The organism is Streptococcus sp. k-628, from assembly GCF_013277475.1.
Classification (GTDB): domain Bacteria; phylum Bacillota; class Bacilli; order Lactobacillales; family Streptococcaceae; genus Streptococcus.
The window spans coordinates 1-43,305 of the sequence record NZ_VMMZ01000028.1 but is presented as its reverse complement, the minus strand read 5'-3'; the positions used below and the strand labels follow the sequence as shown (position 1 = coordinate 43,305).

The window sequence follows — 43,305 nt, the reverse complement described above, 5'->3', positions numbered from 1 at the left end:
GAGCTTTACGATCCGAAAATCTTCTTCACTCACGCGGCGTTGCTCGGTCAGACTTCCGTCCATTGCCGAAGATTCCCTACTGCTGCCTCCCGTAGGAGTCTGGGCCGTGTCTCAGTCCCAGTGTGGCCGATCACCCTCTCAGGTCGGCTATGTATCGTCGCCTTGGTGAGCCGTTACCCCACCAACTAGCTAATACAACGCAGGTCCATCTGGTAGTGATGCAATTGCACCTTTTAAACAGTTGTCATGCAACAACTGCTATTATGCGGTATTAGCTATCGTTTCCAATAGTTATCCCCCGCTACCAGGCAGGTTACCTACGCGTTACTCACCCGTTCGCAACTCATCCAGAGAAGCAAGCTCCTCCTTCAGCGTTCTACTTGCATGTATTAGGCACGCCGCCAGCGTTCGTCCTGAGCCAGGATCAAACTCTCATTAAAAGTTTGAGTTCTCACTCATTTCTGTCACTGACAGATTTATTGTTTTTTCATTGTTCAGTACTACAACCTTAGTTGTAGTGCCCTGCACATTGGTTCGTCTTGTTCAGTTTTCAAAGGTCTTTGTCACTCGCTTCTCTCAAGCGACAACTATATTAGTATATCACAGCCGCTTTCGCTTGTCAACACTTTTTTGAAACTTTTTTAAACTTTTTTCATCAAGTGTTTCAAACCGCAACATACTATAGTCCGTACGGGATTCGAACCCGTGTTACCGCCGTGAAAAGGCGGTGTCTTAACCCCTTGACCAACGGACCTGAGTTGTTTTCAACTCTTACTATTATACCCACTTTTCTAACTTTGTCAACTACTTTTTTAATCTTTTTTAATTTTTTGTATGACTTCCTAGTGTGTACGGATGTCAAACTCTTTAAACACAATACGTAAGTCTCTTAACACTCTTTGACGCCCTCGGAAGCGTTCATCTCTTAAGACGCGTTCTAGTTCTTCTTGTTTCTCTTTACTTTGTTTGTTTCTATAATCTCTTAGTGTTTCATGAAAGAGATAATAATCATCTAGCCACAGACCGCCCTCACTTATACGATGACTTATCTCACCCACTTCTTCATAAGGTTCTTTATTATATCTCCGTTTTTGACTTTCTTGTTTACGGAGATAATCTAGAATTCGATTCCGGAATTTTGTTTTGAAATATTGCCTTAAACGAGGGATATCTTCTACCAATTCTTCTTCTCTACTGATCAATTCATGTAAGCAAATCATTCCCTCTTGGTCCCAGTCCGACAATTCCCATAAATGAAGGTAATATTCATTTCTACACTTATATACAATTCCCTGGACTTCTTCATACAATTCTTTAAGCATAGTCTTCCCCTTTCTAGATACAGTCTAACAGATTCAGATACACTTTTGGCACATTTCCCCCATTCTGTTCCCTACACCGTCTAAACTGCACAAAAAAAGAGAGGACAAGCCTCTCTCAGGGTTATAATTCTGCGATTTGGTTTAGGTTTACTTCTGCAACTGTGTCATTACCAAACATAGAGATAATCATCTTCACTTTATTGTTATCAATCTCTGTAATTTTACCAGTATAGTCTGCAAAAGCACCATCAATAATACGTACGGTTTGACCAACCTCAACATCGAAATCAAATTCTTGAACAGTTTGTCCCATAGATACCAAAATGTCACGAATTTCTTGTTCCAATAATGGAGTTGGTTTCGATCTGTTCCCGTGTGATCCGACAAATCCTGTTACATTTGGTGTGTTTCGAACGACAAACCAAGCTTCATCTGTCATGACCATTTCTACAAGAACATAACCTGGAAAGCGATTTTCTTCTACTTCTTTTCTCTTTCCATTTTTTTCAACTTGCACTGTTTGCGTTGGAATTTCAACGCGTAAAATATTATCCAACATATTGTAGGTTTGTGCACGTTGTAATAAATTTTCTTTTACCTTATTTTCATAACCAGAATAAGTTTGTAAAACAAACCACCCTTTATCAAAACTATCCATGATATTTCCTTTCATAAATAGAAGATTTTTAGTGTACTTTCACTACTCTTCTAAAAAATGTTAATAAATCGAATCAAACCTGAAACAATCAACTGGTCAAAAATGTAAATAATTACTACAAAGAAAGCTGTATATTCCATGATAGAACGAAAATCTCTCCAGCTTTCCTTGCGAGTTGGCCATGTTGTGTCTTTAAGAAGTCTAAAAATATCTCCAATAAAACGCATCGCTCTCTCCTATCTCGTTTCTCTGTGTGTAGTGTACTTGCCACAATGCTTACAAAATTTATTTACTTCTAGTCGTGTAGGCTTGGGGTTTCCACTAATCTTGATTGAATAGTTTCTAGAACCACAAACCGCACAAGCTAGGCTTGCTTTTTTTAGTGCCATAACGCCTCCATCTTATCTATTATAACAAGAAAGCTAGGCTTTGACAAGCATCTTAGCGAAATAGATTGACTACCGAATCCCATATTGTTTGAGCCTTTTCCTTAATCTTCGCATCTGAGATAGCCCGGCTAGCCTCATCTACTAGACTTTGCGCACGTCCTCGAATATCAGTCAAATTATCATCAGTCTGGCTATTATCATTGGTTTGTACTTGTCTTTTTGTGTTAGCTGGTGCAATTCCATTTTGCTTATAAGCATTTTCAACCGTAAAGGTACTTCCTGGCGTATAAGGTAAAATGGTATTGGCAATATTTCTAAAGACATGGGCTGCACCGTTTGAAGTAGATCCTGCTAGATAGTGATTTTCATCAGTGGTCGGAAAACCAAGCCAATGACTAATCACCACATCCGGAGTATAACCAATTACCCACTGGTCACTTGTGTAATCCGGATTGAAAACTGCTTCAGTTGTTCCAGTTTTCCCTGCCATGACATAGTCTGCAGGCGATGAACTAATACCGGTACCGTTGGTGAATGTCCCCAACATCATACTGGTCATCTTATCAGCTACAGACTTATCAATCACTCGTTTTTGTGAATTTTTATGACTCGCAATAACCTGACCACTAGCATTTTCAATTCTACTAATAAAATGAGCTTCAGGCATTAAACCTTCATTTGCAAAGGCAGCATATGCTTGAGCCATTTGCAGAGGATTGGTTTCAACACCGCTTCCCAATGCGACACCAAGAACACGATCAACTTTTTCCATGTTGAGTCCGAATTTTTCGCCCGCCTCAAAAGCCTTATCAACGCCCAAATCATTAACAGTGGCAACAGCAGGCAGATTAAGCGACTCTGCCAAGGCTTGATACATAGGAACTTCTCGACTCGTTTTGATTCCTGCATAGTTATCAAGCTTATAGCTGTCGTACTGCATGGTATGGTTATCCAAGAGCTTATTCAAAGCCCAGCCTGCTTCAACTGCTGGCGTATAAACAACTAAAGGCTTAATTGCAGAACCAGGACTACGTTTTGATTGAGTTGCATAGTTGAAATTCCGGAATCCAGTTTTATCATTATCAGCAACTTGACCGACAACTCCACGAACTCCTCCTGTTTTCGGTTCGAGAGCGACACTTCCTGATTGAGCAAATGTTCCATCCTCAGCCCTCGGAAATAGCGCTGTATTTTCATAGACAACCTGCATATTTGCTTGGTAGTTTTGATCCAACTCTGTATAAATGCGGTAGCCATTATTGACGATTTCTTCCTCTGTTAGATTATACTTGGAAACAGCTTCATTAACAACCGCATCAAAATAAGAAGGATAGCGATAATCTGAGATTTTCCCTTCATACTTATCGTGCAATTGCGAATTCATATCAACTTCTGCAGCTTCGGTTTCTTGGTTTTTATCAATATATCCTGCCGCAACCATATTTTGCAAGACAGTATCGCGCCGATTGGTAGAATCTTCTACAGAATTCAAGGGATTATACAGTTCCGGCCCTTTGAGCATCCCTGCCAGAGTCGCAGCTTGATCCAAACTCACTTCTGACGCAGAAACTCCAAAGTATTTCTTACTCGCATCTTCTACACCCCACACACCATTTCCAAAATAAGCGTTGTTAAGGTACATGGTTAGAATTTGATCCTTACTATATTTTTTGGTTAATTCTAAAGCCAAGAAAAATTCTTTCGCTTTTCTCTCAACAGTTTGATCCTGTGACAAATAGGCGTTTTTAGCCAGCTGTTGGGTAATAGTAGAGCCACCACCTGAACGACCAGCAGTGACAATCGCCAAGAAGAAACGACCATAGTTAATCCCGTCATTTTTATAGAAGGAACGGTCTTCTGTCGCAATAACGGCATTCTGCAAATTTTTACTGATATCAGTCAATTCAACATAGGTTCCTTTTTGACCAGATAAGGCACCAGCCTCTTTTTCTTCACGGTCAAAAATGATAGTTCGAGTTTTCAAGGCGTTTTGCAAATCGTTAACATTGGTTGACTTAGCTACAGCAAACAAATAGGTTCCAACTAGCAAGCCTGCACTCAAACCTAGTATAAGGACAATCTTTGTTAGATGATAGCGACGCCAGAATTTTCGAATCGGACCCACTTGGGCTAATTTTTTTCGATCACTGCGAGAACGACGCAAGCTAGTAGACCCCGAATCCTCTGATTCACTTGTTTCTTTTTTAAAAAGAGAAAGAAATTTCTCGAATAATTTATCTAATTTCATGCGTTTATTTTATCATCTTCATCATAGGAAGACAAGAATTTAGCTATTTCCTATCCAAATAGGGCTTTTTTTGTTACAATATCTGTATGCAATTCACATTTACATTACCAGACTCTCTACCTCAAATGACGGTAAAGCAATTACTTGAGGAGCAACTCCTCATCCCTAGAAAAATCCGTCATTTTTTGAGAATCAAGAAACACCTTTTGATTAATCAGCGAGAAGTTCATTGGAACGAGACGGTAAATCCTGGAGATGTTTGCCAATTGACTTTTGACGAGGAAGATTATCCCGAAAAAGAAATTCCTTGGGGCAACCCAAACCTTATTCAGGAAGTTTATCAAGATCAACACTTGATTATTGTAAACAAACCTGAGGGTATGAAAACACACGGTAACCAACCAAACGAAATTGCTCTTCTTAACCATGTCAGTGCCTACGTTGGCCAGACCTGTTATGTCATTCATCGTCTGGACATGGAAACCAGTGGCTTGATTCTCTTTGCCAAAAATCCTTTTATCCTGCCTATTCTCAATCGCTTACTGGAGAAAAAAGAGATTTCTAGGGAATATTGGGCACTAGTTGATGGAAATATCAGCAGCAAAGAACTTGTTTTCAAAGACAAAATCGGACGTGATCGCCATGATCGCAGAAAACGAGTAGTTGATACAAAAAATGGGCAATATGCCGAAACGCATGTAAGCAGATTAAAGCAATTTCCAAACAAGACTTCCTTGGTTCGTTGCAAACTAAAGACAGGTCGAACCCATCAAATCCGTGTGCACCTTTCGCATCATAACTTCCCTATTTTGGGCGACCCTCTCTATAATAGTAAATCAAAATCAAGTCGGCTTATGCTCCACGCCTTTCGACTTTCCTTTACCCATCCACTTACATTAGAAAAATTAAACTTCACTGCCCTCTCGAATACTTTTGAAACAGAATTAAAAAAGAATGGATGATTGTGTCATCCATTTTTCCATATAAGAAAAGCAAGACCAAGAGGCCCTGCTTTTTAGGCTCTATAATATTTGTAGTGGGTAAATCCCCTATAGATATTATGGAGCCTATTTTGTTGTAGAAAAAAAGTCCCATAAGATCTATAATGAAAAGCGACAAAACCATCATTAGAAAGAATCATATGGAACAATTACATTTTATCACAAAACTACTCGATATTAAAGACCCTAATATCCAGATTATAGACATCATAAATAGGGATACCCACAAAGAAATCATCGCTAGACTGGATTATGAGGCCCCTTCTTGTCCTGATTGTGGAAGTCTAATGAAAAAATATGACTTTCAAAAACCATCTAAGCTCCCTTACCTCGAAACAACTGGTATGCCTACTAGAATTCTCCTTAGAAAACGCCGTTTTAACTGCTATCAGTGCTCAAAAATGATGGTTGCTGAGACTCCTCTAGTAAAGAAAAATCATCAAATCCCTCGTATCATCAACCAAAAAATTGCTCAGAAGCTGATTGAAAAAACTTCTATGACCGATATTGCTCATCAGCTTGGCATTTCAACTTCAACTGTTATTCGCAAGCTCAATGACTTTCACTTTAAGCATGATTTTTCTCGGCTTCCAAAGACTATGTCTTGGGATGAGTACTCCTTTACCAAGGGAAAGATGAGTTTCATTGCGCAAGATTTTGACAATCTCAATATCATCACTGTTCTTGAGGGAAGAACACAAGCTATTATTCGAAATCACTTTCTTAAATATGATAGAGCCGTCCGATGTCGAGTGAAAATCATTACTATGGATATGTTTAGTCCCTACTATGCCTTAGCTAAACAGCTTTTTCCATGTGCTAAAGTCGTTCTAGATCGTTTCCATATTGTACAACATTTAAGCCGTGCTATGAGTCGTGTGCGTGTCCAAATCATGAATCAGTTCGATCAAAAATCCCATGAATACAAGGCTATCAAGCGTTACTGGAAGCTCATTCAACAAGATAGTCGTAAACTCAGTGATAAGCGATTTTATCGCCCTACTTTTCGTATGCACTTAACCAATAAAGAGATTCTTGACAAGCTTTTGAGCTATTCAGAAGACTTGAAACACCACTATAATCTCTATCAACTCTTGCTTTTTCACTTTCAGAATAAGGAATCAGAGAAATTTTTCGGACTTATTGAGGACAATCTTAAGCCGGTTCATCCTCTTTTTCAGACTGTTTTTAAAACCTTTATCAAGGACAAAGAAAAAATTGTCAACGCTCTTCAACTACCCTATTCTAACGCAAAATTGGAAGCCACTAATAATCTCATCAAGCTTATCAAACGAAATGCCTTTGGTTTTCGGAACTTTGAAAACTTCAAAAAACGGATTTTTATCGCTCTGAACATCAAAAAAGAAAGGACGAAATTTGTCCTTTCTAGATCTTAGCTTTTCATCAACCCACTACAGTTGACAAAGAGCCGCTTTTTATCGACTCAAGAATTATTTAGCGATTTTTGCGAAGTATTCAAGAGTACGAACAAGTTGTGCAGTGTATGACATTTCGTTGTCGTACCATGATACAACTTTAACCAATTGTTTACCGTCAACGTCAAGAACTTTAGTTTGAGTTGCGTCAAACAATGAACCGTAAGACATACCTACGATATCTGAAGATACGATTGGATCTTCTGTGTAACCGTATGATTCGTTTGAAGCTGCTTTCATAGCTGCGTTCACTTCATCAACAGTAACGTTCTTTTCAAGAACTGCTACCAATTCAGTAACTGATCCAGTTGGAGTTGGAACGCGTTGTGCAGATCCGTCAAGTTTACCGTTCAATTCTGGGATTACAAGACCGATAGCTTTTGCAGCACCAGTTGAGTTAGGAACGATGTTTGCAGCACCAGCGCGAGCACGGCGAAGGTCACCACCACGGTGTGGTCCGTCAAGGATCATTTGGTCACCAGTGTAAGCGTGGATAGTAGTCATCAATCCTTCTACAACACCAAAGTTATCTTGAAGAGCTTTAGCCATAGGAGCCAAGCAGTTTGTAGTACATGAAGCACCTGAGATAACTGTTTCAGTACCGTCAAGAACGTCGTGGTTAGTGTTGAATACAACTGTTTTAACGTCGTTTCCACCAGGAGCAGTGATAACAACTTTTTTAGCTCCACCAGCGTGCAAGTGTTTTTCAGCAGCTGCTTTCTTAGCAAAGAAACCAGTAGCTTCAAGAACGATTTCTACACCGTCGTTAGCCCAGTCGATTTGTTCTGGATCACGTTCAGCAGAAACTTTGATGAATTTACCGTTAACTTCAAATCCACCTTCTTTAACTTCAACAGTACCGTCGAAACGACCTTGAGTTGTGTCGTATTTCAACAAGTGTGCAAGCATAACTGGATCTGTAAGGTCGTTGATACGAGTAACTTCAACACCTTCTACGTTTTGGATACGACGGAAAGCAAGACGACCGATACGTCCGAAACCGTTAATACCAACTTTAACTACCATTAGTGATTTCCTCCTTATGAAAATCATGAAATTTTTATTGTGAAAAGAGTAACTTGAATCACTACAAATCACCTTTCAACAAACCTATTATATAACTATTTAAGTTTAATTGCAAGTACGGGCATTGTTTTTCTATGTTAGTTTCTTTTTAAGGCTATAGATCAAGAACTTCCTTACTATTCATATCGTAGCGATTCTACAGGATCCATTTTACTAATTTTACGCGCCGGGAAGTAAGCTGATACATAACCAAGCAAGAGAGCGAAAGCTAGAGTTCCTAAAACAGATAACAAATTTAATTCAAAAACCTTAGTGATGGATGGGTAAAAGTGATTTACAACCGCATTCGCCAAACTTCCCACCCCTTGTGCAACCAAAAATGCCAGCAGCAAGGCGATCCCTACAATCCAGATAGCCTCGTAAATAAAAATTCCTTTGACATCACGATTTTGATAACCAACTGCCTTCATGACACCTATTTCCTTAGAACGTTGCATGATATTGATGTAAATGATGATACCAATCATGACCGCTGCTACCACAATAGCTTGTGATGAAAGTACAATCAACAATCCCTGAATGACACGAATAAAAGTAATCACAATATCAAGAACCTTCTGTTGAGAAAGAACAGTATACTTCTTATTTTTCTGTAATTCTTCTGTTATCGCTTTTGTTTGTGATGGATCTTTGAGTTCCAAGATAAAATAAGATACAGCTTTTGTAAATCCAGCTTCTTTCAAAATCGTTTCCATTTGATGAGACGGCATGAAACTGTTGCTGTCCTCCAGGTCATCTTCATCATTGATCACACGCACAATCTTCGTTTGAAATTGAGCAGTCTTGCTAGCTTCGGCAGCATTTTCTACAATACTTGCTGAGACTGATTTGCCAATAACATCACTAGCTGTCAGATTTTTTCCTGTCTGTTCATTCCAATTTTTTAGTAAACTGCTTGGAATTGTCAAACCCTGTTCATTTGTATCAGTATAGAGGGATCCAGCCAACACTTTGTCCGTCTCATTACTACTAACAGAAATACTTGTATCCTCATATAGACTCACTACTTGAGCATAAGAAGGCATCGTTTGACTCAGATCCATTTCTTGACCATCTATAGTAATATTTGACATGATCATCCCAAAAGGACTCTCCAAATATTTAATAGTTTCTTTCCCAACTGTATCCGTGATATAGTTCTTATCATCTTGGTTCAAAAAGCCTCGTCCAACATTTTTTGTGTTTAAAGCAATCTGAACTTGAGAAGGGATTTGACCTCCATTCGTATTTTCATCAATCATCGAAATCAAAGCATTTCCCAAGCCGAAAGAAATTAAGACTCCTACAAAACCGATTGAGGTTGCTAGCGCAATCAATAGGTTACGCCACTTTCTTTCCAGAAAGTTATTTAAAGAAAGTTTGAATTTATTTTTCAATGATAATCCTTTATTTTTTGACTTCTTCAACGACTTTACCATCCTTCATTTTGATAATCACATCTGCATATTCAGCAACCTCTGGATTATGGGTTACGATCAATACTGTTTTCCCTGTTTGGGCTAATTTTTTAAACACTTCCAATACCATTTCTTGGGATTGAGAGTCCAGTGACCCTGTTGGCTCATCTGCTACAATCATATCAGGCTGATTTACCAAGGCACGCGCGATTGCCACGCGTTGCTTTTGCCCGCCAGAAAGCTGTTTAACATTTTTAGCCATAAAAGGTTCCATGCCCAAGTTACTTAATTGCTCCTTTGCAATCATTGTCATCTCCCTGTCAGATAAATCTTTGACATAGAGAGGTAGCTTGACATTGTCCAAGACAGACTGATGAGGAATGAGATTAAAGTTTTGAAACACAAATCCAATCTTGTTTTTACGAAATTGAGTTAGTTCAATCTCTGATAAGTCACGGAGGGATTCCCCTTTAAACTCTAAACCTCCTTCATATTGTCTGTCTAAACCGCTGATGATGTTTAGTAGACTGGTTTTGCCACAGCCTGACGGACCGTAAATCGCTGTAATTTTACCTTTTGCAATCTGCAGGTTAATATTTCTTAGAGCCTGCTCTTGATGTTTACCGTCCAAAGTGTAAAACTTTGAAATATTTTTAATGGATAAAATGGACATTCTTTCCCCCTTATTTAAAACTGTTATCGTCATACATCATACTTATAGAAAAGCCTTCAAGCGACATCAGCACTGATTGCCACTATGAACCTACTGCTTAGAATTTTTTCTCTATTGCCTAATTTGCTTCTGGATGTATATCAAGTAATACTCTTCGAAAATCTCTTCAAACCACGTCAACGTCGCCTTGCCGTACTCAAGTACAGCCTGCGGCTAGTTTCCTACTTTGCTCTTTGATTTTCATTGAGTATAAAATTCATTGTAACAAAAAAGCGGCATTCTCTCAATGACAGAAATGTCACTCCTATAAAGCATTTAACAATACCTTTCTAAGTCTTCGCTCCATTCATTATCTAAACTAACGATTAACTTCTCATTGCCAAACATCCTCGCCATCATTTTTGCTTCTTCATACTTTTGTTTAGCTGTATCATAATCCATCTGAATATAATATTTCCATTCTACCATCAAGACAATCGGTTGCTTTTGGAAATCTCGTGTTTTCTGCCCTATTTTATTTAAGGTCTCAACTGCTCTCTTAAAATAACGAAACAGCCCCATAATTTCTATACAAGCTAAAGAAGCTAACAAGGAATCTCTAAGCAAGTCCAAACAATCGAACTCTATCTTATCAACCTGAGAACTTAGTTTGTCATGAAAACAAAGAATAGTTTCATGCTCAGACTTTTTTATCTCACCCACATTTAAACCATCCATTAACTGACAGTTGAAATACAGTCTCAATTTCAACAAGTCCTCGGCTTTATATACATCTCTGGATAGTAAGTTATGCAGACCATTTTCAAGCAAACTGGTACCATACAAAGAATTACCAGTTGCTCTCACTGCATCTATAGCTTGAAGACAATCCACTAGCACCTTCTCATCACGTGGCAAATCATCATAAAAACACTCAAAAATCTCATCAAAATATTCTTCCTTCTGTTCCTGCAACTCCTTGTCTCCATAGTCAGGATGATGTAAAAGAAAGTACTTTAATTCTTGGTAACGCTTGGGTAATTCCTTATAGTCTGGCATCAAGACGTAGGACGGAATTTCTAATCGTTCTGCAATATATTCTAGTGTTTTTATCGTCGGGCGAAATTCTCCTTTTTCTATCCGCACCAGCTGACGGACTGATAATTCAGACTCATCCCCGCAAAAAACTGGACGACTAAGTCCTTTCTCCTCTCTTAAAAGTCGCACTTTATCCCCTAACTCATTTATCTTGTTCATTTGCCCCTCGCATGATTATAAAAGATTTGATCTTCAAATAAATATATGCGATGATTATACCATTTTTCAAATAGAATTACAAAAAAGAGACAGGATAACTCCTGCCTCTAGGCTGATAACAATTATTTACGGCGTCCTGGTCTTTCTTTGTAGCCATAGTAAGAATCTTCGATGATTTCTTGCATGTGGTCAACCATTGGAAGACGTGGGTTAGCTGGTGAACATTGATCTTCGTAAGCAAGGAAGGCCAATTCACGAGAATGTTCTTTCCATTCTTTTTCATCGATTCCTTGTGCTTTGAAGTTCATTTGGATACCTACGCGCTCACCAAGTTCGTAGACAGCTTTTGCGTAAGATTCCACACCTTCTTCTGGAGTAGAAGCTGGAAGTCCAAGCATGCGTGCGATATCTTGGTATTTTTCATCTGCACGGTAGTAGTTGTACTTAGGCCATGTTGCTGTCTTAGCTGGACGTGTACCGTTGTAGCGGATGACGTATGGAAGCAAGATTGCATTTGTACGACCGTGGATTGTGTGGAATTGCGCACCAATCTTATGAGCCATTGAGTGAGAAATACCTAGGAAGGCATTGGCAAAGGCCATACCAGCGATTGTTGAAGCGTTATGCATTTTCTCACGTGAGTGGAAGTCTGCATTCTTAACTGAGCTTTCAAGGTTTTCGAATACAAGTTTGATGGCTTGAAGTGCAAGACCGTCAGTGTAGTCGCTAGCCATTTGTGATACGTAAGCTTCAGTCGCGTGAGTCAATACGTCCATACCAGTATCCGCAGCAACAAATCCAGGAACTGTCAATACCAAGGCAGGGTCTACGATTGCCACAGTTGGTGTCAATGAGTAGTCAGCGATTGGGTATTTACGGTTGTTTGCTTTATCAGAGATAACGGCAAATGGTGTTACTTCAGATCCTGTACCAGATGTAGTTGGGATAGCGATGAATTTAGTCTTCTTACCAAGCAATGGGAATTTGAAGGCACGTTTACGGATATCCATGAATTTTTGAACAAGGTCACGGAAGTCCACTTCTGGTTGTTCGTAGAAGAGCCACATTACTTTAGCGGCATCCATCGGAGAACCACCACCAAGAGCGATGATTGTATCTGGTTTAAAGGCACGCATAATCTCAGTACCACGGTTTACAGTTGTGATATCTGGATCTGGTTCTACATCAGCAAAGATTTGGTAAACAACCTTATTACGACGAAGATCAAGTTGTTCGATGATACGATCAAGGAAACCAAGCTCTACCATGGCATGGTCAGTAACGATCATGACACGTTCAACGTCACGACATTTTTGAAGGTATTGAATTGAATCACGTTCAAAGTATGTTTTTGAAGGAAGTTTCATCCATTGCATGTTATTTCTCCGTCTTCCGACTTTTTTGATATTCAAGAGGTTAATGGCACTAACGTTATCCCCAACTGAGTTGCGTCCGTAAGAACCACATCCAAGTGTCAATGATGGTAAGAAGGCATTGTAAACGTCCCCGATACCACCGAAAGTAGAAGGTGAGTTACAGATAACACGAATAGCTTTAACAGCTTTACCAAATTCTTTAGTCAATTCTTCGTCAGCTGTATGGATGGCTGCTGAGTGACCAAGACCGTTAAATTCAACCATTTGACGAGCCTTAATAATACCATCTTCACGGCTTTCAGATTTCAAAACTGCGATAACTGGTGATAATTTTTCACGAGTCAATGGCTCATTTTCACCAACTTCTTTACATTCAGCAGCAAGAATGTTTGTTCCTTCTGGAACTGTAAATCCTGCTTGTTCTGCAATCCAAGTTGCTGGTTTACCAACGATGTCAGCGTTCAATTTTGCACCAGCACAGTTTTTGCTGTTTGCTTTCACGCCAAAGCAGAATTCTTCAAGAAGAGCTTTTTCTTTCTTGTTTACAAAGTAAGTATGGTAAGATTTGAACTCTGCTACAAATTCATCGTAAATTTCTTTATCAATGATAACCGCTTGTTCAGATGCACAGACCATACCGTTATCAAATGATTTAGACATGACGATATCGTGTGCAGCTTGGCGAATGTTAGCTGATTTTTCAACATAAGCTGGAACGTTTCCAGCACCTACTCCAAGAGCTGGTTTACCACATGAGTACGCAGCCTTCACCATGGCGTTACCACCTGTTGCAAGAATTGTCGCAATACCTTCGTGGTTCATAAGCGCACTAGTTGCTTCCATAGATGGTTGAGTAATCCACTGTACACAGTTTTCAGGAGCACCAGCTGCGATAGCTGCATCGCGGACGATACGAGCTGCGTGAGCTGATGATTCTTGAGCTGATGGGTGGAAGGCAAAAACGATTGGATTACGTGTCTTCAATGAAATCAATGATTTGAAGATTGCTGTTGATGTTGGGTTTGTTGTAGGGGTAATACCACAAACAACACCAACTGGTTCAGCAATCAGGGTCAATCCTGTTACATCGTCTTCTTCGATAACGCCAACTGTCTTAGTGTGGCGCATGTTGTTTACTACGTGTTCACAAGCAAACAAGTTCTTAGTTGCTTTATCTTCAAATACACCACGTCCTGTTTCTTCAAAGGCATGTAAAGCCAATTCTCCGTGGGCATCCAAAGCTGCTACTGATGCTTTGGCAACGATGTAGTCAACCTGCTCTTGATCCAACTTACGCATTTCTTCAAGAGCAACTAGAGCTTTTTGCACCAATCCATCGACATGCTTTTCAGCAGCGAGTTTCTTTTCCTCTGGTGTCACAGTTTTTTTATCAGCCATATTTTCCTCCATAGCTTTCAAGGATTCAATCCTTTGTTAATTTTTTCACAAGTTTATTATAACGCATTATTTCAACTTTGTAAACAGTTTCATAAACATTTCACAAAGAATTTTTAGCACCTTGTGAAATGTTTGTTATTTTCTTTTCTTAGCAAGCTTTTTCTTTAAAGTTTGTGAAATTTATTTCAAATGTTTTTTTATTTCACAAACTTGCTTGGAAGAGGGACTTGGAAAGATAGGGATTTGCAGGTAAGCGCTTACTTAAACATTCTAACAATACCTCCTTTGATAAGGAGGCTTTATTTTTGTTGAAAAACGCCTTGTTTAAAAGTCCCTTCATAAACGACTTCTTGTTCTGTTGTTAGCTTCCCTTTCCCTTCAGCCTGACCATTTACAAAATCACCTTCGTAGGTCCAGCCTTCTTTAGATTGAAAGGTACCTTTTCCGTTGAAGGCTCCATTGTTGAAACCACCTGTATATTGGTCTCCATTTTGGAAGGTAATGGTTCCTTGGCCATTCATTTTACCACGTACAAGACTGCCGTCGTAAACAATCGTTCCATTATCAAGCTTTAGAACACCTTTTCTGGGAATATTTAGAAAAAAGACGAGTACAGCACAAAAAACAATGGTAACTACTGCTAAAAGCTCTAAACGTGGACGAGTCAGATACACTCGATACTTTTCGTAAAAATTCTTAAGATTTTCCACCTTCACTCTCCTTTTCTAAACGTTCTAGCCAAACTTGACAGCCCTCTTGAACACGTCGATAGGTTTCCTCAAAATCTCCTGTATACCAAGGATCTGGTACACTTTCAGATGCAAATGAGTAAATCTTATCTTGATAGTCTACTGGACACATCTGACGTAAGTCAGAAACATTCGAAGCATCCATGCCGATAATATAATCAAAGGCTTCAAAATCTTCCTTGTTAATCTGAAGCGACGTCTTGTTCTTGTCATAAGGAATCTCATACTCTTGAAAAATCCCTTGCGTCCCCTTATGAATCGGATTGCCATGTTCCCAAGAGGAAGTCGCTCGACTTTGGATTTCATAATTATCTGTCATTGATTTCATCACAAACTCGGCCATAGGGCTGCGGCAAATATTTCCCAGACAGACAAAGACTAATTTTTTCATCCCATTTCCTTTCTTTTATAGAAAAACGGGAGTTAGTGATCCCGTCTTATTTTTCAATTGCACCTTCGAGTGAAGCTGTTTCTTTAAGTGGTAATACTGTCTTGATAGCAGCTAGTTCAAAAGTCAAGTAAACCCCATCTACATCAAGAACAATTGTTTTCTTTTCTGTATCTACTTCATCGACTGTTCCATAAAGGCCCCCGATTGTAATAACTTCATAGCCTTTTTGTAATTTATTCAAGCTTTCCATACGCTTTTGTGCTTGTTTCTTTTGAGAGCGTTGCGTAAAGAACATCAAGCCCACCATAGCCACAAGAATGATTAAAAATGTATATTGTGATTCCATTATATTCTCCTTTGTCTTTTACATAGGACTACTATATCAAATTTCAGTTACTTTTACAAGATTGTACCTTACTTTTCTAGTAAGAAAAAACCAGAGCTTGCGCCCTGATTTTTAGAATTATTTCAAGTTTTGAACGACTTTTACAAGATTTTCTACAGTAAAGCCATATTCTGCCAATACTTTTGGTGCTGGGGCAGAGGCTCCAAAGGTATCAATACCGAGAACAGCACCATCGAGACCAACATATTTGTACCAGTTTTGAGTCGCACCCATTTCGACTGCAACACGACGGCGAACTGCATCTGGAAGAATTTCTTCCTTGTATGCTGCATCTTGTTTATCAAAGACATCTGTAGATGGCATGCTGACTACGCGGACTTTTTCGCCTTGACTAGCCAATTCTTTAGCAGCTGCGACAGCAAGATTGACCTCTGAACCTGTTGCAATCAAGATCGTATCAAAGTCTGCTGCATTTTCATAGACAACATAGGCACCTTTTGCAACCTTGTCGAAGTCTGTTCCCTCTTCAACAGTCAAGTTTTGACGTGTCAAGACAAGGGCAGTTGGTGTGTTTTCGCTTGTCACTGCAAGGTACCAAGCTGCTTGCGTTTCACGCGCATCTGCTGGGCGGAAAACATTCAGATTTGGCATAGCACGAAGACCTGCCAAGTGCTCAACTGGTTCGTGCGTTGGACCGTCTTCACCAACTGCGATTGAATCGTGGGTAAAGACATAAGTCACAGGAAGTCCTTGTAAGGCTGACAAGCGAACAGCTGCCTTCACATAGTCAGAGAAGACGAAGAAAGTTCCACCGTATACACGAAGTCCACCGTGAAGAGCCATCCCGTTCAAAATCGTTCCCATTGCAAATTCACGAACACCAAACTGAATGTTACGGTTCAAGCGATTAGCATCGTCTTGAAGTCCGTCAGTCTTGATATAAGTCATGTTTGAGTGAGCTAGGTCAGCTGATCCACCTAGGAAAGTTGGCAACTTAGCCGCTACAACGTTTAAGGCATCCTGACTCGAGTTACGAGTTGCTTGAGAGAAGCCATTTTCTAATGCTGGGAAGTCTGCTGGAGTCACTTCAACTGGGTCACGTCCATCGATGATGGCTTCTACTTCTGCTACCAGTTCTGGATGAGCCTCTTTATAATCAGCAACTAATTTTGTCCATGCTTCATAAGCTGATGCGCCACGGTCTGCAACATTTTCTTTGAAATCAGCATAAACTTGCTCTGGGATTTCAAATGGTTCATAGTCCCAACCGAGCTCTTGACGAGTTGCTGCAGTTTCATCTGCTCCAAGAGGGGCACCGTGTACAGCATTGGTTCCCTGTTTGTTTGGAGAACCGTATCCAATAACAGTCTTCACTTCAATCAAAGATGGCTTACCTGAAGCTTTAGCTGTTTCGATAGCAGCATGGATTGCTTCTAAATCTGTTCCATCTTCGACCAAGGCAGTATGCCAACCATAGGCATTGTAACGGTCACGAACACTTTCTGTAAAGGAATCCTTTGTCTCACCATCCAAGTTGATGTCATTTGAATCATAAAGGACAACCAACTTATCTAGTTTTTGCAAACCTGCGTATGAAGCCGCCTCACTTGAGACACCTTCCATCAAGTCTCCGTCTCCACAGATAACATAAGTATAGTGGTCAAAGATATTGTAGCCTTCTCGGTTATATTTGGCTGCCAAGAAACGTTCTGCTTGGGCAAAACCAGTAGCAGTTGAAATCCCTTGACCTAGAGGACCTGTTGTAGCATCAATTCCTGCTGTATGACCAAATTCTGGGTGACCTGGTGTTTTTGAACCCCATTGGCGGAAGCTCTTGATTTCATCCATGCTGACATCTTCAAAACCAGAAAGGTGAAGAAGGGCATATAGAAGCATTGAACCATGACCAGCTGAAAGAATAAAACGGTCGCGGTTAATCCAGTTTGGTTGAGCTGGATTGATACGAAGTTGTTTTGTAAAGAGGCTGTAAGCCATCGGAGCTGCTCCCATGACCACACCTGGGTGACCTGAGTTGGCTTTGTTGATAGCGTCAATACCTAGGAAACGAATTGCATTAACAGATAGATTTGACATAGAATTTCCTTTCTATTTGAGGTGATTATTAGATCACACATTCTATTCTACTATTATATGAAAATTATCCGTATCATGCAACATACGGATAACCTCCAAAGAATATTTTTATATTATAGCAAAGCTTTAAATTGAATGTTAGAGTCTTGTTCAAAACAATCATCAAAACCACGTGGATGATGGTATTCTACTAAGTGTTGATCTTGAGGATAAGTGTACTTACCGCCAACTTCCCAGATAAATGGATGGAAATCGTATTGCAAGCGATCTTTTCTCATTTTCCAAAGTTCTAGAATCTCATTAGTAGAAGCCATGAAGTTAGACCAGATATCATAGTGAACTGGGATAATGACTTTGGTACGCAGATTTTCTGCCATACGAAGAAGGTCGATAGATGTCATTTTATCTTGGATACCTACCGGATTTTCACCATAGTTATTCAAAGCAACATCAATTTTAAAGTCTTTACCATGTTTTGCAAAATAGTTTGAGAAGTGAGAATCTGCACCATGATAGATGGTTCCACCTGGTGTTTCAAAGATATAGTTAACAGCCTTTTGAGCCATTTCTTCATCTGTAACAGCTAAGCCAGCAAGTTCACCGCCTGTCTCATCAGCACCGTTCACTGGGAGAGTTACCAAGCAAGTACGGTCAAATGATTCTACTGCATGAATCTTCATATCTTTTAATTCGATAGTGTCACCTGGTTTAACAACGATGATACGTTCTTTTGGAACACCCCATCCTTCCCAGATTCGTCCACAGTGGTAAGGACCGATAAACTTAACATGCTCTAACTTAGGATTGTTGAGAATTGCTGCAGCTGTGTATGGATCGATATGGTCACTATGGAAGTGTGAAACCAAGTAGTAGTCGAGTTCGTTGATAGCAAATGGATCAATAACCATTGGCTGAACACGCAAATTTGGTTGCAACTTACGAACACCTGCCATATTTGCCATTTGGTGCCCACGAACCATATCTTTCACTTTTTTAGTTGATTTTCCACGGTTTGACCAAAGGTCCATGACAACGTTAGCACCACATGGTGTCTTAATCCAAGTACCACAGTTGCCTAGCCACCACATGGCAAAATTGCCTTCAGGTACGACTTCTTCTTCGATTTCTTCGTTCAACCAGGTTCCCCACTCTGGGAAAGTAGCTAAAATCCATGACTCTCTTGTAATTTCTTTGACGTTTGGCATATGTTGCCTCCTTTGGATATAATTGTTATCTTTGAAACTAGTATACCACCCTTCAAAACACTAAAAAAGACCAAGAAAAACACAGGTTTGTGTTCATCATTGGACTGTCCTTCAAATATCTTCCAAAAAAGCTTGAACTACTATTTCTTGATTTATAAGTGTTTGAACCTCTTCTTGGAACTTACTAGCCAACTTGCTGTCTACAATATAAGACGAAATAAGACTAGAAAGATTTTCACTGAAACTTTTGCTCTCATTACGAAATATATTGTGTTTAAGATAGTCTAGCATTTTCAAAATATCTTCTGCTTCAAGGATAGGATTAACCCTTAAAATCGGAAATCTGCTATCCAAATCATCATTAGTAGTAATCACTACATCAACTTGTGCAATATCTTCCACACTCTTAAATTGTTCTGTTGTAAATACAGTGCCAATTTGCTCATTTGGAAAATAAAGTTTGCATTGTTTCAGCAAAAGTCTCGAAACCGCAACACCTTCATCACAAACGAGATAAACTTTTTTCATATTTTTTTGAGACGATGGTGTATACTTTAAAAATCCTCCAATATGAATCGTCAAATAGGCAATATCATCGTCTGTTAGCCGAATAAACCATGCTCCTTCTAAAATTTCCGCAGATTTTCTAGTGACTAAAAATAATTCTCCATACTTGGATCGAATTTGTTTTGTTAGAGGATTTTTAGAAAAAATACCGTAAGTCTTTCTAAATAACAAGGCTTTACAGTGGATCATCAAATTTCTTAACAAATCATCCTTGTTCTCAATCTCCATTCGGATTTGTGATTCAAAATACCAGATAAATTCTTCTAAAGCAAGTTTTAATTGCCGAAAATCATCACTTTCTGCATGAATATCCAAATCTTTACGATAGGAGAGGAGAAGAACAGCTACAAGAGAAACTTCAAGTTCTGACAAAGAAATTTCAAACTTTTGAAACAACCGTTCTCCTAATTTCTTAGACACCTGATACTCTATTCTTTTTCTTATCAAAGAAAATTCTTTCTCTATATCCTGATGTCTTTCTTGATACTGTTCAACATTATGACAGCTTAACAGCAAATAAGGTAGAACCTGCAACATAAAAGTTACTTCATGATGATTTATTTTCTTCCCTAAATCTTGTTCAACTAAAGGAACCTGTTCCTTAAAAAATTGGTTCATTTCAACAGAAAGCAAACACTCACCATCTAACCTCTCTTTCATCTTATCTTCTAAAATAGATACAAAAGTGGCATTTTCTTCCATAAAAATATGATATAGAAGCGATTGAAGATACTGAATTTTATTAAGAGGTTGGGCATGAAGATGGTATCCCTGTGACTTGCTCACTTGCAAGGTCACCTGATATTGTTCCAAAGTTAGTTGATAACGAATACTATTCAAATCATTGAGAACAGTATTCCTAGACACCTCTGTTAACTCCATCAATTTTTCAATCGTAATACGTTCTTTAGAAATACCTATCCATAGTAACATTATCATCATACGTTCATGCGCACTCATGATATAATCGTACGAATCTACTTCCGATAATAGTTCACAACAAGCATCTCTCTGCTCTTCCGTTAAGTGAATACCAATTCGTGGAATACTAATGATGTGAAGCGCCTCGTCACCCAGAGCAGCATTGATTTTGTCAATGTGATAATAAATTTTCCTTCTTGACTCTTTCAAATCTTTCGAAATCCCCATAATCGTTTTGGACGTTTCTTGATCCATCAAATATTGAAGCAAATCACAACTTGCCTTATCCAGTACCATATTTCATACTCCTCTATCAATCAACTGCCTTGAAAACAACTTTATAATAGTATCACATTCACTAACGCATTTCAATTATCAACAGTAGTCTCTTAACAACGAATACTTACAATTACAAAAGCGAGGCTTGGATTGAAAGGTCCTAGCCTCTTTTCAATTCAATTTCTTATTTCTTTTGACCGTAATAAGCATTTGGTCCATGCTTACGTTGGTAGTGTTTTTCTAGAATGTACTGGGGAGCAGGTTCAACTCTTGGATTGATTTGTTCTGTAAAGCGATTCATCTTTGATACTTCCTCTAGTACGACAGAGTGATAAACAGCATTCTCTGGATTTTTGCCCCAGGTGAATGGACCGTGATTGCGTACAACAATACCTGGTACTTCAACAGGATTGAGACCGCGACGTTCAAACTCTTCTACGATAACCAGGCCAGTATCTTTTTCATAGGCCACTTCTACTTCGTCCTTGGTCAAACTACGGGCGCAAGGGATTGAACCGTAGAAATAGTCTGCATGGGTTGTTCCGTAGAAAGGAATATCACGACCTGCCTGAGCCCAACCAACAGCTTCTGTCGAATGAGTGTGGACCACACTACCAATTTCTGACCAAGCCTTATATAACTGCACATGAGTTGGAAGATCAGAAGATGGTCTTAAATCCCCTTCTAGGACCTTACCATCTAGATCAGTCACTACCATGTTTTCTGGTGTCAATTCGTCATAATCCACACCTGATGGTTTGATAACAATGACACCGAGTTCCCGATCGACTTCAGATACATTCCCCCAGGTAAATTTGACAAGTCCATGTTTTGGTAATGATTGATTGGCATTACAGACTCGTTTACGCATATCGTTTATTACTTGATTCATCTTACATCAAACCTGCTTTCTTAATTAGTGGATAGAGAAAAGCTTGCGCCTCTTGAATGGCTGCGCGTGTTTCTTCTACAGTTTCACAATTTTCAGACCACATTTCGATTAGGAAAGGTCCATTATAATTGGTTTGTTTTAAAATATCGAAAGCTTCTTCCCATTTGACACAACCTTGCCCAAAAGTTACATCTCGGAACTGGCCCTTTGAACTTTCTGTCACTGCATAAGTATCCTTGAGATGGAGAGCTGCGATGGCATGATGCCCAAGATAAAATTCACTGTAGACATCATTATGCCATGCAGATACATTACCAATATCTGGGTATACAAAGAGGTAGGGAGAGTCAATCTCTTTTTCTACAGCCAAGTATTTTTCGATGCTATTGATGAAAGGATCATCCATAATTTCAATAGCAAGTACCACCTGAGCCTCTTCAGCCCAGTCACAAGCTTTTCTCAAATTTTTGATAAAACGTTGGCGTGTCTGGGGTGACTTTTCCTCATAATAAACGTCGTAACCAGCTAATTGAATCGTACGAACTCCCAAATCCTGAGCTAATTCGATACATTTTTTCATGAGTTCCAGAGATTTTTCCTCTAGAACTGGATCATTTGATCCCAATGGGTAACGACGATGTCCTGAAAAACAGATAGAAGGAATACGAACACCAGTTTCATAAATCGCTTTGACAACTTCCAAGCGCTCTTCCTTGCTCCAGTCCAGTCTTGCTAAACGCTCGTCACGTTCATCAATAGACATCTCGACAAAATCAAAGCCTAACTCCTTGGCAAAATTTAAACGTTCTAGCCAAGTAAAGTGTGTCGGGGTTGCCTTTTCATAAATTCCAATTGGACGTGCCATGGTTTACCCCCAAATTCGTCTGATTTCATCCTTGAAGGCACGCGCTGCTCCTGCTGGATCCGCAGCTTCTGTAATTCCACGACCTGCGATAAAGGTAAAGACATCAACGCCTTCAAAGAGTTTGAGAGTATCTACATCTAGACCACCTGTTACAGAAACTCGGAAGCCCATGTCAATGAGTTTTTTAACCTTATTAAGGTCTTTTTCACCCCAAGTTTCACCAGCAAGAAGGGCATCACGAGATTGGTGATAGATAGCTTGTGAGATACCTGCATCTAGCCAAAGCTGAGCTTGTTCAAAAGTCCAATCGCCATAAAGCTCGATCTGGATTTCGCCTCGTTCTCCTCGTTCAGTCTTGATAGCCTTTAGAGCTGCTTCCATAGTAGGGATGGTTGCACAACAGATACAAGTCATCCAGTCTGCTCCACGAACTGCATTATTTTTAGCAACTGTTCCACCAGCATCAGCACATTTTGTGTCTGCCACAATAATCTTATCTGGGAAAAGGCTACGCAAGACTTCAACCAGTTCACTTCCAACTTGAAGCAAGCAAACAGTTCCAGCTTCGATAATATCTACTTCCTGACCAACAGAAACAGCTGCTTTAATCGCTCCTTGCAAGTCTGAATGATCTAATGCAACTTGTAAATTAGGTATTCTTTTTGTCATTTCTTTATTCCTCTTTCTAACTTTCCAAATCCAATCCTTCGAGATAAGGGCTATCCTTAGATTCTTCAATCATAGCCAAGACATCTTCTTTAGTCTGGCAAGCCTGTAAACGTGCAATAGAATCTTCTAATTCAAACAGGGCAATGATTTGTGGAATGGCTACACTTGTGTGAATTTTTGAGCTTGTTGCTGCTAGTGCCAACAAAACAGATACCTCTTTCCCATCTGAAAATACAACAGGATTTTGTAAGGTGATCAATGAAAAGGCATCTCTTTGCACTCCAGCTTCAGGTCTAGCATGGGGCATAGCCATACCTGGCATTAAGATATAGTATGGGCCATACTCTTCAGTCGATTCAATGATAGCATCGTAATACTCTGGCAAAATTGCTCCACTTTCAATCAAGGGATCTACTGCTACCTTGACTGCTTCTTTCCAGTCTTTAGCTTCTAAACCTAGTCGGATCGAGTCATTGTTAATTAAAGCTTGTTTTAAATTCATATCTGCCTCCTTTATTTAAAGAGGGAGAAGGACAGAAACGATGACTCTCAGTTTCTATCCAGCCCCCTCCAACCTTTTACTGTAGTGCTTGACTGAGTTTTTCAGTGATTTCTTTATCATCCATCAAGTTGTCAAGCCCAATTAACTTCCCATTAGTCCGACCTTCTAATTCTTGGATCAAATGAAGAGAAGCGATTACGATGTCATAACCTGCTGCTAAACCTTTTGCTTCACCGACACTACATGAATTGACTGTAAAATCTGTTTGATTAAGCTTACGGAGGGCATTTTCAACCTTCATCTTGATAACCATAGATGAACCCATTCCATTTCCACACGCTGCTAATACTTTAACCATTTTATTTTCTCCTTTTCTAGAAACTATGCTTCTTCTTGAACTTCACCGTTGTAGTATTTTTCTTTATCTTTTGCTTTGGCAAATTGAAGTTGAGGAATAACAAGCAAGAAGAGACACACAAGTACATAACCAACAATACCAAGGTATTTGAAGATATATCCAAATCCAAGCCATGGGAATTCAAAGTCGATATTTCCATGGTAACCACCGTAAGATGCTAAGTCGAGAAGAGCTACACATAGAGCTCCTAGAGCAACTTGGAGGACGCCTGATATAAAGGATAGGATAACAGCTGCTTTCCATCCGCCACGCTTATCAGCGTAAACTGCAATTGCTGCATTATCAAAGAATACTGGTACAAATCCTGTAATAATAAGGATAGGGTTTTTAAAGACGATGAGCAAGACAATTGTAATCAATTGACCAATCAAACCAAAGGCAAATCCAGACAAGACAGCGTTTGGAGATCCAAATCCATAAGAAGCTGCAACGTCGACCGCTGGGAATGAACCTGGCAATAATTTGTTTGAAATACCTTGGAAGGCGTTTGTCAACTCAGATACGAACATGCGGACACCTTGCATCAAAACGAACAAGTAAACTGAGAAAGTGAAGGCTGTTTGAATAATGTACATAAAGAAATCTTGTTTAGCAGGATTGAATAACGTTCCTGAAGTAATGACTTCTTTATTAGACATAATGTCTGGACCCAAGATTAAAAGAATGGCTCCGAAGAATACGAGCATCAAGGTAGCAGATGCAACAACTGTATCGTGGAAGATTGAGAGGAACTTAGGTAATTTAAGATTATCTAAACTTTCTTCTTTCTTACCAAAGCGTCCTGCTACTTTATCTACAAACCAGATTGCAAATTGCTGTTGGTGGCCAATCGCAAATCCGCCACCACCAGTCAAGCGTTGAGTTGCCTCAACAGTCATATTTGAACTAACTGCCCAGTAAAGTCCACAGATGGTACCAATCGCTGCTGTACCGTAAGCATTGCGCAATTGTGGTACTAAGAATAGAACCATAAGAGATACTGTTGCAGCTTGTTGTACCATGATGTGCCCAGTAATAAAGAGGGTTCTTACCTTCGTAATCTTGCGAAGAGCTACAAGCAAGATATTTATTCCAAAACCAATCAATAGAGCTGTAGTTGCAGTCCCGACAAAATCTGGAAACTCTGCTGCAATTTTGTTGTTTGCTGCAGCCAGTCCAAAGTAAGGGTCAATAACAGCTGCACCAATTTGGAATTTGTAGTTAAGGGCTGCTAAGATCGGACGGAAGGTTGTAACCAAACCACCCGCACCCACGTTGAGCAACATATACCCTACTGTTGCTTTAACAAACCCTGAGAAAACGTCGTGGGCAGGTTTTTTCAAAAGTGCGTATCCTATCAACACCAATAAACCTACGAAAAATGCGGGATTCTGCAAAATATTGCTAGAAAACCAATTTAGAACACTTGAAATAACTTCCATAATTGTTCTCCTTTTGAATTGTTTTTGTAGGTTTATTATATACTTTGAAAGCGTAAACAAAAAGACCAAGAATTACACAGCGGACTGTTCACTCTTGGACTGTATGATTTATGATATTTTAATGATTAGCTTAGTTTCTCGTAGCTAGATAAAATGGAAGAATTTTATCATAAGATTTCAATAAATTTTCCACGAAATCTTCTTCAGATGAATTTTCTGTCACAGAAACATCTGCTTTAACTAACACTTTTCGAACTTCCTGACTTCTCAACTTCTCACGTAAAGTACGACGATTTTCTTCGTTCGACTCCCATCTTTGACTTTGATCATCAGAGTAGACTAGATAATAAATCCCTTCTACAACTGGAACTTCTAATACCTTGGTTTGTTTCTCCAAAGTTTGCTCATCTTTCTTGCGCTCGATGAAACTGACTTCCAAAGAAATTCCAAAGTCAGTAGATGTCCCATACAAACGCAAGGCTATCATAGGCTCTGTCACTTTCCCCTCACGCTGTAGATAAGCCCAGAAGTGTGGTCGCAAGCGCTGAGCCTGATTCATCCACTGGCTAGTCTGTTGGAGTTGCCATTCTGGATGTCTTGCTTGAAAGGCTTTAGCCAGTTCTGTAAAAGCCTTTCGAGCCTCTTGGCCTTTGTAACGCAATTCCAGCATCTTCTCTCGCTCTTCTCCCGCTTTATCTGGATTACGATACTGGATCCCTGCAAAGTCTAAATAGTCTCTTATCTTATTCAACATTAATTTAATCTCCTCCAGCTAGCAAAAAATCAGGTCAATCCTGATTTTGTTTATTCTGTATCTACAACGACATAGCGATTGGGCTCATCACCTTCAGAGTAACTGGTCACGCCATCCATACGTGAAATAATACGATGGATAATCTTGCGTTCGCTATTCGACATTGGATCTGTCTGATGACTGCGTCCTTCTTCTAAAACACGAGTCGCCAATTTTTGCGCATAGGTCTGCAAGACTTCTGCACGGTGTTCAACATAATCATTGACATTGATAGTAATGTAGAAGGTTCTTGAATAGCGGTTGTAAAGATAATTTTGAGCCAACAGTTGCAAGGCTTTCAAGACTTTACCGTGGTAGCCGATAATACGACCTGGTTCGTTAGTATCAATTTGCAAATTGATACTACGACGGTTATAATCATTTGAAAGTGTGGCTTCAACATCCATATCATCCACAATCGCTTGAACATAGGCAGTCACATCCGTAGCCACCTGGGCAATATCAAAGCTCGGTTCAACTTTCAAGCCCATCTCTGTCAAGTCTTGATTTTCAGTTTGGTCTTGCTCAGTTTCAAGGTCATCAGCGCCTGCTTCTTCCCTCATCGCTTCCTCGATTTGAAGTTCATTTAAAATCTCAATGTGACCAGTTTCTTCCAAGATAGTGCTGGCATGTCTTTCATGTTTTAAGATTTCAGCCTTGACTTCATCAGAAATACCTTGGCCTCCCTCTTCAATCTTTTTAATTGCTTCTACAACATGACCCAAATCAACAGTTGCTTCACTGACTGTTTTAACAGGCTCATTCAAATCATTGATTTGTTTTGGAACTCCCTTTACAGCTTGTTGGTTTGCTTTTACAACTGTCGTTTCACTAATAGCATCGATATCCACTTGGGCTGGTTTTTTACCAAATAAGCCAAGAAACCCTTTTTTCTCACGAGAAATGACTTTGATATGAGCCTTCATTCTTGGAATATCTAATTCTTTCAATCCTTTCTGGATTGCTTCTTCAACAGTTGAACCTGTAAATACTACCATTACCAGATTCCTCCTTATTATTTCGTTTTCTGAGCCTTTTTCTTGGCTTTTCTTTTTCTATTTTCCAAATCTTTCTGTGCCTGAACTACTGCCTCGCGCTCTGCAATAATCTTGAATGGATTATTCAAGAAATAGGTTTGCAAGACTTGATAAGCATTGGACACTGTCCAGTAGAGGGCGACTCCACCTGGCGCATAAACTGCAAAGATAAAAATCAAGACCGGAATCCCATACATCATCGCAGTCGTAGCGCCATTACGCTCAGACAAAGCTTTGTTGGACAACCAAGTACTTAAAAAGGTAAATACAGCTGCTAAAATCGGAAGAACAAAGGTTGTATCCACACCACCAAGGTTAATCTATAAGAAATGACCTGTCTTCAAAAAGTCAACTCTTGATAGAGCTTGGAACAAGGCCAAAATAACCGGCATCTGAATCAAAATCGGCCAAAGTGAATCTGACTGTCTGACACCCATTTCTTTAAAGACTTTACGCATTTCTTGCTCTAGCTTGGTTCTGCTCTCCATATCTCGACCTGGATACTGTTCTCGCAACGCCTTAATGCGCGGCTGAGCTTCCTGCATTTTCCTAGAAGCCACCATTTGCACCTGAAAGACTGGCAAGAGCACTGTACGAATCAAGACCGTAAAGAGAATAATCCCCACTCCGATACTGATATCAAACGACAAAAAGCGAATGATTTCCGCAAAGAAGTAAACCAATTTACTCCAAAAATCAGCCGAATCGGCTGTAATATCGCTAGTTATCCCATTAGTTGCACAGGCTGTCATGATCAATAGAGACAGTCCTAGCAAACTAGTCAACTGTAGTTTCTTTTTCACTCCCATTTCCTTCCTGGTAAATCTTTGATAATTTTAATACGTGGAGTAGATTTTTCTCCATCTCTACGTATCCCAAGTTTTCGACTCCTTTTCGAGCAATGACAACAAAGTCTACATCTTCTACCAGACTCCCTTTGGCATTCTGGATAATATGTCGGATCCGTCGCTTGATTTGATTTCTAGTGACGGCATTCCCCAGTTTTTTGCTAACTGATAGACCTACTCGAAAATGGTTTTTCTGGTTTTCTAACTGGTAGACAACAAATTTGCGATTGGCAAAACTTGTCCCTTCCTTGAAAATCGCCTTAAAATCTTTCTCTCTTTTTACACGAAAGTTTTTCTTCAAAACTCAACTCCATCTATTAAATTACTACTATTATACCATATTTTTCAAAAAAACCAATCATAGCAAGGTTTTGCACAATTTCATCAGAAAAAGGAGCCGGAAAATCTCTTTCCCAACTCCTTGTACGGAATATTTTTACTAGTTTTACTTATTTTTTCAAGCGTTCAACATCACGGGCAATGACTAATTCTTCATCTGTTGGAATAACCAAGACACGGATTTTAGCTGCCTCTGTTGAGATGTCTCCTGTAACGCCAAAGACATTCTTTTCATCATCAACATCACAGCCAAACCACGAAATTCCTGAGATTACATCACGACGGAAATTTGCTGCATTTTCACCAACACCTGCTGTGAAAACAATGGCATCTGCTCCATTTAGCACTGCAAGGTACTGACCGATATGTTTTTGAATACGGTCAACATACATTTCATAAGCCAAGCTAGCGTCGTGATTCCCTTCTGCTACAGCTGCTTCTATATCGCGCATATCGCTAGAATTAGCAGAAACTCCCAAAAGACCTGATTCACGATTCAGAACACGACTGATATCTTCTGGTGTGTTAAAATCATCTGTATATTGCATTAAGTAAGGAATGATAGCTGGATCAATGTCCCCTGTACGAGTTCCCATCATAATACCACCCAGAGGAGTGAAGCCCATAGAAGTGTCGACAGACTTACCAGCTTTCACAGCTGTAATTGAGCCTCCGTTACCAATATGACAGGTAATCAACTTCAAGTCTTCTAATGGACGTCCCAAGAGTTTTGCTGCTTCTCCTGCTACAAACTGATGGCTTGTACCGTGGGCACCATATTTACGAACCTTGTTTTCTCTGTAATATTTTGTTGGTAGAGGATAGCGATAAGCTTTCTCTGGCATAGTTGTGTGGAATGAAGTATCAAAAACAACTACACTGGTAATGTCTGGCAACAATTCCTTGAAGGCACGAACACCTGCTGCATTGGCTGGATTGTGGAGAGGAGCCAACAAGCTCAACTCTTCAACTTTTTCTAAAACATCTCCCTCAACGACTGTTGATTCTTTGAAATATTCTCCACCAGCCACAACACGGTGTCCAACACCTGTAATCTCGTCATAAGCCTTGATAATATCGAAACGAATCAAGTCATCCAATAAGATTTTAACAGCTTGTGTGTGATTTTCGATATCCAAAATCTGTTGCTCAGAACGGCCGTCAAATTTTACAGTTGAAATTGAATCTTTCAAACCGATACGTTCAATCAAACCTTTGGCTAACACTTTTTCTTCTGGCATTAAGTATAATTGCCATTTCAAACTTGAACTTCCTGCATTGATTGCAATTGTTTTTGTCATAACATGATACCCCTTTTTAAGCGTTTTCATCTATTATAACAAAATCTATTTTATATTTCAGTACCTTGAGTCCATTTTTGAAAATTTTCTTTAAATTTCATTAAAACACTTGCATCTTGCAAGCTAGCAAGTGGATAAACAAAAGGATCTACTGCTGTTTTACTTTTCTTCTGTAAGATAAAAATGGTCTTGGATTGTTTGGCATTGGCAAAGAGATTTTCAGGCAAACTAATCATGGCAGTCAGACTTGCCTCCTCTTTCAACCAGCCTTTCAACAAATCACTTTGAGGACTGGTCAACAAATCACTCGGAGCTAGAAAAATAGCGTATCCGTCTGACTTGAGATACTTAAGTCCTTGTTCCATGAGCAAGTGATGGGCGTAGGTATGTTCTTGACTAGAAGCAACTTGATGACGCGACGCAACGACATCATCAGGATAATAGCCAACAGGCAAGTCGCTGATGACCACATCACTTTCTTTGAGCATCTGTGGACGAACGGCATCTCCTTGGACAAAGCCAGCCTGCAAACCAATTACATCTGCCATACTAGCCGCCAAATCAATCAGCAAATCATCCACTTCCATTCCCAAATAATCCACCTTTTTATCAAGCGAGGTCAAGAAAGTAGCGCCTAGAATTCCCATCCCAGAACCCATTTCGAGGATAGTGATTTCCTCTTCTTTAAACAACTCTTCCACAATAAACACCAAAAGTAAGGCAATAACATCTGGTGTAAACTGGTGATTGGCCTGCAAGGGTTCTGTTTGCCCAGCCTTCATCAAGAGAAACTGGTAGGTCTTGAGCCATTCTTCTTTGCGAAGCGCTAAACGCTTAAGGGCCTGATTGTTCCCTTTGACCTGCTCTAGCTCAGTTTCACCATCCAAATAGATGCTATTTTGCTCCACCAAGGCGTCATAAAAGTTGGTCGTCAAATCATTTTGGATGACTTGGACATTCTCTAGTAAATAGGTATAACCTTGTTCAATTTTTTCAAAATCCATATTCCTATCTTATCAAATTTCCCTTCTTTTTTCCATCCTTATAGAAAAATCACTCCCTGACTAGGCGAGTGATTTTTGGGCTACTGTTAAAAAGAGTTCTGCGTAATTTCCTTGAAACAGGTCTTCAGCGCTATAGAGGATCTGACTATGCACAGATGAAAAACCATGCTCAATTAGCTGTTTTTCCAATTCAGGCAATTCAAATCCGTGATGGTTAGTAGCTGTCTTGGTAAAATCAGCAAGTAGGAGTTGTCCATCTTCCCTCAAATGTTGACGAAACAGTGAGAGAGCCGCATCCAAATCAGGCATATGATGAAGAACCCGACTAACAACAATGAGATCAAACTCTTGCTCCAAAAACTGGATATTCTTGATGTCTTGCTGATCCGCTTTCAAACGAGCTTGCTCCAGCATTTTCTCTGAAATATCCACCAATATTACAGATTTGGCTTGTTTTGCCAGAGGCAAGGCTAATAGCCCCGTCCCTCCACCGAAATCCAAAATTTCTTTGTCTGATAGAAGATCAATCTGTTTCTCGACTGCTTGACAAACCAAGTTTGCAAGAAAGATATTTTTAGGGGAATCAAAAGTTTCTGCTTTGTGGTTAAAATCATGATTCATATCTTTAGTTTAGCACAAAGTAGCTTGATTGGCTAGAAATTCTCTTTCTTTTCAGGCTTCTCTTCTGATTTTTTCTTCTCCACTTTTTCGCTTGAATCGGTCGCTACCTCTTCCTTTTTATCTCTTTTCTCTTCTTTAATTTTGACGGAAGGAAAGATAAATTCATATTGGCTCTTAGGCGTACGAACCGTCGTCACCAAGTTTGTTTTCTTATTTTGATAGCTTACCTGACCTAGATTAAAAACCTGTTCCCCACTTTCTTGCTCAGCTTTATCCTTGGTTCGTTTGGCCATAGCAAAAGCAACCAACTTTTCTTTATTTAAAGCATAGTCTCTATGGTGGGCTACTTGTCGGTTCAAGTAAAATTGTAACAAAAGACTAAAGATAGCTGCCATGGTGACTGCATATAGGAGAACACCTGCCTTAACTTTTTTCTTTTTCCACACGATAGATGAACTCCCTTTCTAAGCCTTTTTGAAACTGGAAACGAAAACGAACCAGTTGATTGTCCTCTGTAATCTGTGCGGATTTGAGTCCATAAACCATAGGCTGATAACCTCGTCCACTGGCATCGGTTTTCCGAAAATCATCTGATTTAGACTTGCCTATCGCAATTTCCTTGCCATCCTGCTTCATATAGAGGCGATTGCCTTCTACTTTTTCGAACTGCGAACGGTCTAATTCTGCCTCCAACTGATCCACAAACAAGAGCCACTCCTTTTGCTCGCTCTGTTGCTGGTAGCGAACTTCTGAAACGAGGAGCTGACTCATGGCCTGAAATAGGAGTAAGCCTCCACTGATGACAATGAGGGCAATCAGGGATTCTAATAAGGTAAAAGCCTTGACCTTATGGCTCTTTAATAGCCAACAACTGTTCTGAACCATGGTAGACCTCCAATCCCTTTTCACTAGAAAACACCTGAATCTCAACTCCATTTATGTTTACCTGATTTTGACCTGTCTGCAAGGCCATCTTAGTTACCCTCAAGACTTCTTCCTTTTGCAAGATTTTTGCTTCCTCTTGCCTATTCTTTTGAATTTGTCCCAAAAGGAGGGTCGCAATGCTGGCAAAGATAGCTAAAGCAACTACTGCTTCCAGTAAAATCACTGCCCTAATTTTTTGTTTCCTTAATGCGTTTAATTTTTCCATTTCCTAGATATAATTGATAGCGAATCGCTCCTTTACTGGTCTGAAATTCAACCTTAGCCAGAGACGAATTGCCCCCAGCTCGGTCAAATGTGATACTTTGTCCCGATGGTGCTTGAATTCCTTTAGGAACTGTCAGCTTTTGACTGCCATTGCTAATGGTCTGTCCGTCTATGCTCAAACTTGTCTTTTGCTGACTGGCTACACTGCGTTTTTGGGTTTCCCGATAGAGTTCTTCAAACTCCATAAAGAAAATCTGCTCCTCTACCGCCGCAAAAGTGGACTGGACAGAGCCTGACAAGCCCAAGGCAAGGATACTCACAAGTCCCAAAACCAAGAGACTTTCCAGCATGGTAAAGGCCTTAATCTGCGACCGTTTGAGTCTTATTTTGTTTAGCATGGTATTCTTTATAGGCTTTAGCCTGTTCCTCGGTGATTCGCCCATCTGCTTGTAACTTGTTTAGGCTAGCCTCTTCATTTTTTCCCAAACTATAAAGCTCTGCCTGGCTTTCTACCACCTTAACAACAGCAGCTTTTCCTTTGTCGTTGACTGCTTCTTTTTGCTTGGTCAGATTAGGTACAAAGAGCAAGAGAAGCACACTGATGATTAAAAGGACCACTAACATCTCTACCAGAGTGAAAGCTTTAACCTTAGCTTTTTTCAAGAATGTCATCATTTTTTTCATGTTAAAAATTTACCTCCATATTTTGATACATGGGCATGAGCATTGCCGCATAAAGTAAAACGATAATCAGTGCCACAAAGATAAAAACCAGTGGCTGCACCAAATTCATGGTGCGGTTGACTCGGGTAAAAAAGGCTTCCCAAGTTTTTTCAGCATAGATTTCCAACTCACTACCCAGCTTGGACTTGACTTCCCCATACTCGATAATGAGACTCAACTCCTTCTTAAAGAAAGGATAGGTCGCTATGGTTTGAGAAAATTCGCGGCCACTTTGTAGGGATTGAGCTAGGTCTTGACCGATTTCTTTAAAGAGCTGAGAACCTTGTTCCTGCATCATCTGAAAAATCTGCGTCAACTCCATCCCCTGCGAAATCATATTCCCCCATTCACGCGCGTAATAGGCCGTCAAATAAGTCCGAACAAAGATTCCAAGTAAGGGAAGGCGCGCTAATATAGAAAAGACGCGCATCTTAGAACTTCTTTTATAAAAAGTGAGTGCTAAAAGGACAAGTATGGAAACAAACCCTACCATTCCTAGAAAGATTTGTGGCAGATTACCGATAATCTGAGTGGCGATATTACTACTATCCAGTTGTGGTAGTAGATAGTTCCGTAGCCCCAGCATGATTAAGAGAAGAAAACCTAGCAAAATCAAAGGATAGGTCGCTACTTCAATTAGTTTTTTCTTGACCTTGGCCAGATTGTCTAGATACTCTTCTATCTTTCCCAAACTCAGGTGGAGATTCCCATGAACTTCAGCTAGGGATAACTGGGTGACAATAGCACTTGAAAAACCCAAACTTTCCATCATTTCTGAGAATGATTTACCTTGAGACAAGCCCGTGCGCATCTGGGCCACACACTGCTTGTTCAACAAGGCACTCCTATCTAAAAAGGAGATGGTCTCCACCAGATGAAAACCACTGGAAAAGAGATTGTTAAACAAGGTAATGATATTTTTTTGCTTAGCTGTAGCTAATTTTCTCCGTCTCAGCCTGAAGACTTGTGATATGTCCATCTTTAAGAAGCTGGTCAATCTGCTCATTCCAGCTAGTTGGCTGGTGTTCTTGATAGTCTTTGTTTGCAAAGTCAACGATTCCTCCTCCCCCGATTAATCTCTGGTAGCAGACTCCTTGCAGAACGACTGCCAATTCCTCCTCACTCACACCCAACTCCAGCAGGCGCTCATAAACACCTCGAATACTCTTGGCGTGAATGGTTGAAAAGACTGTCGCCCCTGTCAAACTAGCTCTGACCACTGCACGTGCCGTCTCGCTGTCCCGAATTTCTCCGATAATCAGGAGATCTGGTCGATGACGTAGGGAAAGTTTGATGAGATTTTCATACGTCAACCCGATTGCTTCGTTCAACTGCAACTGGAGCATGTCGTCCTGCTTGATTTCGACTGGATCTTCGATGGACATGACTTGTTGCCCCTTAAAAAGGGACTTAGCTAATTCATGCATCAGGGTTGTCTTGCCACTGCCGACTGGGCCAGCAAAAAGATAAAGTCCCCGTTGCCTGTACTGCTTGCCCAATTCGTCAATATCCTGAAACCAAAAATGCAAATCCTGCTCCTCATCATGCAACAAACGAATAACTAAACTCTCATGCCCTCTATAATCGCCTACAGTAGATAGACGTAGGGACGCCATCTTCTGGTCATAGGCATAATCACAGGAACCAAGTTGACTACGTCTCTTTTCTCCCACATTCATACCCGCCACAAACTTAAAGTGACTGATGACGGCCGCAAATTTTTCAAAATCATAACAACCGATTTTACAGCACTCGTCTCCTACCCTCATATGAAGCTCATAGGCGTCTAACTTGGGGACAAAATAAATGTCTTGCGCTCCTTTTTTCCGGGCTGAACGAATGATTTCTTGTGCAATTTCTTGAACCATACTTACCTCCTCACCTATACTATTCGCAAAGATTTGGAAAAATAAAAAAAGCAACTCCAAAAAAGTTACTTTTTCTCTATTTTAATTTTATACGGCAAGAACGGTGCCTTTCCTTACCTGTTTGTTTTTCATAGCCTGGGCGTAGTTTTTCATCTGGGATAACCTGCTCATCCTGTAAAAGAGCCAAAGAATGGTATTGTTGTAAATACTCGTCACATTCATCGCACCAGCGTTGGTCTTCTGGATCCCAAAAAATGGTCATCAAGTCACTTCTGCTTTTATAAAGAGGGGATTCTTGTTCTAATTTAAACCAGCAAGTTTTGTAGTATTTGAGAGCATCATAATACTGGTCAAATTTCTTACTAGCTACAATATCTTCTTCCCAACCTTCTAAGAACCACCAGGGTTCGAAATCTCCGTACATTTCTATAACACGATACATATTCATTCATTCCTTTGTACCGTATATTATAACCAATTCCGCTAAACAAGGAAAGAAATATGCTCATTTCTTAATTTCTTGATAAAAAATCCAGCCATCTGATGGATGACTGAATTTCTATTTGCTTGTGTTCCAAAATCTTTTTACTACCTAGGCTTCAGAAATATCGTTTTCGATGATGACCTTAATTGCATGGTGGTCTGCTGCCTTACTGAAGACTTCATAGGCTTTTTCAATTTCACTGAGTTTGAAATAATGAGTTACCAATTTTTCTGGTTCAATCTTATGACTTTCAAGTGCTTTCAACAATTGTGGAGTTGTATTTGTAGATACCAAACCAGTTGTTACATTGATGTTGCGAATCCAAAGTTTATCCAAATCGAATTCGACTGGTTTACCATGTACACCACAGTTGGCAACTGTTCCGTCTATACCGATAATCTTTTGACAGAAATCAAATGTTGCAGGAATACCAACAGCTTCGATAGCGACATCTACACCACGGCCATCTGTCAAATCATAAATTTCTTTAATCGCTTTTTCAGGGTCTGAAGAATTAACCTTGTGAGTCGCACCAAATGATAAAGCAGTTTCCAAGCGGTTATCGTCTAAGTCCACCATAATCAATTTGGCTGGTGAGTAGAACTGAGCTGTCAAGAGAGCAGCCAATCCAACTGGACCTGAACCAATAATGGCTACGCTACAACCAGGTTCTACTTTTCCTTTCAAGACACCAATTTCATACCCAGTAGGCAGAATGTCTGATAGCATAACCAAGGCTTCATCTGACAAGTCTTCTGGAGTGTGGTAAAGAGTGTTATCTGCATGAGGGACACGTAGATACTCAGCCTGCATACCATCAATCAAGTGACCAAAAATCCAGCCCCCTTCGTCTTCACAGTGGGCATAAATTCCTTTTTTACAGTAGTAGCATTTACCACAGGCACAGACACAAGAAATCAAGACCTTATCGCCTTTTTTGAAGTTAGAAACTCCTTCCCCAACTTCTTCCACAATCCCAATCCCTTCGTGACCAAGAATGGTACCACTTTGGCAAGCAGGGACATCCCCTTTGATAATATGGAGGTCTGTTCCACAAATAGTGGTTTTTACGATACGCACAATAGCGTCTGTTGGCTTGCGAATAACTGGTTTGTCTACATCAACAAAAGAAGCAAGTCCTGGTTTAACATAAGTATAGGCTTTCATAAAGCAATCCTCCGTTTTTTATTTGTACTATTTATAATATAATTGTAAGCCTTTTCATTTGTTTATTCAAGTTTTTTTGTGATTTTTTTAGTTTTTTTATTTACCAGTAAAGCAATATAGATAAAAAAGCAGAAGCTAATCTCTAACTTCTGCTTTCTCTCTTATGCTTGATAACGTTTCACACCATCTAGGTAAGTTGCTACCAATTCCAAATCTTTATCTAATACGATAAAGTCCGCATCATAACCTTCACGGATTTGACCACAGACATCATCAATGTGAACAGATTTAGCTGGGTTAAGGCTGGCCATCATGACCGCTTCATGCGGATTCGCAATACCCCATTCGACTACATTTCTCATACCATCTTTAAGTTTGAGGATAGAACCTGCCAAATTACCAGTAGATTTGAGACGTGCAGTTCCATTTGCTACTACAACTGGGAATTCTCCCAACATGTAGTCTCCATCTTCCAAACCACCTGCTGTCATACAGTCTGTGATAAGGGCAATATTTTCAGTTCCCTTTTGCTTAAGTAAAATCTCACAAGCTTTTGGATCTACGTGATAACCATCACAAATCAATTCTGCGTAAGTATGTGGGAGCTCATACATAGCTCCTACCATACCTAGTTCGCGGTGTGTTAAACCACGCATCCCATTATAGGCATGTACCCATACACTAGCTCCAGCATCAACTGCCTTCTTAGCTTGTTCAAATGTCGCATCTGAGTGTCCAAGTGCAACTGTCACACCTTCACCTGTAATAGTACGTACAAAATCTTCCACCCCATCACGTTCTGGTGCAATAGCGATTTTATTTAGCATCCCTTTTGCAGCATCTTGCCAAGAATGAAACTCCTCAACACCCGGGTCTCTCATATAAGTTGGATTTTGTGCCCCCTTAAAAGTTTCTGTGAAATATGGACCTTCATAATAAATCCCACGAATCTTAGCACCTGTTGCTTCTTTATAATGGTTTCCAAGATTTTCAGTGACTGCAAGCAATTGCTCATAAGTGGCTGTTAAAGTTGTGGGCAAGAAACTGGTAACACCGGTACTAAGAAGTCCTTCACTCATAGTATGCAATGTACCTTCAATATTGTTGTCCATCACATCTACACCTGCATATCCATGAATATGAGTATCCACAAGACCTGGTGCAATGCTATAACCAGTATAGTCAAGAACCTCTGCTCCTTCAGGAATTTGATCCACATGTTTCCCAAATTTGCCATCAACAAGTTCTAAGTACCCACCGCGACGAATGCCAAATGGATAGAAAAACTGATCCGCTTTAACGTAATTAGGCATAATAATGACCTCCTTAAAAGATTACTTTTGATATTTATTATGTCAATTACATTATAAACCTTTCTGATTCATTTGTAAATGGTATAGACCTATTTTCTAAAGATATTTTAAAAGAGCTGGATTTCTCCAACTCTTTTCTCTGTAATACAGGTTATTTTGATTTAACTGGCTTGTCTTGAGCCGTCTGCAAGGCTGTGGCAATGGTATCTGCATACAATTTTGCTCCTGCTTCAATAGTGCTAGTGTCACTTCCGAAATGGACTTGGTCTGTTCCTGTCCAAATTTCTGGATGCTCTTTCGCAACTTGATTCCAATCAGCAATGGTGATGTAAGGAGTCTTCTCTGCCAATTCTCTCATATAGGCAGCCGCCTTCTCAACGATTGCATAGGTCTCTTTTGTCTTATCTCCTTCATAAGGAGTCACCAAAACCATATGGTGCCCCTTAGGAAGATTTTTCACGATACTATCCCAATCTTCCTTGTAATTTTCAGGATTATTTACCCCTGTTGCAATGATCACCATCTTAGGTAAAAATTTATTCTGGCTATTGTTGAGCATGATTTCGTTGGCGGTCTTGGTTGTTCTGCTGACCTGCGCGTTAATCTGTGCTCCAGGAAGGGCTGTCTGCAGGGCTGTATTAGCTCTTAGAGCCACTGAGTCACCAATTAACATAGTACCATCAGCAATTCCTAAACTATTTGCATCTGCCCGTTCTGTCATCACCTTGGTTTGGCTAATATTTGTTGCAGCTTGCTTCAAACCATTGACAGTTAAGTCTGTCTCAAAAGCTCCCACTTGTGGTGCCAACAAAGTTACTAAGAAGACAATGAAGGCCAAGATTCCTGTACTTGTCGCAAGAATTGCGTGAATATAAGGCAGGGGACGAAGGGTTTGTATAATAGGTGTGTCCTTTCCTGCAATCCAAGGTTCCAACACATAAAATGATAGGCTGGCGAATCCATAAGAACAAATCAAAGTCAGTAACACAGCAAGAAGATTTGATGTCAATTGTGAAAAAATGATATAGAAAGGCCAATGGAAGAGATAGACAGCGTAACTAGTATCTGCTAAAAAGCTGATAATCTTTGGTTCTTGCACATTAGGAGTCTTTTCATGCAAGACACGCGCCGCCAGAATCATAGCAAGGGCTGCAATGCTGGCAAGCAAGAAGCCAATAAGATAGGCAAAGAGATAGGTAAATTTGACAAAGAAGGTCAAAATGAGTACGAAGCCAAAACCTCCTCCAAAAACTAAAAGGGTCTTTCGTAAATCCCAGATTTTATCCAACTGCTTGACTAGGGAAGTCGTCTGACGAACGCCTACAATAGTTGCTAGAATACTTCCCAAAAAGAATGGATAGACATGAGTTAAACTGGAGAAGTAAACAGAGGAATAAGAGGTTACTAGAAAACTACCAATAAACATGGAGAAGAAGCTGATCAAGAAGGCAGCAGCAGATAAAAGAAAGACCATCCCCTTCAACTGACCATTTGATTTAGCCTGTTTGGATAAGAACCAAACTGCCAATCCCCAGAGGATATAGTAGTGAACCTCAACGGCCAAGCTCCAATTATGAACAAACAAATGAGGAATGAACTGTGATTCATAACTCCCACCTGTTAGGAGTTCATAGAAGTTGGTCATAAAGCCTAAAACACCCGCAATCTGACCCCCAATTCCAGCCACATAATCTTGGCGAACCAAGAAAGTAAAAGGCATGGTCACCAAGACCATCAAAACCACAGGTGGCACAATCCGATAAAAGCGTCTCCTAAAAAATCCAATCAAGTCAATCTCATGATTTTTAGAAAACTCTTCGATGAGTAGAGCCGTAATCAAAAAGCCTGAAAATGTGAAAAAGACATCTACCCCGAAAAATCCTCCAGGAAAGATGGTCTGAAAGAAATGATACAAGAGTACCAGTAGTAAACCTGTAATCCTAATCAAGGAAAACCATTTAATGCGCATACGAGTTTATTCTCCCTTTCATTGTACACTTTATTCTATCAAAAAAAGAAGAAAAATCCCAAGAGAAAACTTAGGATTTTTAGCTTATATCAATTCCATTTTAGAAATTACGCCCTGATTTATTATAGCCATATTTTTCAACAAAATACTCACGGAATTCCAAGAGATTGTCATCCATGATGGCTTGTCGCACTTGCTTCATCAGGTTAAGCAAGAAGTAAAGATTGTGGTAGCTAGTCAAGCGGATACCAAAGGTTTCATCAGCCTTGAGTAGGTGACGAAGATAAGCACGTGTATAGTTCTTACATGTGTAACAATCACACTCAGGATCCAGTGGCGTAAAGTCCTCAGCAAACTGGGCATTTTTGACAACCAAACGTCCCTGACTGGTCATACAAGTCCCATTACGAGCGATACGAGTCGGCAAGACACAGTCAAACATATCTACCCCACGAATCACCCCATCAATCAAGCTATCTGGCGCTCCCACACCCATCAAATAGCGAGGTTTATTTTCAGGCAGCAGTTGAGTTGTAAAATCCAAGACCGCATTCATCTCTTCATGGGTTTCTCCCACTGCCAAGCCACCGATAGAGTAGCCTGGGAAATCCATGCTGACAAGGTCATGAGCTGATTGGCGACGTAGGTCTTCAAATCCAGCCCCCTGCACAATCCCAAATAACCCTTGGTCATGCGGACGACGATGAGCTTTCAAACCACGCTCAGCCCAACGGCTGGTACGCTCGATTGATTTCTTAACGTAGTCGTATGGTTGATAAAACTGAGGACATTCGTCAAAGGACATCATGATGTCTGAACCCAAATTATTCTGAATAGAGATGGCTTTTTCTGGCGATAGGAACATCTTAGAACCATTGAGATGGTTTTTAAAGGTTACTCCTTCTTCTGTGATATTACGGCTATCTGCTAAGGAATAAACCTGAAAACCACCACTATCTGTCAAAATAGGCTGGTCCCAATTCATGAACTTGTGGAGACCACCAGCGCGTGCAATGAGTTCGTCTCCAGGACGAAGCCAGAGATGATAGGTGTTTGACAGGATAATTCCCGAACCCATCTCCTTCAATTCTTCAGGCGACTGAGTTTTGACAGTGGCTTGAGTTCCAACTGGCATAAACATAGGCGTCGGGAAGGTGCCGTGGGGAGTGATGATTTCTCCCAGACGAGCTCCCGTGTGTTTTTCTTTCTTAATCAAACGATATTTGATTGGTGAATCTGACATTTTTTACCTCCGAAGCTGGGAAAGACAGTCCCAGTTCATACTTTGTACCCAAGGGCATACTGTATGATTTTATCAAAAAAAGTAGGAACTGTCACGAACTATGGTATAATAAGAGAATGAACTATCCAAAAATTGATTTAAAAACAATTCGTCAGGAGTCAAAACATTTTCAGGCTGACACCCCCCGTCTCTTTCTCCTCTATATCCTTCCCAGTATGCTGGTCATCTTATCTGGTTTTCTTAATCCCTTATCTCGGATCCACGGGACTGTTTTAGAACAACCATTTTTCAGCATACTTGGTCAAATACTTCAAGCCTACCTCTTTCCTCTACTAGTCTCCTTTATCGGGACTATTCTTTTGACCAGTTCCGTCTATGCAACACTGACACTCATGAAAGATTCTAAAACGGAGCCATCTGTAAAAAACAGCCTAGCTCTCTTTGATGAGGAGCTCTTTTCTCAAACCTTTTTGACCCTACTTCTCAAACGTTTCTATCTCTTTTTATGGAGTATCCCTAATTTACTTGGGATTTACTTCCTCTTTTATAGTAGCTTTTTAGCCAAAAAATTCGTCACCCTACATCCTGAGTTTCCAAATCTAGATCTCTCATCAGTTGAAACCGAGCGTTTCCTCATGGTCTTTGGACTCTACTTTCTTGCAAGTCTCATCTTGATCATTGTAGGAAATATCCTCTATATTCCACAGTATTATGCCTATTCACAGGTGGAATTTCTTCTCTGTTATAGTCTAGACCTAGGACAGGCCTCACCAAGACGAATCCTAAAAACTAGCCGTTCCTTTATGAAGGGCTACAAGTTCCAGCACTTTGTCCTAGATTTACAGCTTCTTCCTTGGTACTTCCTCAATTGGATTACCTTTGGCATTGCTAGTTTTTTACTCCTACCTTATATCCAATGTACTAAAATCAGCTTTTATAGAGCAGTACTTAGAGCAGCACTTAGTAAAAAATACCAACTAAACTACCCCTGGTAGGGCTAGTTTTTCACTCCTACCCTACATTCAAATCAATAAAATGATTTTTTACCGAGCAGTACTGGCTCGAAAACGTCCAAAAGCTTGAAGGTGACCCTTCAAGCTTTTTTCTATCAATGAGTTTCTCCACCTACCAACTTGAGGTCTTGATCTCCATGTTCGATAATGGCGCCAATTGCCGCTTCTATCCCTCGCCTAATATCCACTAAACTCATAGCTGAAGTAGTCGGTCTATTCACCACCTGTTCCATCATATAAGGAATATGCATAAAACCTGCCTTAACATGTGGAAATTTCTTTTCTACCAAATAGAGGGCCTGATACATCAAATGATTGCAGACAAAAGTCCCTGCCGTATTGGAAACAGAGGCCGACAATCCCTCTTTTTTTATAGCTTGAACCATTGCTTTAATCGGTAGACTACTAAAATAAGCCGGAGCACCATCTGGGCGAATAGGAAGGTCAATCGGCTGATTACCTTCATTATCAGGAATGCGTGCATCGTCTTGGTTAATGGCCACTCGTTCAGGTGTCAAACTAGATCTTCCACCTGCTTGGCCAATACAAAGGACAAAATCAGGTTGATAACGACTCATCTCTTCTTCCAATACTTGAGCCGATTTGTGAAAAACTGTCGGCACTTCTAGCCAACGAACCTCAGCACCATGGATTTCAGCTGGTAAACCTTTAATAGCCTCCAAGGCTGGATTAACCTTTTCCCCTCCAAAGGGCTCAAAACCTGTCACTAATACTTTCATTTCTAACTCCTCAAAACAAATTCAATGAGACTTTTTTCTTAAAAACAAGTATAACATATTTCCCTTATTCTGGGGTGAAAAGGACTAGTGAGGCTAGGATTGCTCTTTGATATTCAATGAAAATCAAAGAGCAAACTAGGAAGCTAGCCACAGG

At 40.0% G+C, this 43,305-nt stretch carries 44 protein-coding genes, 1 tRNA gene, 1 rRNA gene and 2 pseudogenes; 4 read left to right on the top strand and 44 right to left on the bottom strand.

Features of this window, described 5'->3' with window-relative positions; genetic code table 11:
* The 7 genes from HT730_RS04190 to pbp2a all read right to left on the bottom strand — a co-directional run.
* Nucleotides 1-440 (bottom strand): 16S ribosomal RNA (locus HT730_RS04190); the annotation flags it as partial.
* 242 nt (nucleotides 441-682) lie between these two features.
* Nucleotides 683-754 (bottom strand) — tRNA-Glu (locus HT730_RS04185).
* A gap of 88 nt (nucleotides 755-842) precedes the next feature.
* On the bottom strand, nucleotides 843-1,322 hold the full coding sequence (locus tag HT730_RS04180; protein ID WP_173306897.1) for a sigma-70 family RNA polymerase sigma factor: 480 nt from the start codon (nucleotides 1,320-1,322) through the stop codon (nucleotides 843-845).
* A 121-nt stretch (nucleotides 1,323-1,443) separates the two neighbouring features.
* The gene (gene nusG, locus HT730_RS04175) at nucleotides 1,444-1,980 is read right to left on the bottom strand and encodes a transcription termination/antitermination protein NusG (RefSeq protein WP_000376739.1); all 537 of its coding nucleotides are present in this window, start codon (nucleotides 1,978-1,980) and stop codon (nucleotides 1,444-1,446) included.
* 50 nt (nucleotides 1,981-2,030) lie between these two features.
* Entirely contained in the window at nucleotides 2,031-2,207 is a 177-nt protein-coding gene (secE, locus tag HT730_RS04170; protein ID WP_001210991.1) for a preprotein translocase subunit SecE, read from the bottom strand.
* Nucleotides 2,208-2,216: 9 nt separating this feature from the next.
* Nucleotides 2,217-2,369: a 50S ribosomal protein L33 gene (rpmG, locus tag HT730_RS04165; RefSeq protein ID WP_001809375.1), complete on the bottom strand. Its 153-nt coding sequence runs from the start codon at nucleotides 2,367-2,369 to the stop codon at nucleotides 2,217-2,219.
* Between the two features lie 52 nt (nucleotides 2,370-2,421).
* Nucleotides 2,422-4,617: a penicillin-binding protein PBP2A gene (gene pbp2a / locus HT730_RS04160; RefSeq protein WP_173306896.1), complete on the bottom strand. Its 2,196-nt coding sequence runs from the start codon at nucleotides 4,615-4,617 to the stop codon at nucleotides 2,422-2,424.
* A gap of 86 nt (nucleotides 4,618-4,703) precedes the next feature.
* Here pbp2a and HT730_RS04155 point away from each other — a divergent pair, with 86 nt between their 5' ends.
* A complete protein-coding gene (locus tag HT730_RS04155; RefSeq protein WP_345890424.1) occupies nucleotides 4,704-5,579 on the top strand; it encodes an RluA family pseudouridine synthase in 876 nt (291 codons plus the stop codon).
* Between the two features lie 179 nt (nucleotides 5,580-5,758).
* Nucleotides 5,759-7,015 (top strand): ISL3 family transposase, encoded by a 1,257-nt coding sequence (locus HT730_RS04150; RefSeq protein WP_173306895.1) that lies wholly within the window; start codon nucleotides 5,759-5,761, stop codon nucleotides 7,013-7,015.
* Between the two features lie 54 nt (nucleotides 7,016-7,069).
* Here HT730_RS04150 and gap read toward each other — a convergent pair whose 3' ends face one another.
* The 36 genes and pseudogenes from gap to tgt form a co-directional block, all read right to left on the bottom strand.
* Entirely contained in the window at nucleotides 7,070-8,080 is a 1,011-nt protein-coding gene (gap, locus tag HT730_RS04145) for a type I glyceraldehyde-3-phosphate dehydrogenase (RefSeq protein WP_033687386.1), read from the bottom strand.
* A 176-nt stretch (nucleotides 8,081-8,256) separates the two neighbouring features.
* Entirely contained in the window at nucleotides 8,257-9,558 is a 1,302-nt protein-coding gene (locus HT730_RS04140; protein ID WP_173306894.1) for an ABC transporter permease, read from the bottom strand.
* Nucleotides 9,527-10,210 (bottom strand): ABC transporter ATP-binding protein, encoded by a 684-nt coding sequence (locus HT730_RS04135; protein WP_173306893.1) that lies wholly within the window; start codon nucleotides 10,208-10,210, stop codon nucleotides 9,527-9,529. The genes HT730_RS04140 and HT730_RS04135 overlap by 32 nt, the downstream gene beginning before the upstream one ends.
* A gap of 315 nt (nucleotides 10,211-10,525) precedes the next feature.
* Complete coding sequence (locus HT730_RS04130; protein ID WP_173306892.1) at nucleotides 10,526-11,446, bottom strand: XRE family transcriptional regulator; 921 nt, start codon at nucleotides 11,444-11,446, stop codon at nucleotides 10,526-10,528.
* Between the two features lie 122 nt (nucleotides 11,447-11,568).
* The gene (gene adhE, locus HT730_RS04125; RefSeq protein ID WP_173306891.1) at nucleotides 11,569-14,220 is read right to left on the bottom strand and encodes a bifunctional acetaldehyde-CoA/alcohol dehydrogenase; all 2,652 of its coding nucleotides are present in this window, start codon (nucleotides 14,218-14,220) and stop codon (nucleotides 11,569-11,571) included.
* Nucleotides 14,221-14,519: 299 nt separating this feature from the next.
* The gene (locus HT730_RS04120) at nucleotides 14,520-14,930 is read right to left on the bottom strand and encodes a hypothetical protein (RefSeq protein ID WP_173306890.1); all 411 of its coding nucleotides are present in this window, start codon (nucleotides 14,928-14,930) and stop codon (nucleotides 14,520-14,522) included.
* The gene (locus tag HT730_RS04115; RefSeq protein ID WP_061425897.1) at nucleotides 14,917-15,360 is read right to left on the bottom strand and encodes a low molecular weight protein-tyrosine-phosphatase; all 444 of its coding nucleotides are present in this window, start codon (nucleotides 15,358-15,360) and stop codon (nucleotides 14,917-14,919) included. Before HT730_RS04115 ends, HT730_RS04120 begins: the two co-directional genes overlap by 14 nt.
* A gap of 46 nt (nucleotides 15,361-15,406) precedes the next feature.
* Entirely contained in the window at nucleotides 15,407-15,706 is a 300-nt protein-coding gene (gene yajC / locus HT730_RS04110) for a preprotein translocase subunit YajC (protein ID WP_000445810.1), read from the bottom strand.
* Between the two features lie 117 nt (nucleotides 15,707-15,823).
* On the bottom strand, nucleotides 15,824-17,800 hold the full coding sequence (gene tkt / locus HT730_RS04105) for a transketolase (protein ID WP_173306889.1): 1,977 nt from the start codon (nucleotides 17,798-17,800) through the stop codon (nucleotides 15,824-15,826).
* 113 nt (nucleotides 17,801-17,913) lie between these two features.
* Entirely contained in the window at nucleotides 17,914-19,005 is a 1,092-nt protein-coding gene (ulaG, locus tag HT730_RS04100) for an L-ascorbate 6-phosphate lactonase (RefSeq protein WP_173218202.1), read from the bottom strand.
* A gap of 111 nt (nucleotides 19,006-19,116) precedes the next feature.
* A complete protein-coding gene (locus HT730_RS04095) occupies nucleotides 19,117-20,790 on the bottom strand; it encodes a transcription antiterminator (RefSeq protein WP_173306888.1) in 1,674 nt (557 codons plus the stop codon).
* 166 nt (nucleotides 20,791-20,956) lie between these two features.
* Nucleotides 20,957-21,664: an L-ribulose-5-phosphate 4-epimerase gene (locus HT730_RS04090; protein ID WP_173218200.1), complete on the bottom strand. Its 708-nt coding sequence runs from the start codon at nucleotides 21,662-21,664 to the stop codon at nucleotides 20,957-20,959.
* Between the two features lies 1 nt (nucleotide 21,665).
* Nucleotides 21,666-22,529: an L-ribulose-5-phosphate 3-epimerase gene (locus HT730_RS04085; RefSeq protein WP_173306887.1), complete on the bottom strand. Its 864-nt coding sequence runs from the start codon at nucleotides 22,527-22,529 to the stop codon at nucleotides 21,666-21,668.
* Between the two features lie 3 nt (nucleotides 22,530-22,532).
* Nucleotides 22,533-23,198 (bottom strand): 3-keto-L-gulonate-6-phosphate decarboxylase UlaD, encoded by a 666-nt coding sequence (locus HT730_RS04080; protein ID WP_000166737.1) that lies wholly within the window; start codon nucleotides 23,196-23,198, stop codon nucleotides 22,533-22,535.
* 16 nt (nucleotides 23,199-23,214) lie between these two features.
* Nucleotides 23,215-23,700: a PTS sugar transporter subunit IIA gene (locus tag HT730_RS04075; protein WP_173306886.1), complete on the bottom strand. Its 486-nt coding sequence runs from the start codon at nucleotides 23,698-23,700 to the stop codon at nucleotides 23,215-23,217.
* 76 nt (nucleotides 23,701-23,776) lie between these two features.
* Nucleotides 23,777-24,058: a PTS sugar transporter subunit IIB gene (locus HT730_RS04070; protein ID WP_000241466.1), complete on the bottom strand. Its 282-nt coding sequence runs from the start codon at nucleotides 24,056-24,058 to the stop codon at nucleotides 23,777-23,779.
* A 23-nt stretch (nucleotides 24,059-24,081) separates the two neighbouring features.
* On the bottom strand, nucleotides 24,082-25,539 hold the full coding sequence (locus HT730_RS04065; protein ID WP_173267820.1) for a PTS ascorbate transporter subunit IIC: 1,458 nt from the start codon (nucleotides 25,537-25,539) through the stop codon (nucleotides 24,082-24,084).
* Nucleotides 25,540-25,669: 130 nt separating this feature from the next.
* Nucleotides 25,670-26,293 carry a ribonuclease P gene (locus HT730_RS04060; RefSeq protein ID WP_173267821.1) on the bottom strand — a complete coding sequence of 208 codons (624 nt, stop codon included), beginning with the start codon at nucleotides 26,291-26,293 and terminating at the stop codon, nucleotides 25,670-25,672.
* Nucleotides 26,294-26,343: 50 nt separating this feature from the next.
* Nucleotides 26,344-27,330: an RNA-binding cell elongation regulator Jag/EloR gene (jag, locus tag HT730_RS04055; RefSeq protein ID WP_173306885.1), complete on the bottom strand. Its 987-nt coding sequence runs from the start codon at nucleotides 27,328-27,330 to the stop codon at nucleotides 26,344-26,346.
* 17 nt (nucleotides 27,331-27,347) lie between these two features.
* Nucleotides 27,348-28,172 (bottom strand): annotated as a pseudogene (locus tag HT730_RS04050) (membrane protein insertase YidC).
* The gene (gene rnpA, locus HT730_RS04045; protein ID WP_173306884.1) at nucleotides 28,147-28,518 is read right to left on the bottom strand and encodes a ribonuclease P protein component; all 372 of its coding nucleotides are present in this window, start codon (nucleotides 28,516-28,518) and stop codon (nucleotides 28,147-28,149) included. The pseudogene HT730_RS04050 and the gene rnpA overlap by 26 nt, the downstream one beginning before the upstream one ends.
* A gap of 148 nt (nucleotides 28,519-28,666) precedes the next feature.
* On the bottom strand, nucleotides 28,667-29,857 hold the full coding sequence (locus HT730_RS04040) for an acetate kinase (RefSeq protein WP_173306883.1): 1,191 nt from the start codon (nucleotides 29,855-29,857) through the stop codon (nucleotides 28,667-28,669).
* Nucleotides 29,858-29,907: 50 nt separating this feature from the next.
* Nucleotides 29,908-30,861 (bottom strand): class I SAM-dependent methyltransferase, encoded by a 954-nt coding sequence (locus tag HT730_RS04035; RefSeq protein WP_173306882.1) that lies wholly within the window; start codon nucleotides 30,859-30,861, stop codon nucleotides 29,908-29,910.
* Between the two features lie 60 nt (nucleotides 30,862-30,921).
* Complete coding sequence (locus HT730_RS04030; RefSeq protein WP_173306881.1) at nucleotides 30,922-31,482, bottom strand: class I SAM-dependent methyltransferase; 561 nt, start codon at nucleotides 31,480-31,482, stop codon at nucleotides 30,922-30,924.
* Between the two features lie 32 nt (nucleotides 31,483-31,514).
* A complete protein-coding gene (gene comGG / locus HT730_RS04025) occupies nucleotides 31,515-31,928 on the bottom strand; it encodes a competence type IV pilus minor pilin ComGG (protein ID WP_173306880.1) in 414 nt (137 codons plus the stop codon).
* Complete coding sequence (comGF, locus tag HT730_RS04020) at nucleotides 31,906-32,367, bottom strand: competence type IV pilus minor pilin ComGF (protein WP_000250508.1); 462 nt, start codon at nucleotides 32,365-32,367, stop codon at nucleotides 31,906-31,908. The genes comGG and comGF overlap by 23 nt, the downstream gene beginning before the upstream one ends.
* The gene (comGE, locus tag HT730_RS04015; RefSeq protein WP_191995726.1) at nucleotides 32,330-32,632 is read right to left on the bottom strand and encodes a competence type IV pilus minor pilin ComGE; all 303 of its coding nucleotides are present in this window, start codon (nucleotides 32,630-32,632) and stop codon (nucleotides 32,330-32,332) included. The genes comGF and comGE overlap by 38 nt, the downstream gene beginning before the upstream one ends.
* A complete protein-coding gene (comGD, locus tag HT730_RS04010; protein WP_041864711.1) occupies nucleotides 32,595-33,029 on the bottom strand; it encodes a competence type IV pilus minor pilin ComGD in 435 nt (144 codons plus the stop codon). Before comGD ends, comGE begins: the two co-directional genes overlap by 38 nt.
* Nucleotides 32,992-33,315 (bottom strand): comG operon protein ComGC, encoded by a 324-nt coding sequence (comGC, locus tag HT730_RS04005; RefSeq protein ID WP_000738648.1) that lies wholly within the window; start codon nucleotides 33,313-33,315, stop codon nucleotides 32,992-32,994. The genes comGD and comGC overlap by 38 nt, the downstream gene beginning before the upstream one ends.
* 1 nt (nucleotide 33,316) lies before the next feature.
* The gene (gene comGB / locus HT730_RS04000) at nucleotides 33,317-34,333 is read right to left on the bottom strand and encodes a competence type IV pilus assembly protein ComGB (protein WP_173306898.1); all 1,017 of its coding nucleotides are present in this window, start codon (nucleotides 34,331-34,333) and stop codon (nucleotides 33,317-33,319) included.
* On the bottom strand, nucleotides 34,281-35,222 hold the full coding sequence (gene comGA / locus HT730_RS03995; RefSeq protein ID WP_173306879.1) for a competence type IV pilus ATPase ComGA: 942 nt from the start codon (nucleotides 35,220-35,222) through the stop codon (nucleotides 34,281-34,283). Before comGA ends, comGB begins: the two co-directional genes overlap by 53 nt.
* A gap of 76 nt (nucleotides 35,223-35,298) precedes the next feature.
* Nucleotides 35,299-35,664, bottom strand: coding sequence for a DUF1033 family protein (locus HT730_RS03990; RefSeq protein WP_173250007.1), 366 nt, complete (start codon nucleotides 35,662-35,664; stop codon nucleotides 35,299-35,301).
* A 150-nt stretch (nucleotides 35,665-35,814) separates the two neighbouring features.
* Nucleotides 35,815-36,873, bottom strand: a complete 1,059-nt coding sequence (locus HT730_RS03985; protein ID WP_000649457.1) for a zinc-dependent alcohol dehydrogenase family protein — start codon at nucleotides 36,871-36,873, stop codon at nucleotides 35,815-35,817.
* A 161-nt stretch (nucleotides 36,874-37,034) separates the two neighbouring features.
* Entirely contained in the window at nucleotides 37,035-38,186 is a 1,152-nt protein-coding gene (gene nagA / locus HT730_RS03980; RefSeq protein WP_001134549.1) for an N-acetylglucosamine-6-phosphate deacetylase, read from the bottom strand.
* A 151-nt stretch (nucleotides 38,187-38,337) separates the two neighbouring features.
* On the bottom strand, nucleotides 38,338-40,155 hold the full coding sequence (locus tag HT730_RS03975) for an acyltransferase family protein (protein ID WP_173306878.1): 1,818 nt from the start codon (nucleotides 40,153-40,155) through the stop codon (nucleotides 38,338-38,340).
* A gap of 100 nt (nucleotides 40,156-40,255) precedes the next feature.
* The gene (gene tgt / locus HT730_RS03970) at nucleotides 40,256-41,398 is read right to left on the bottom strand and encodes a tRNA guanosine(34) transglycosylase Tgt (protein WP_001285237.1); all 1,143 of its coding nucleotides are present in this window, start codon (nucleotides 41,396-41,398) and stop codon (nucleotides 40,256-40,258) included.
* Nucleotides 41,399-41,514: 116 nt separating this feature from the next.
* Here tgt and HT730_RS03965 point away from each other — a divergent pair, with 116 nt between their 5' ends.
* Nucleotides 41,515-42,393 carry a DUF975 family protein gene (locus tag HT730_RS03965; RefSeq protein WP_050973134.1) on the top strand — a complete coding sequence of 293 codons (879 nt, stop codon included), beginning with the start codon at nucleotides 41,515-41,517 and terminating at the stop codon, nucleotides 42,391-42,393.
* Nucleotides 42,383-42,481 (top strand): annotated as a pseudogene (locus HT730_RS03960) (beta-carotene 15,15'-monooxygenase); the annotation flags it as partial. The gene HT730_RS03965 and the pseudogene HT730_RS03960, both read left to right, overlap by 11 nt.
* Before the next feature lie 25 nt (nucleotides 42,482-42,506).
* Here the strand turns inward: HT730_RS03960 and pcp are convergent.
* Nucleotides 42,507-43,151, bottom strand: coding sequence for a pyroglutamyl-peptidase I (pcp, locus tag HT730_RS03955; RefSeq protein ID WP_173306877.1), 645 nt, complete (start codon nucleotides 43,149-43,151; stop codon nucleotides 42,507-42,509).
* Nucleotides 43,152-43,305: the final 154 nt, after the last annotated feature.

What these genes read in the sequence shown, in the direction of transcription:
- HT730_RS04180 (WP_173306897.1), bottom strand. Translation starts at nt 1,322, where the DNA reads ATGCTTAAAGAATTGTATGAAGAAGTCCAGGGAATTGTATATAAGTGT.
- nusG (WP_000376739.1), bottom strand. Translation starts at nt 1,980, where the DNA reads ATGGATAGTTTTGATAAAGGGTGGTTTGTTTTACAAACTTATTCTGGT.
- secE (WP_001210991.1), bottom strand. Translation starts at nt 2,207, where the DNA reads ATGCGTTTTATTGGAGATATTTTTAGACTTCTTAAAGACACAACATGG.
- rpmG (WP_001809375.1), bottom strand. Translation starts at nt 2,369, where the DNA reads ATGGCACTAAAAAAAGCAAGCCTAGCTTGTGCGGTTTGTGGTTCTAGA.
- pbp2a (WP_173306896.1), bottom strand. Translation starts at nt 4,617, where the DNA reads ATGAAATTAGATAAATTATTCGAGAAATTTCTTTCTCTTTTTAAAAAA.
- HT730_RS04155 (WP_345890424.1), top strand. Translation starts at nt 4,704, where the DNA reads ATGCAATTCACATTTACATTACCAGACTCTCTACCTCAAATGACGGTA.
- HT730_RS04150 (WP_173306895.1), top strand. Translation starts at nt 5,759, where the DNA reads ATGGAACAATTACATTTTATCACAAAACTACTCGATATTAAAGACCCT.
- gap (WP_033687386.1), bottom strand. Translation starts at nt 8,080, where the DNA reads ATGGTAGTTAAAGTTGGTATTAACGGTTTCGGACGTATCGGTCGTCTT.
- HT730_RS04140 (WP_173306894.1), bottom strand. Translation starts at nt 9,558, where the DNA reads ATGGTAAAGTCGTTGAAGAAGTCAAAAAATAAAGGATTATCATTGAAA.
- HT730_RS04135 (WP_173306893.1), bottom strand. Translation starts at nt 10,210, where the DNA reads ATGTCCATTTTATCCATTAAAAATATTTCAAAGTTTTACACTTTGGAC.
- HT730_RS04130 (WP_173306892.1), bottom strand. Translation starts at nt 11,446, where the DNA reads ATGAACAAGATAAATGAGTTAGGGGATAAAGTGCGACTTTTAAGAGAG.
- adhE (WP_173306891.1), bottom strand. Translation starts at nt 14,220, where the DNA reads ATGGCTGATAAAAAAACTGTGACACCAGAGGAAAAGAAACTCGCTGCT.
- HT730_RS04115 (WP_061425897.1), bottom strand. Translation starts at nt 15,360, where the DNA reads ATGAAAAAATTAGTCTTTGTCTGTCTGGGAAATATTTGCCGCAGCCCT.
- yajC (WP_000445810.1), bottom strand. Translation starts at nt 15,706, where the DNA reads ATGGAATCACAATATACATTTTTAATCATTCTTGTGGCTATGGTGGGC.
- tkt (WP_173306889.1), bottom strand. Translation starts at nt 17,800, where the DNA reads ATGTCAAATCTATCTGTTAATGCAATTCGTTTCCTAGGTATTGACGCT.
- ulaG (WP_173218202.1), bottom strand. Translation starts at nt 19,005, where the DNA reads ATGCCAAACGTCAAAGAAATTACAAGAGAGTCATGGATTTTAGCTACT.
- HT730_RS04095 (WP_173306888.1), bottom strand. Translation starts at nt 20,790, where the DNA reads ATGGTACTGGATAAGGCAAGTTGTGATTTGCTTCAATATTTGATGGAT.
- HT730_RS04090 (WP_173218200.1), bottom strand. Translation starts at nt 21,664, where the DNA reads ATGAATCAAGTAATAAACGATATGCGTAAACGAGTCTGTAATGCCAAT.
- HT730_RS04085 (WP_173306887.1), bottom strand. Translation starts at nt 22,529, where the DNA reads ATGGCACGTCCAATTGGAATTTATGAAAAGGCAACCCCGACACACTTT.
- HT730_RS04080 (WP_000166737.1), bottom strand. Translation starts at nt 23,198, where the DNA reads ATGACAAAAAGAATACCTAATTTACAAGTTGCATTAGATCATTCAGAC.
- HT730_RS04075 (WP_173306886.1), bottom strand. Translation starts at nt 23,700, where the DNA reads ATGAATTTAAAACAAGCTTTAATTAACAATGACTCGATCCGACTAGGT.
- HT730_RS04070 (WP_000241466.1), bottom strand. Translation starts at nt 24,058, where the DNA reads ATGGTTAAAGTATTAGCAGCGTGTGGAAATGGAATGGGTTCATCTATG.
- HT730_RS04065 (WP_173267820.1), bottom strand. Translation starts at nt 25,539, where the DNA reads ATGGAAGTTATTTCAAGTGTTCTAAATTGGTTTTCTAGCAATATTTTG.
- HT730_RS04060 (WP_173267821.1), bottom strand. Translation starts at nt 26,293, where the DNA reads ATGTTGAATAAGATAAGAGACTATTTAGACTTTGCAGGGATCCAGTAT.
- jag (WP_173306885.1), bottom strand. Translation starts at nt 27,330, where the DNA reads ATGGTAGTATTTACAGGTTCAACTGTTGAAGAAGCAATCCAGAAAGGA.
- HT730_RS04040 (WP_173306883.1), bottom strand. Translation starts at nt 29,857, where the DNA reads ATGACAAAAACAATTGCAATCAATGCAGGAAGTTCAAGTTTGAAATGG.
- HT730_RS04035 (WP_173306882.1), bottom strand. Translation starts at nt 30,861, where the DNA reads ATGGATTTTGAAAAAATTGAACAAGGTTATACCTATTTACTAGAGAAT.
- HT730_RS04030 (WP_173306881.1), bottom strand. Translation starts at nt 31,482, where the DNA reads ATGAATCATGATTTTAACCACAAAGCAGAAACTTTTGATTCCCCTAAA.
- comGF (WP_000250508.1), bottom strand. Translation starts at nt 32,367, where the DNA reads ATGGTTCAGAACAGTTGTTGGCTATTAAAGAGCCATAAGGTCAAGGCT.
- comGE (WP_191995726.1), bottom strand. Translation starts at nt 32,632, where the DNA reads ATGGAAAAATTAAACGCATTAAGGAAACAAAAAATTAGGGCAGTGATT.
- comGD (WP_041864711.1), bottom strand. Translation starts at nt 33,029, where the DNA reads ATGCTAAACAAAATAAGACTCAAACGGTCGCAGATTAAGGCCTTTACC.
- comGC (WP_000738648.1), bottom strand. Translation starts at nt 33,315, where the DNA reads ATGAAAAAAATGATGACATTCTTGAAAAAAGCTAAGGTTAAAGCTTTC.
- comGB (WP_173306898.1), bottom strand. Translation starts at nt 34,333, where the DNA reads ATGGACATATCACAAGTCTTCAGGCTGAGACGGAGAAAATTAGCTACA.
- comGA (WP_173306879.1), bottom strand. Translation starts at nt 35,222, where the DNA reads ATGGTTCAAGAAATTGCACAAGAAATCATTCGTTCAGCCCGGAAAAAA.
- HT730_RS03990 (WP_173250007.1), bottom strand. Translation starts at nt 35,664, where the DNA reads ATGTATCGTGTTATAGAAATGTACGGAGATTTCGAACCCTGGTGGTTC.
- HT730_RS03985 (WP_000649457.1), bottom strand. Translation starts at nt 36,873, where the DNA reads ATGAAAGCCTATACTTATGTTAAACCAGGACTTGCTTCTTTTGTTGAT.
- nagA (WP_001134549.1), bottom strand. Translation starts at nt 38,186, where the DNA reads ATGCCTAATTACGTTAAAGCGGATCAGTTTTTCTATCCATTTGGCATT.
- HT730_RS03975 (WP_173306878.1), bottom strand. Translation starts at nt 40,155, where the DNA reads ATGCGCATTAAATGGTTTTCCTTGATTAGGATTACAGGTTTACTACTG.
- tgt (WP_001285237.1), bottom strand. Translation starts at nt 41,398, where the DNA reads ATGTCAGATTCACCAATCAAATATCGTTTGATTAAGAAAGAAAAACAC.
- HT730_RS03965 (WP_050973134.1), top strand. Translation starts at nt 41,515, where the DNA reads ATGAACTATCCAAAAATTGATTTAAAAACAATTCGTCAGGAGTCAAAA.
- pcp (WP_173306877.1), bottom strand. Translation starts at nt 43,151, where the DNA reads ATGAAAGTATTAGTGACAGGTTTTGAGCCCTTTGGAGGGGAAAAGGTT.